This window comes from Mycolicibacter sinensis (assembly GCF_001667375.1).
Taxonomy (GTDB): domain Bacteria; phylum Actinomycetota; class Actinomycetes; order Mycobacteriales; family Mycobacteriaceae; genus Mycobacterium; species Mycobacterium sinense_A.
On record NZ_LZIN01000022.1, the window covers coordinates 1 to 45,762 of the forward strand.

A 45,762-nucleotide genomic window follows, 5' to 3' on the forward strand; every position below is an offset into this window, starting at 1 on the left:
CGGGCGGCGATCCGCACCCACCACGGCATCGACGCCCAGACCGTGGTGCTGCTCAAGCCGATGCGGATCCCGACGACCACCAGCGGCAAGATTCAGCGCAGCGCGTGCCGGCAACGCTTCGTCGACGGCGGGTTCACCCCGGTGGCGCAGTGGCATGCACCGCCGCCCGCCGCCACCCCGAAAGGCCCCCGGCTGAACTTCGGCAAACTGGCCGATGCGATGCGGAATTCGTTGCAGCAGCAGCGGTCTCAGCGGGACTGAAACTCAGCCCCGCCCCGTTGATCCCCGCCGCCGCTGCGCCAATCCGGTCGCGGCGAGGCGCACCAGGCCGCCCACCAGCGCACTCTTGACGTCCGGGGTGTCGTCTTCTGGCGGTGGCGCCTGCCACTGCGCCAGCGGAACCAGCTCACCGGCGAGGTACTTGTCCCGGCAGGCGCTGCGCTGAATCTTGCCGCTGGTCGTCGTCGGGATCCGCATCGGCTTGAGCAGCACCACGGTCTGGGCGTCGATGCCGTGGTGGGTGCGGATCGCCGCCCGTATCGATTGGATCAGCTCGTCCAGATCGACCCCGACGGCCTCGTGGTGGTGTACCTCCTGCACCACCGCCAGATGCTCGGGGCCGTTGCGCTTGCCCGGCAGCAGGAAGACCGCACCACGGCTGGGCATCAGCGCCGGATGGCAGGCCTGCACGGTCAGCTCGATGTCATTGGGGTAGTGGCTGTAGCCGCCGATGGTCATCAGGTCCTTGCACCGGCCGGTGACGAACAGCTCGCCATCCCGGAAGAACCCCAGGTCGCCACTGCGCAGGTAGGGGCCCTCTCCGGTGTCGGCCAAGTACGCGTTGAAGGCGTGCTCGGTCTCTTCGGGCCGTCCCCAGTAGCCCACGCCGACGCTGGGCCCGGACACCCAGATCTCGCCGATTTCCTCGGGGCCGCGGCGCAACCGGGTCTCGGAGTCGACGATCAGGACTTGCTGGTTCTCCGCCTTGGCGCCGCAGGCCACCAGGGGCACCGCCCCGGGCGTGTCGGCAGCCACCTCGACGACCCGCTCCTCGCTGAGCGCGGTCCGGTCGATGTGCCGGACCACCGGAACCGGCGACTCGGACATGCCCGTCACGCCCAGGGTTGCCTCGGCCAGCCCGTAAGCGGGAATGAAGGCCTCGGGCCGGAAACCGGCCGGCGCGAACGCCTCGGTGAAGGACTGCAGCGTTTCGGCGCTGATCGGTCCGGCACCGATCACGGCGATCGACAGGCTCGACAGGTCCAGGTCGGCACGCTGCTCTGCGGTGGTGCGTTTGACGCAGGCTTCGTAGGCGAAGTTGGGTGCGGCGGTGATCGTCGCACCGAAGCGCGATATCGCCTGCAGCCAGCGGATCGGGCGCATCAGAAAGGAGCTCGGCGACATCAGCACCGTGGTGCGGCCGCCGTAAATGGTGCCCAGGATGCCCCCGACGAAACCCATGTCGTGGTACTGCGGCAACCAGGACACCCCGCTGATCGGGCTGTTCATCACGGGCGCGTCCTCGGCTGGGTTCAGGGCCCAGCGCATGACCTCCAGGTTGCTCAGGTAGTTCCCGTGGGTCAGCACGCAACCCTTCGGCACCCCGGTCGAGCCCGAGGTGTACTGGATCATCGCGATGGTGTCTTTGTCGACGTCCTGCGGCACCCAGGTGGCGCCGTCGTCGTCGAGCTCATCCATCGCCAGCCAGGTCACCGATCCGTCGGTCAGCCCTCCCACGGCGGCCTTCATCTTGGCCTGGGTTTTGGCGGTCGCCAACGCGAAGCGCGCCTGCGCCTCGGGCACGACGGTCTCGATCCGCCGGATCGGCCAGTGCTCGTCGACCGGGACCGCGACGGCACCGGCGTAGAAGCACCCGAACAGCCCGGCGACGCTGTCCACACCGGGACGGCACAACACCAGCACCCGCTGGCCGGCGGCGCCCTTGCGTTGCAGGCTGGCGGCGATCGCGCGGGCGCGACGATCCAGGTCGCGGTAGGTGATGCGGTCCTCTTCGATATCGCCTTCCGGGCAGAAGATGAACGCGGGCGTGTCCTGATGACGCGCAGCCTGCTGCTGCATCAGGTCAACCAGGGTGTCCAGAGCCAAAGGGGCCAAGGAAGTCGTCGGTTCTGCCATGTTCTGCCTTCGCCAGCTGCTTCGGTAACGGCCCACAGCGTAGCTGGATCGCCGGCGCGGGGCGATGAGTCCAGCATTCATCGACTGTGCGGTTTGGTGCGCAACACCACCGAATTGCGTGCCAAACCGCACAGTCGACACGTCTTCATTCCTCGCAGCCCGGGCAGATGAGATTGCGGCGCGCGAGAAACCGTTATCCCAGGGAAGCCAGCGCGCGCACCAGCTGGTCGACCTCGGCCATCGTCGAGTAGTGGCTCAACCCGACGGTGACCGCCCCGCCGATGTCGTTGACCCCGATCACGTCGAGCACCTGCGAGCCGGCGTTGGCGATGGCCAGTACGCCGTTGTCGGCCAGCCGTTGCACAACGCGCTCGGCGGGCACTTTCTGCACCGCGAAACTGACCACCGGAATGCGGACCTCGGGCTGGCCGATCATCATCACCAGCGGCAACGACCGCAGCGAGCCGACCAGATAGTCGAACAGCCGGTTCAGGTACTGCCCGGCGGACTGCATGGAGATCGACAGCCGCTCGGGCCGGGTGCCGCGGGCGGACTCGTCGAGCGAGGCCAGGTATTCCACGCTGGCCACCAACCCGGCCAGCAGACCGAACTGGTGCAGGCCGACTTCCAGGCGCGCCGGGCCCACGGCGTGCGGATTCAGCGACACCGAACCGAACGTGTCGATCAGCGCCGGGTCGCGGAAGACCAGCGCGCCCACCGGCGGGCCGCCCCAGCTGGCCGCGTTGAGGGCCACCACGTCGGCCTCGATGTCGTTGATGTCGAGCAACTGGTACGGCGCCGCCGCACAGTGGTCGACGACGGCCACCCCGCCCGCGTCGTGGACCAGCTTGGTGACCGGGCGCAGGTCAGTGACGGTGCCCAGCACGCCCGACGCCGAAGTGACGGCCACCAGCCGGGTCGACGGGGTGATCAGGTTCTCCCACTGCCAGCTCGGCAGCTCCCCGGTCTCGATGTCCACCTCGGCCCACTTGAGTTTGGCGCCGTAGCGGTTGGCGGCGCGCACCCACGGCGCGATGTTGGCCTCGTCGTCGAGCCGGCTGACCACCGTCTCGTAGCCCAGGCTCACCCGCGACGACGCGGCGTCGGCCAGCGCGCTCAGCAGCACCGCCCGGTCCGGGCCCAGCACCACCCCGGCGGGATCGCCGCCGACCAGGTCGGCCACCGCCTGGCGCGCCGCCACCAGCACCGCCGCACTGCGCCGGGCCGCCGGGTGCGGCCCCGCCGACGTCGCCAGCGAACCGCGGAACGCCGTCGACACCGTGGTCGCCACCGAGTCCGGGATCAACATGCCCGTCGGCGCGTCGAGGTGCACCCATCCGTCACCGAGCGTCGGGTGCAGTCCGCGCACCCTGGCGACGTCGAAGGCCATGTCAGCCACCTTAGAACTTCTCAAAACCGGGTGATCGGGTGAAGTATCGGATAACCGGATAGCTCCCCCCGCAGCGCTGAGCCGTGTCACCTTGACAGACATACTAGTGCAGTGCTTCTGGGGTTCGGAATGGTTGCCGCACTACTGCTGCTGGTCGCACCGGGGGCACTCGTCGCCGCCGCTGCACGGCTGACCTGGCCACTGGCCGTCACGGTCGGCCCGGCGCTGACGTATGGGCTGGTCGGCCTGGCCATCGTGCCGTTCGGCGCCTGGGGAATTCCCTGGAATGCGGGCACCGCACTGGCCACGTTGGTGGTGGTCGGCGCGCTGGTGGGCCTGCTTGCCCGAGCGGTTCGGGGGTTGCTGGACCGTCGTCCCGGCATCCACGTCGGGGCACCGGCGGCGGGGGTCGCGACGATCCTCACCGTGGCCGCCGGGGTGTTGCTGGGCATGCTGCTGATCGGCTGGGCGGCGTTGCGGGGCATTCCGGATTGGCAGAGCATCCCCAGCACCTGGGACGCGGTCTGGCACGCCAACACCGTCCGCTTCATTCTCGACACCGGCCAGGCCTCCCCCACCCACGCCGGTGAACTGCGCAACGTCGAGACGCACGCCCCGCTCTACTATCCGTCGGCGTTTCACGCCCTGACCGCGGTGCTATGCCAGCTGACCGGCGCGGCGCCCACCACCGGTTGCACGCTGGCCGGACTGGCCGCCTCGGTGTGGCTGTTCCCGGTCAGCGCCGCACTGCTCACCTGGAATCTGCTGCAGCGGGTGTTGAGCACCCGCCGGCTTGCGGTTTCGGCGGCTACCGCCGGTGCGCTGTCGGCGTCGTTCACCGCGCTGCCCTACGTCGAGTTCGGTACCGCGGCGATGCCCAACCTGGTGGCCTACGGGCTGGTGGTCCCGACGTTCGTGCTGGTCACCAGCGTGCGCACCATGCGGGACCGGGTGCCGGTGGCGGTGCTGGCGCTGGTCGGGGTGTTTTCGGTGCATCTGACCGGGGGCGTGGTGACGGTGCTGCTGCTGGCGGCCTGGTGGCTGTGCCCCAAGGACGGGGCGCTGTGGAACCCGTTGCGCGGCAAGCGTCGCGACACCCTGGCGCTGGCCGCGGTGCTGGTGCCGACCGGGTTGCTGCTGCTGCCGCAGCTGCTGAGCGTGCGCGAGCAGGCCGACATCATCGCCGGGCACTCGTTTCTGACCCATGAGGGCCGCAAGTCCGGGTTGCGCGACGCGCTGCTGCTGCACACCCGCCACCTCAACGACTTCCCGATCCAGTACACGCTGGTCGGGCTGACCGCTATCGGGGCGGTGCTGCTGGTCTTCAAGAAGGTGTACTGGCCGCTGGCGCTGTGGGCGGTGCTGGTGGTCGGGGTGGTGCAGTCCTCGGCGCCGCGGGGAGGCGCCGCCGGAGCGGTGCTGGGCCGCTTCACCGACCTGTTCTACAGCGACCCGCGCCGGATCATGGCGGCGATGACGCTGCTGTTGATCCCGATGGCCGGGGTGGGACTGGCGTGGCTGGTCCGCCTCGTCGCGAGGGGCCGCCTTCGGGGCGTGCTGACGGCGGTGCTGCTGACCGCAGCGACGGCCGGGCTAGCCTGGCACTACCTGCCCCGGCACGCGTTCTTGTTCGGCGACAAGTACGACTCGGTGATGATCGACGCCCGCGACCTGGAGGCCTTCGCCTATCTGGCCGCGCTGCCCGGGGCCCGCGACACCGTGATCGGCAACGCCAACGTCGACGGCAGCGCCTGGATGTACGCGGTCGCGGGCCTGCGCCCGCTGTGGACACACTACGACTACCCCCAGCAGCAGGGGCCCGGGCCGCAGCGGTTCGTCTTCTGGGCTTACGCCGACGACGCCGACACCGATCCGCGGGTGGCGCAGGCCGTGCGATCTTTGGGCATCCGCTACGTGCTGATCAGCAGTCCGACAGTGCGCGGGTTCACCCTGCCCGACGGGCTACTGTCTCTGGAGAAATCGCGGTCCTGGGCCAAGATCTACGACAATGGCGGGGCGAGCATCTACGAATGGCAGGGAGGCGGTGGCGGTGAGCACCGGCAGTAACGACGAAGATGGTGTCGAGATCATCAGCGGCGCGGACCCGCGGCTGCTGGCGGCCGGGATGTCGGGGGACGACGACGCCGAGGGTGACGAGCAGTCGCTGACCGACCTGATCGAGCAGCCCGCCAAGGTGATGCGGATCGGCACCATGATCAAGCAGCTGCTCGAGGAGGTGCGCTCGGCCCCGCTCGACGACGCCAGCCGGGTGCGGTTGCGTGAGGTGCACGCGGCTTCTATTAGCGAACTCGAGGACGGCCTGGCCCCGGAGCTGCGCGAGGAGCTGGAGCGGCTGACGCTGCCACTGCGCGAGGACGCCACCCCCTCGGACGCCGAGCTGCGGATCGCCCAGGCCCAGCTGGTGGGTTGGCTGGAAGGGCTATTCCACGGCATACAGACCGCGTTGTTCGCCCAGCAGATGGCTGCCCGCGCGCAGCTGGAGCAGATGCGCCACGGCGCGTTGCCGCCCGGGCCCACCACCGGCGGGCACGCCGGGCACGGCCACACCGGCTCCGGTCAATACCTGTAGTCGCGTTGTCCGCCACCGATCCCCGAATCGAGACCCAGGACGCCTGGGTCGAGTTCCCCATCTTCGACGCCAAGTCGCGGTCGTTGAAGAAGGCGTTCCTGGGCAAGGCCGGCGGGGCAATCGGGCGCAACAACTCCAACGTGGTGGTCGTCGAGGCGCTGCGCGACATCACCATGTCGCTGTCGCTCGGCGATCGGGTGGGCCTGGTCGGCCACAACGGCGCCGGCAAATCCACTCTGCTACGGCTGCTTTCGGGTATCTACGAGCCGACCCGGGGTTCGGCTTCGGTGGTGGGCCGGGTGGCGCCGGTGTTCGACCTGGGCGTGGGCATGGACCCGGAGATCTCCGGGTTCGAGAACATCATCATCCGCGGGCTGTTCCTCGGGCAGACCCGCAAGCAGATGGCCGCCAAGGTCGACGAGATCGCCGAATTCACCGAGCTGGGCGACTATCTGGCGATGCCGCTGCGCACCTACTCCACCGGCATGCGGGTGCGCCTGGCGATGGGTGTGGTCACCAGCATCGACCCGGAGATCCTGCTGCTCGACGAAGGCATCGGCGCGGTGGACGCCGAGTTCTTGAAGAAGGCCCAGACGCGGCTGCAGAAGCTGGTGGAACGCTCCGGAATCCTGGTGTTCGCCAGCCACTCCAACGAGTTTCTGGCCCGGCTGTGCAAGACCGCGATGTGGATCGACCACGGCTCCATCAAGATGACCGGCGGAATCGAGGACGTGGTCGGCGCCTACGAGGGCCCCGACGCCGCCCGGCACGTGCGCGAGGTGCTCGCCGAGACGCGGGACCAGGCGTGAGCGAAACCGTCTACGCGGTCGTTGTCACCCACCGTCGGGTCGATCAGCTGGCCGAGTCGCTGAAGGCGCTGGTGAGCCAGACCCGGGCGCCGGACCACGTGATCGTCGTCGACAACGACAACGATCCTGCGGTGGCACGGCTGGTGGCCGGTGTGAGGGTGCCCTCGACCTATCTCGGGTCGCAGCGAAACCTCGGCGGCGCAGGCGGTTTCGCGTTGGGAATTCTGCATGCTTTGGCGGCCGGCGCGAACTGGGTGTGGCTGGCCGACGACGACGGGCGCCCAGCCGATTCCGGTGTGCTGGCCGCGTTGCTGGCGTGCGCTGCACAGCACCGGCTGGCGGAGGTGTCGCCGATGGTGTGCAACATCGACGATCCGTCCCGGCTGGCGTTCCCGCTGCGACGCGGATTGGTGTGGCGACGGCTGGTGAGCGAATTACGTGCGGGCGGTGGCGACTTGCTGCCCGGGATCGCGTCACTGTTCAACGGCGCACTGTTCACCGCCGATGCACTGGATGCGGTGGGGGTGCCGGATCTGCGGTTGTTCATGCGCGGCGACGAGGTGGAGGTGCACCGCCGACTGGTGCGCTCCGGCTTGGCGTTCGGGACGTGTTTGAACGCGGCCTACCTGCACCCGTGCGGGTCGGCGGAGTTCAAGCCGATTCTGGCCGGCCGGATGCACACCCAATATCCGGACAACGCCGCCAAGCGGTTTTACACCTACCGCAACCGCGGCTATTTGATGGCGCAGCCCGGGATGCGCCGGCTGTTGATCCAGGAGTGGTTGCGGTTCGGCTGGTTCTTCCTCGTGTCGCGCCGCGGGGACATGGCCGGCTTGGCCGAGTGGGTCCGGCTGCGCCGATTGGGGCGCCGCGAGCAGTTCGCCAAACCCGAGGGGCAGCAATGAGTTTCACTGATGTCGCCGCGCAGTCCAAGACGTTCGCGCGGGCGTGGGGCGACCTGGCCGGCGGGTTCCGCCGCCACGAGCTGTGGCTGCACCTGGGCTGGCAGGACATCAAGCAGCGATACCGGCGCTCGGTGCTGGGGCCGTTCTGGATCACCATCGGCACCGCCACCACCGCGGTGGCGATGGGCGGGTTGTACTCCAAGCTGTTTCACCTCGACCTGGCCGTGCACCTGCCGTACGTGACGCTGGGGCTGATCGTGTGGAACCTGCTGAACGCCGCCATCCTGGAGGGCGCCGACGTGTTCGTCGCCAACGAGGGGCTGATCAAGCAGTTGCCGACGCCGCTTTCGGTGCATGTCTACCGGCTGGTGTGGCGGCAGATGATCCTGTTCGCCCACAACATCGTCATCTATATCCCGATAGCGCTGATCTTTCCGAAACCCTGGTCGTGGGCGGACCTTTCGGTGGTTCCGGCGCTGGTGGTCATCGCGCTGAACTGCGTGTGGGTGTCGCTGTGTTTCGGGATTCTGGCCACCCGCTATCGCGACATCGCGCCGCTGTTGTTCTCGGTGGTGCAACTGCTGTTTTTGATGACCCCGATCATCTGGAACTACGACACGCTGCGCGCCCAGGGCGCCACCCGCTGGATCAATGTCGTCGAGCTCAACCCGCTGATGCACTACCTGGAGATCGTGCGGGCGCCGCTGCTGGGCGCGGCCCAGCCGCTGCGGCACTGGGCAATAGTGCTGGTGCTGACGGTCGTCGGTTGGTCGGTGGCGGCGATGGTGCTGCGCCAGTTCCGGGCGCGGGTGGCGTACTGGGTCTAGCGCCCCATCCGCCTCGGGACCAGCGTGAAGTTAGCTTCACGTTCGACGCTCAGCGTGCGGCTACCTTCACGGTCGTCGAGAGCGGCCACCGTCGCAGCGGTAGGCGCTGATCACCTCGGGGTCCGGGTCGATACCCAGGCCCGGCCCGTCCGGCACGACGATCCGCCCGTTCGCTGGCGCCAGCGCGTCACCGTAGATCGAGGCCTCCAGGTCGAACCAGCGCCACTCGACCATCGCGTCGGCACCGCCCAAAGCGGCGGCCACCTGGATCGCGGCGAGCAGCCCCGGCCCGTCGTAGAACGAGTGCGTCATCATCCTGACATTGCGCACGGCCGCCAGCGGAAAGACCTTGCGCAGCTCGGTGATACCGCCCACCTTGGCCGGGCTGGGCTGCACGAAGTCCACCGCGCCGGCAGTCAGCAGGCGCTCGAACTCCAGGATGGTGCCGACGTTTTCGCCGGAGGCCACCGGCAATCCGGTGCTGCGGCGCAGTTCGGCCAGGCCGTCGAAGTTCTCCGGCGGCCACAGCGGCTCCTCTAAGAACAACAGTCCGAGGTCGTGCAGCTCGGCGGCGACGGCCTGGGCCTGCCCCAGCGTCCAGGCACAGCCGGCGTCGACGATCAACGCGACCTCGGGCCCAGCTTCGTCGCGGGCGGCGTGCATTGCGGGCAGCGTCGACTCGTGCAGCTTGATCGCGCCGAACCCGGCGTCGACGGCGCGGCGCACCGCGGCGCGGACCCGATCCGGTTCGGTATAGCAGGCCAGGCTGGCGTAGCAGCGCAGCGCAGCCGGGGCACCACCCAGCAGCCGGCAGACCGGAGCGGCTGCCGATTTGCCGGCGATGTCCCACAGCGCGATGTCGACCGCCGACAACGCGTAGGTGATCGCGCCGCCGCGGCCGAAGACGTGCAGCTTGCGTTGCACGTGGGCCATCAGGGTCGCGATGTCGGCGGCGTCGTGTCCCAGGCATAGCGGGGTGATGAGCTCGTCGAGCGCGCAGACGGCCAGCGCGGTGCCGTAGAGCCCGAAGGCCTCACCCCAGCCCACCGTGCCGTCGTCGGTGGTCACCTTGACCAGCAACGAGTCCGCGGCGCTCAGCGGCTCGCCCCACAACGCGGCCCCGGGCAGGTCGGGTTTGAGCGGGATGCGCAGCGGGATCGCCTCGATTTCGGCGATGACGGCGGGCATGGTCTTCAGCCTAGGACTTAAGCTTCCCGGGTGGCCGAGATCGCTTCGACGAGCACCCGCCTGCCGTTATCGACCCAAGTGTGGCGTTTCCTGGTCACCGGGGCGATGTCGGCGGTGGTGGACTTCGGGCTGTACCTGCTGCTGTACCTGGGCTTCGGCGTCAAGGTCGACCTGGCCAAGGCGATCAGCTTCATCGCCGGGACCATCACCGCCTACCTGATCAACCGGCGCTGGACGTTTCAGTCGTCGGCGCACACCGGGCGCTTCGTGGCGGTGATGGCGCTGTACGCGTTGACATTCGGGGTGCAGGTGGGGATCAACCACCTGGTACTGGATTTGCTGAACTACGAAAGATGGGCGCTGCCGGTGGCGTTCGTGGTGGCCCAGGGCACCGCGACTGTCATCAACTTCATCGTGCAGCGGACGGTGATCTTCCGGGTGCGCTGAGCGACCCCGCCTTCCATTCCCGGTACTCCGCGGGTGTCAGGTCCCGGCCGAAGACGGTGGCGATGGCCGGATCGTGGGCCAGGTAGGCGTCCTCGTTGCCGCGCCAGGCCTGCGCATACCGGTAGAACGGCAACCACGGGTGCAGGTGGTGCACCAGGTGATAGGTCTGGGACAGCATGACCGGGATCAACACTTGCTCCATGCCGACCCGGTTCCGGGTGGCGCGGTAGCGATTCTCCTGCTGCGTCTGCTCCAGCCCGTGGTGCGGCAACCAATCGAACCACCAACCCAGGATCACCATCCCGATGCGCTGCGGGATCAGCAGGATGGTCGCGACCAACCAGAAGTTCTCGGTGAGAACCGCGACGCAGACGCCCGCGACGCTCAGCGAGAACATCACCGCCGTTTCGGCGACCTCGGTCAGCGGGCGACGCCAAGAGAGACGCACCCGCCGCTTCAGCTGGCGGCAGTACCAGACGGCATAGAAGACATCCATCAGCGCCCAGCGGAAGGGCAGCTGCCAGGCCGGCCCGTGGGTGGCGAACATGTCCGGGTCGTTCTCGCCGTCGTTGGCGTTGCGGTGGTGCGTGAGGTGGACGTAGCTGAACGCCGGCAACGAAAACGTCGGTGCGACAAAGAGCCAAGCCGCCCGACCGATCACCGAGTTCACCCAGCTCACCGAGGAGACCGAGTGGTGCAGTGCATCGTGGGCCACCATGAACATCGCATAGACGGCCGCGGTGTTGACCGAGATGGTCAACCACACCGGAGCGGAACCGCCGATCGCGGCGACCGTCGAAAAGGCGAAGACGATCAACGCGCCCGCGCCCAACGCTAGCGTGGGCCAGGCGAATTCGGGTATCGACTCGCCCGGGTGCGGGTGTCGTTGGCGTGCAACGGTTTTTGACGACGCATGATCCAACGCATCGAGCGGCGGCATGAACCTCCTTCGATACGCAATTTTGCGAGCGCGAAATAACCTAAGGCAAATAACAGGTTACGCGGTTGGAGGATGAGATCTCCTCCCGCGCGCTGCACGTTTGATTAAAGAGCTGTCACGGTTTGGCATCGGCCGAACGCCCTTGAGGGGTATAGGTTTCCGGCATCAGGGAGTAGCCGGGTTGTTCGGGCCGTTGCTTCCGCTCGCCGTCGTACCGTCCGTCTGCGTGCCGCCGGTGAAGACGATGTTGCCGTCGCCGCCATTGCCGCCGGTGTTGCCGGCTCCGGTGCCGCTGCCACCGTTGCCGCCGGTAGCGGTGCCATTAGTCGCGGTGGACGGAGTTGCCGGGTCGCCACCGTCGTTGCCGAAGGCGTCGAGCCGGCTCGACCCGCCGAGCCCGCCGGCCCCGCCGTCCAGGCCGTCACCACCGGCGCCGCCGGTCGACGTTCCGTTGGCCAGGTTGCCAAGGTCGCCGCCGGTGGCGATGCTGGCCTTGCCGCCGTTACCGCCGGTGCCGCCGTTACCGTCGGCATCCGTAGTGGCGTTGCCGCCGTTACCGCCGTGCGCGGTACCGCTGGCCGTGCCACCGGGACCACCGAGCGATCCGGTCACCTTGGAGCTCTGGATGTCCGAGCTTCCGCCGTTACCGCCGTGGCTGCCCTCGCCGCTGGCGTTGCCGCCGTCACCGCCGGTGGAGGTGCCGTAGGAGTTGCCGCCGGCAGCACTGGCCTGCCCGAGCTCGCCGGACTCCAGCTCACCCCATCCGCCGTTGCCGCCGACGCCACCGTTGGTGCCGGTGCCGCCGCTGCCGCCCTGGGCCACCGCGTCGTTCCCACCGCCGCCGATCGATCCGCCGGCATTGTCGACGACCAGGTAGCCGGCCCCGCCGTCGCCGCCGGTGCCGTTGTCACCGAGGCCACCGGTGCCGCCGGTAGCGCTACCGGTGATGGTGCTGTCGGCGCCGTTTGCCGAAGCAATGGCCTCACCGCCGGTACCGCCGGTGCCGGAGTTGCTGCCCGCGCCGCCGTCGCCGCCGGTGACGGTGGTCTGGTCGATGACGGCGCCGTTGTTGGCGGTGATGGCGGCCGTGCCGCCGGCTCCGCCGTTGCCACCGGTGGTCCCGACGCCGGCGTTACCACCGGTTGCGTGGCTGTTGGTGATCGCGCTGCCCGCGCCGATGGCGCTCAGGCTCGCGGCACCGCCGTCGGCGGTGGCGCTGGCGTCACCACCGGTCACCGAGCTGTGCGAGATGCTGCCGCCGTTGCCGACGTTGACCGTGGCGCCGCCGCCGACATGGTCGCCGACGTTCGCGCCGCTCTTCACCGTGACGTCCTGGACGCCACCGCCGCCGTTGTTGATCAGCGTGTTGTTGGCGCCGTCCTGGCCGTTCACCCCGTTGGCGCCGCCGTTGGTGGCGTTACCACCGGCCACGTTGGCGCTGTCGACGGTGCTGCCCTCGCCATCGGCCTGGATGCCGCCGTAGCCGCCGGTGCCGCCCTGGCCGCCGACGCCGGTCAGGCTGCCTGCCCCACCGTCGCCGCCGTCGCCGCCGGTCGCGGTGCTGCGGGTGACCGTGCCGCCGTTGGTCTGCTGGATGACGGCGCCACCGCCGCCGCCACCACCACCGCCGCCCTGGCCGGCCGTCGTCCCGTCAGCGGCAGCACCGCTGCCGCCGTTGCCGCCCTGACCGCCGGTCACGAGGTTGGTGTCGTCGCCGCCGTTGATAGCGCCGCCGTTGGCGCCGGCACCGCCGTCGCCGCCGTTGCCGGCGGTGCCGGTTCCGGCGTTGCCGTCACTGTCGGCGACCACCGCGCCGCCGTTACCGCCGGCGCCGCCGTGGCCACCGGTGAAGCTGCCGGTGCCGCCGTTGCCACCGTCGCCGCCGGAGCCGGCGCTGCCGCCGATGGTCGTGCCGCCGTCACCGCCGGTACCGCCGGACCCGCCGGTGCTGTAGACCGGGTTGTTCAGGTCGTCACCGACGGGTGCGCCCGTACCACCGTGGCCGCCGTTACCACCGGAGCCGGCCGCGCCGTTCTCGGAGGAACCACCGACGCCGCCGTTGCCGCCGTGCCCGCCGGCCAGCGTCCCGAACTCACCGGTGTTGCCCTCCCCGGTGGTGTTGCCACCGGCGCCGCCGTCACCACCGTTGCCGGCGGTCTGATCGCCGGTCGCGTTGGCGCCGGCGCCGCCCTGGCCGCCGTAGCCGCCGTGGCCGGAGCCGTCGCCGCCCTTACCGCCGGACCCACCGTTACCGCCGGTGTTGTTGCCGCCATCGGCGGTGGAGGTCACCGCACCGCCGGTGCCGCCGGCGCCACCGGTGCCGCCGTAGACACCCTGGCCGCCGCCTCCACCGGACCCGCCGTTGCCGGCCTGGTAGCCGGTACCACCATCACCGCCCCGGCCACCGGACCCGCCCACGCCCGTCGCATCGGGGTTGGCCGGACTCAGACCGTTGCCGAGGAAGACGCCGGCCTCGCCGGTGGCCGCGTTGCCGCCGAGTCCGCCGGCACCGCCGTCACCACCGTCACCGATCTGACCGAGGCTGCCGTCGGTGCCGTCGGTGTGCCCGTCGCCGCCGCCGGTGCCGCCGGTTCCGGCCGTGGCGCCCGGCGCTCCGCCGTTGCCGCCGTTGCCGCCGGCACCCGCCGCGCCGCCGTTCTGAAGTTCGGAGTCGACGTCATTTGCACCGGAGCCACCTACGCCGCCGACGCCGCCGTTGCCGCCGTTGCCGCTGTTGCCACCGTTGCCGCCGTTGCCGTTGGTTGCCGAACCGCCGTTGCCGCCGACACCGCCCTGGCCACCGTCACCGGCATTGCCGCCGGCGCCACCGGCCACGCTCGAGTCATCCGACGCCGCACCGTTGCCACCGGTGCCGCCGGTGCCACCGACCCCGCCGACGCCACCGTTACCGCCGTTGCCCGACACCGAGCCGCCGGCACCACCGACACCACCCGCGCCACCGGCGCCACCGTCGAAGCCGTCACCACCGGCACCGGTGCCGTCGTTGTCGAAGGAGCCGGCCGCGCCCTCGCCACCCTGCGAGCCGGCGCCACCTGCGCCGCCGTTGCCGCCGTTGCCGTGGTCGCCACCGGCACCGCCGTTGCCGCCGTTGCCACCGGCCACACCGGTGTTGTCCGCGTTGAGGCCGTTGCCGGCGCCACCGATACCGCCGTTACCGCCGTTGCCCGAGACGGTGGCCGGCAGCGTGCCGTCGGCGCCGTCGGCACCCGCGGTGCCCGGCGTGCCGCCGAAGAGGATCCCGGTGCTGCTGCCGGCCGCACCACCCTTGCCACCAGCACCGACCGTTCCGAGGTTGCCACCGTTACCGCCGGCACCGCCGTTGCCACCACCGACCAGGCCCGCCGGGGCCGCGTCGGCAGCGCGGGCCACTCCGGCGGTACCGGCTTCCCCGGTGGCGCCGCCGCCGGAACCACCATTGCCGCCAGTGCCGCCGTTGCCGGCCAGACCGGAGCCGCCGCCGGCACCACCGGCGCCACCGTCGCCCGCTGCACCCGCGGTGTGAATGCCGAAGAAGCCACCGGCGCCACCGTTACCGCCGGCACCACCCACGCCGCCGGCGCCACCGGATCCCGCGTTACCGCCGTTGCCGCCCGCACCGCCGTCTCCGCCGGGACCGGTCGGGTCGACAGCAAGTGCGCTGATGCCGCCGTCGTTGCTGCCGGGAGGCTGCGTGTTGTCGTTGCCGTTGCCGCCGGCACCGCCATCACCACCGTTGCCGCCGACGCCACCGCTACCGCCGGCGCCACCGGTACCACCACCGCCGGACGTGCCGAACAGACCGGCCGCGCCGCCGTTGCCGCCGACACCGCCCGCGCCACCGGCGAAGCCATCGCCACCGTCGGTGCCGTCGGTGCCCGCAATGCCGGCCGCACCGTCAGTGCCGCCCGGGAAGCTGAGCCCGGCCGCGCCGGCATTGCCGTTCGCCCCGGCAGCACCGCTACCGCCGGCGCCACCGGTGCCACCGTTGCCGCCATTGCCGAACAGGAAGCCGGCGACGCCACCGTTGCCGCCGGCCAGGCCGGCCCCACCCGCCGCGGCGACACCGTCGGCACCGAACGCGCCCGCGCCACCGTCGCCGCCGTTGCCCAATAGCCAACCGCCGGCTCCACCGTCGCCGCCGACCATGCCGAGACCGTCGCCGCTGCCGCCGGCGCCGCCGTCGCCGAGCATGCCGGCCGCCGCACCGTCGAGGTCAATCGAGCTGGCGTTCGCGAACGAGTAGGTACCGGCCTCGATGTCGGCCAAGGTGATCACATCGCCGTCGGCGTCGGTCAGGGCCGCGCCGTCGGCGCCGAGCAGATCACCGTCGGCGTTGAAGTACGTGCCGCTGCCGCCGTCACCGAACAGGAAGCCGCCCGCGGTGGCGGCGTGGTAGATCAGGTCGCCGTCGTCGAGGCTGACGTAGGCGTTGGCGCCGTTGGCGAAGACGCCGTCGAGGGTGAACCCGCTGCCGATCAGCATCTCGCCGAGGCTGTGTAGCGGCTGGTAGATCACCATGTTGATCGAGTTGGCGACCAGGTCATCCAGCCACTGCAGCGGGTCTTCCATCTGCTCGGCCGAGCCCGGGATATCGCCGCCGAACAGCGCGCCGAAGTCGGTGACCGACGACTCCATCGCCGAGGAGCCGAACCACGTCGATGCGTCGCTGAACAGGGCGTCGAAGAGCTCGTCGAACCCGTCGGCTTGTGCCGGCGGTGCCGTCAGCGGCGTCATACCGAAGGCGAGGAACGCTCCCACCGCACTCGTCGCGCCGATCGCACGGCTGGTCCGGCGCTTGTTCTTCCCGAGGGAATTCTTCGGCGACATGATTTCTCCTTGAGGCGACGGTGTGGATGAGTTGACGGAGCCGTAAGGGACTTAATGAGGCCTAAGGTAGCAGAGCTTTCTAGGAGGAAGAAGTCTTATCGCACGGTTTTATTCGGGCGCGCTTTGGTAGGCGATGACGCAGGTCAGCATGTCGTCCTGCGGGTTGTTTGCTCGGTTATTTTGCGACGGCGGCGCGCTGCTCCTATTTGAGCAAACTGATAATCACGGGCTAGTCGCTTAAGTTAATGGGGCATTTCTTTGCTGACTGGCGTTTCCCGACTGGTTGGTTGACGTTGCGCCCGCATACGGAAAAGGCCCGGCGGTGACGGCTTTCGCACCGCATTGAGGTCGGGATGGGCGACCGTCCGCGGGTCGGTTGGCGAAGTTACTGCGGTCGAGAAGTTCCGGCCCCGCGGCGCCGTCGTGTGACCGGCCGCACAGCGGCTGCGCGCGGTGTCGTTCGGCGAGTTCCCGGGCGGGTTGGTTAACGCTCCGCATTTGCGGATGAGTCGGCCAGGGATCACCTGTCCCATCCGTACCAACTACTGATCATGTGGGTGTTGTCGGATCGGATAGCGCCGGTGATAGCAGGCGCGGTCAGCCCATCCCAGCCCGCGACCGACGGTCGCCAAGCGGAGCCGTTATCGCCGCCATATCCGATCCGGCGACGCCCTCCCAGCCCTGACCAGCGCGGATGAGGCCGGTGTGGTTGGGTGCGCTGACACGCCAACGGTCCCCTGCACCCCCCAGGGCAGGGGACCGTTTGGCGTCAGCCGCGTAAGGGGGCTCGTCGGTGAACCGGGGGCTACGGGGTGGTCGCGCCGCCGGGGTCGCCCGGCTCGCCGGCCACGCCAGCGGCCCCAGGCCCGCCAGAGCCGCCCTTGCCGCCGGCGGGCGTACCCGAACCGCCCGAGCCGCCGGGGATGCTGCCGGCCCGAGCGCCGGCGGGACCGGCAGCACCGCCGGCACCGTCCGCGCCGCCGCCCGCACCGTTTCCGCCGTCGCCGCCGTCGCCGCCAGTTCCGCCGACCCCGCTGTCGCCACCATTGCCGCCCTTGGCGCCCGCGCCGTTGGCATTGGAGCCGCCCTCACCGCCGACGCCGCCGGCACCGGCCTTGCCGCCGTTACCGCCGGCACCTCCCGCGCCGCCCTTTCCAGTTCCGATAGCCGAGCCGCCGTGACCGCCGTCGCCGCCGGCTCCGCCGTTGGCGCCTTGGCCACCGGTTTCGCCCGCCGTCGGGGTCTCACCGGGAGCCACGGCGTCCTTGCCGTCCACACCGGTGCCGCCGGCCCCGCCAGTAGCGCCGTTGCCGCCGCGGCCGCCGAGGCCGCCGTTGCCCGAGACGGTGCCGCCGCTACCGCCGTTGCCGCCCTGGCCGCCGGAACCGCCGGGCGTGCCCGCGTCGCCGGTGCCCGCGGCGCCCGTGGTTCCGGGCGCGCCGGCGCCACCGGCGCCACCCGCGCCGCCGTTGCTGTTGACCGTCCCGCCGTTCCCGCCGTTGCCGCCCTTGCCGCCGTCCGCGCCCGGGGTGGTGGCGTCAAAGCCCTTGCCGCCGGAACCGCCGCCGCCGTTGGCGACGGTGCGGGCCGGGCCATCGCTGCCTCGGCTGCCGTCGTTGGCGCCGCTGCCGCCCGCGCCGCCCTGGCCGACGTCGCCGGCATGCCCAGCGTCGCCCCCATTTCCGCCGTCGACGTGAGTAGCCGTGCCGTTCGCGCCGTTGCCGCCGCCGCCACCGCCGCCGTTGGTTCCGCCGTTACCGCCGCGACCACCGTCACCGTCGACACCGGCGTTGCCGGTGCCCAGCACCTGACCGGCCGCCCCGCCGTCACCGCCCTTGCCGCCGTTGCCACCGTTTCCGCCGTTGGCACCGTGCGCGCCGTCGCCGTTACCGGTGGCGAAGTCGCCGTCGGGGGCCTTGTTCAGCGACGTGCCGCCATCGCCGCCCCAGCCGCCGTTCCCGCCGTCGCCACCGTTGCCGGCGTTGCCGGAGATCGATCCGCCGTTGCCGCCCGCGCCACCGGCGCCACCCACACCGCCCTGGCCGCCGGCAGCGCCGGCAACGCCGCCACCACCCTTGAGACCCGAACCGCCGTAGCCGCCGGAGCCGCCCCGGCCACCGTCGCCGCCGTTGCCGACGTTGCCGCCGTCGCCGCCGTCGCCGCCCTTGCTGCCGGTCACACCGCCGACCGTCGCGTCGGCCGCGTTACCCGTCGAGACGCCGCCATTGCCACCCTGGCCGCCGTTGCCGCTGGCCGCGGGCAGCTGGCCGTCGTCGCCGTTGGCACCGTGGTTGCCGCCGCCGCTGTCGCCACCGGCGCCGCCCTTGCCGACCGCGCCGGCGTCCCCGCCGTTTCCGCCGGCCCCACCGTCGTCACCGCGGCCGACGCTGGCGAACGCCCCGGACGTGGGAACCCCGCCCATGCCGCCGTTGGCGCCCTGACCGCCGTCGCCGCCGGCCCCGCTGTTGCCGCCATCACCCCCGGCCCCGCCGGCGCCGTGCGCACCGGCGTGGGCTCCGAAGGCCTGTGCGGCGCCGCCCACACCGCCGGCCCCTCCGGTGCCGCCGTCGCCGCCGCTACCGCCCGTGCCGCCGTTCCCGCCGGCCCCGCCGGTGCCACCTTGCGCGGCGCCGTTGGTGACCGGGACGGTGTTCGCAGGCCCGGCGACGTCATGCATTCCGCTCACGGCGTTACCACCCACAGCGCCGTTGCCACCATCACCGGCCGCGCTGCCACTCCCGCCATCGGCACCCGCGCCACCGGCGCCACCCGCCCCACCGTCGCCGGCGAACAGGCCGCCGCGCCCGCCCGCACCGCCGGCACCGCCGTTGCCGCCATGCTGACCGTCGGCGCCGTCACCACCGTCGCCGCCCTTGCCGCCGTTGCCGGCGGTCGCGTCCTGGTCGGCAGTGGCGTTGCCGCCGGTCCCGCCGTTGCCGCCGTTCTGGCCGCCGATACCGTTCGCGCCGTCGCCGCCATTGCCGCCGGTGGCGTCAGCGCCCGGATCGGTGTCGGTGGCCGAGGTGCCGGCGTCGCCGTCGTCGGCCGGACCGGTGCTGGACGGGTTAACGCCGTCGGCGCCGATCTTGCCGGCGCCACCGGCGCCGCCGGTACCACCGGTGCCGAACAGGAAACCCCCGTCGCCGCCGAGGCCGCCGTTGCCGCCGTTACCACCGGCCGCGGCCGCGTCGCCGCCTTGACCGCCGGTGCCACCGAGGCCGAACAACCAGCCGCCCGCACCACCGTTGCCGCCATTGCCGCCGTCGGCTCCAGCGCCGCCGTTGCCGCCGTAGCCGAAGTACCCGGCGTCGCCGCCGGCCAGGCCGTTCCCGTCGGCGCCGACGCCGCCGGTGGCCCCGTCGCCGAACAGGAATCCGCCGTCATTCAGGTTGCCGAGCCCCAACCACCCGAACATCGAGTCATTAGTGCCGTCGAAGTAGGCGTCGCCGTTGCCGATCAGGCTCCGGCCGAACAGGTCGATCCACGGATCGTTGATCTGGGCGATCAGGGTGGCGTTGCCCGCGTCGCCGAGCCAGCCCTGCAGATCGGTGTGCAGGTTGGTGAACACGTCCATCGCGCTGTCACCGTTGAGGAAACTGATGTCGCCGGTCGCGGTCCCTAACAGGTCGGTGTTGAGGATGTCGAACAGGTCGTCGAGGTCGGCGTGCGCCGCCGGGGCCGCCACCAGGGGCGTCATCCCGAACGCCAGGAACGCCGCCGCCGCACTACCGGCGCCGAGTACCCGGCGCGACTTCTGGGTGCGCGCGCGACGAGCCTTACGAACTGACATGGTGTTCCCCTCGGATAGATTCTCGATCGGCACGGCGTACCGATCCCCCTGAGACGGCGCGTAACCGTCGCTAACTTGCGCTTACGTTAATGATCGTTCGCGCTCAGTCAACCCGTGGGTGAATAGGGCACGTTCGTCCGTGAAACTCGGGATCGGGCGGACTTCAGTAGCGGGACGCGGAGCAACAGTGAATTTGATGCACTAATTACCCCGTCTAGCTGCCGTGTTTCGTCGGGCCTCGGCGGGAGATCGCAGCTGGGGCATCTCGAGGCGGGCGATCAGCGAGGAGACCGCGGTGGAAAAATTCTCAGCTTAAACATATCTGTCTATCCAGGCTGGAGATGAGCGTGCCAGCCCCGAACGCCACCGCGGCCCGGTCCAAAGACCGGGCCGCGGCGGTTGTTGCGGGTGAGCGTTACGGCTTGTTAGCGCCGTTGTTGCCGGTGGCGATCTGCCTATCGGCGTGGTCGTCACCGAGGCCGACAACGCTGGCTTCTTGGCCGTTACCGCCGGTGACGCCCTTGCCGTTACCGCTGCCACCGCTGCCGCCGGTAGCCGACGAGTTGTTCGCCGACGGGGTGCTGATCCCAGGCTGCGTCGGGTTACCGGCGTAGACGTTGCCGTCCGCGCCGTTTCCGCCGACGCCACCGTTGGAGCCGGTGCCGCCGTTGCCGCCGGTGGCGGTCCCGCCGGTGGTGCTGCTGTCCTCGCCCAGCGCAGAGATCCGGCTCCAGCCGGCGACGCCGCCCTTGCCGCCGTCCAAACCGTCTCCACCGGCGCCCCCGTGCGACGTGCCACTGGACACGGCGCCGTCTCCACCGGCGGCGACGTTCGCCTTGCCGCCGGCGCCGCCGGTGCCACCACCGGTGGCATTACCGCCGTCACCGCCGACCGCAGTGCCGCTGGCAGTGCCGCCAGGACCGCCGGCGGTGGGGTTGCTGTAGAAGTTCGTCGTCTTGCCGCTTTCGACGCCCGAGCTTCCGCCGCTGCCGCCCACACTCTTCTCGCCGGTGGCGTCGCCGCCGTTGCCGCCGATGGCGGTGCCGAACGAGTGGCCGCGCTCGTGAGCTTCGACCACCGCCCAGGTGGCCGAACCACCCTTGCCGCCGTCGATACCAGCGCCGCCCTTGCCGCCGATCGCCTCTGCGGGCTGGCCGGCACCGCCGACCGTGCCGCCGTCGCCGTCGACCTTCAGCTCGCCCTTACCACCATCGCCGCCGGTCCCGGCGTTACCCAGGCCGCCACCACCGCCGGTGGCCTGACCATTGGTGATGCTGCTGCCGGTGCCAGTTGCTCCGGCGATCGCGACCCCTCCGATGCCGCCCTTGCCGCCGTCTTCGCCGTCACCCCCGGTGCCACCCTTGACGGTGATGTCGGTGACGTGAGCACCGTTGGTGGCCTTGATGTCGGCTGCACCGCCCGCGCCGCCGGTGCCGGTGCCGATGGCGTTGCCGCCATTGCCCCCCGTCGCGGAGCCGCTGGCGGAGCTATCTGGGCCATCGGCTTTGACGGTGGCCGCAGCGCCTGCCGCACCCTTGCCACCGGCATTACCGGCCGCGTCGCCGTCACCGCCCTTACCGCCATCGCCGCCGTAGGCATGGCCGTCATGGGTGCTGCCGCCGTTGGCGGTGGTGACGAGGCCGTTGCCGCCAGCGCCGCCGGCCCCGCCGTTGCCGGTGTTGGTGCCGACCTTGGTCCCGCCAGCACCACCGTCGCCGCCGTCGCCGCCCTCAGCCGAGCTGCTGGTGGCGCCGTTGTCGACCTTGCCCTCACCACCGGCACCACCATTGCCGCCGACCGCACCGTTGATGCCGCCGTTACCACCGTTACCGCCGTTGCCGCCATGCGCGCTGCCGTTGGAGGTGTTGGTGCCCAACAGGCCCTCGACCTTGGCGCCGCCACCGGCGCCACCGTTGCCGCCGGCGGTCCCATCGGTGCCGTCGACACCACCGTCACCACCGTTACCGGCAGTTGCGGTGCCGCTGACGATCCCGCCGGCGTTCGTGCCGGCCTGCACGTAGGCGATACCGCCGGCACCACCGTTGCCGCCGTGGGCTGCGCCGCCATCACCACCGGTGGCCTCACCGCTGGCCTGACTGTTGGCCGCAGTGCCAGCGGCGACCTGGCCCATACCGCCCGCGCCACCGATAGCTCCGGCTGCATCCGCTGCGCCACCGTCACCGCCGGTGCCGATGCTGGTGCCGTCAACCGTTCCGCCGTTGTGCGCCAGCACAATTCCGATCCCGCCAGCGCCACCGGTACCGCCGTCGGAGGCGTCGCCGCCCTGGCCGCCGACACCGACACCCGTGGCGTTTCCGCCGGTGTAGGTCACGCCGTTGGGTGCCTTGTAGCCGGACTGCACCCAACCGGCGCCACCGTCGCCACCCTTGCTGCCGGCACCGGTTCCGTCGCCGGCGTTGCCGCCGGTAGCGGTGCCACTCGCGCTGCCGCCGTTGGTGCCGCCGGTCTGGTCGGACGCGTTAATGGAGCCAATGCCGCCGGTGCCGCCCTGGCCGCCCGCGATGCCGTCACCACCGTTGCCGCCATGACCAACGCCCGTCGCCGACCCGCCGGCCTTGGCGCTGATCTCGCCGACACCACCGGCACCACCAGTGCCGCCGTTGCTGCCCTGGCCACCGCTACCGCCGGTCGCTGCGCCGCGTTCGACGGCGCCGCCATAGGTCGCCGTGACGTCGGCATTGCCGCCCGCGCCACCCTTCCCGCCATTGGCGTCACCAGTACCGGCCGTGCCGCCGACAGCGGAGCTGTCTGCCACCGAGCTGTTCTGACCGTCGGCGGTGACACTGGCCGAACCACCGGCCTTGCCGTCGATGCTGTTCCCGGCGGTGGCGGTGCTGTTGGTGATCACACCGCCGTTGGTGGCGGTCAGCGTGCCGTCCTGGCCCGCCGCGCCGGCACCGAGAGCACCGCTGCCGCCGTCGCCGCCGGCCGCGCCACCGCTGGCGGCACTGTTTGCCCCGTTCGCCGAGATGATCGCCGCGCCGCCGGCGCCGCCGACACCGCCGGCACCGCCGTCGCCGCCGTTGCCGCCAACCGCGCCGGCTCCGGTACCGCTGCTGCTGATCGTGAAGGAACGACCCGCATCGTCGCCGCCGCCAGCGTTGGCCGTGCCGCCGTCGGTACCGGTGACCGTGGCGGAACCACCGACACCGCCGGCCTTGCCGACCGCCGCAGCGGTGGCGTCACCGCCGTTACCACCGGAACCACCGGTGGCCACGCCACTGGCCGCGCCATTGTCAGCGATGACGGTGGCGGTGCCACCGACGCCGCCAGCACCGCCGGCCTTGGAACCGAGGGCTTCGCCGCCGTTACCGCCAGCGCCGCCGGTGGCGGAGGTGCTGTCACCGGTGCCGTCGTTGGTGTTCGTCACCGTGCCGCCGTTGTGCGCCTCGATAGTCGCTGCGCCGCCACTCGCGCCGGCGCCGCCCTTCGCGGTGCTGTCAGCGCCGCCGCCGACACCACCGGCACCACCAGTTGCCGTGCCGCCCGCAACGGTGCTGTCACCGTCTGCGGTGATGGTGGCCGTGCCGCCGTTGCCGGCGGCGCCCGAAATGCCGCCGACCGCCCCGGCCCCACCAATGGCGGTACCGGTGGCCTTGCTGGTGTCGAATGCCGTGATGGTGGCATCGGCGCCCTTGCCGCCGGCGAGGCCGGCCTTGTCGGCGGTGGCGTCACCGCCGTTGCCGCCGTCACCACCGGTGGCGTTACCTCCCGCGGTGCCGCCGTTGGCGCTGATGGTGCCCTGGCCGGCGGCGCCGCCGCCGCCGCCCACGCGCCCGTTGGTGCCGGCACCGCCGCTGCCGCCGTCACCGCCGGTGGCCTTACCGCTGGCGGTCCCGCCGTTGATCGCGCTGACGGTGGCCGCACCGCCCGCGGCCGCCTTGCCGCCCGCGCCGCCGTTGTTGGCGCCGCCGTTGCCGCCGGTGCCGCCGGTGGCGTGGCCGTCGGTGACGTGGCCGCCGGTGGTCGCCTCGATCTTGGCCGCCCCACCGGCACCGGCCGCGCCGCCACCGGTGACGCCGGTTCCGGCGTCGCCGCCGGTGACCGAGCTGTGGTCGACGCTGCTGCCGATGCCGTCAACGTTGATGGTCGCGGTACCACCGGCCGCGTTGCCGACGCCGTTACCGCCGGTCACGGTGCTGTCGGACACCGCACCACCGTTGACGGTGACGACGGCCTGGCCGCCGGCGCCGGTGCCGGCACCGCCATCACCGCCGGTGATGTTGGTGTCGGTGACGGTGCCGCCGTCGGTGACAGTGAGCCTGACCTGGCCGCCGACGGCCGTGTCGGTGCCCTGGCCCGCCTCCAGGTGGGTGTTGGTCACGTGGCCGCCCTCGGTGACGAGCCGCGCGCCGGGGCCGGTCTTGCCGGCGGCGCCGTCGCCGCCTTTCACGCTGCTGTTGGTGATGGTGTCGCCCTCGCCCTTGGCTTGCAGCAGAGCGTCCGAGGCCACGTTGCCGTTGACGCCGTCGTGGCCCGCGCCGCCGTCACCACCGATGAGGGTGCTGCCGGTGATGGTCGAGTTCTTACCGAGGGCTTGCAGCGTTGTGTACGCACCGTTGCCGCCCTTGACGCCGTCGCCTGTGCCGCTGCCGCCGTCACCGCCGGTGGCGTGGCTGTCGGTGGCCTTCGCCCCGTCATTCAGCGCTGCCACCTGCCCGTGCTGGCCCTGACCGCCGGTACCGCCGTCGATACCGGCGCCGCCGGTGCCGCCCTGCGCAGTGCCGTTGGCCTCGGCGCCGTTGCCCCCGGCGACGATGCTGCCGATACCGCCGTTGCCGCCGTGGCCGCCGCCAGAACCGGCGCCAGCGTCACCGCCGGTCGCAGTCCCGCTGGCCGCCCCGCCGTCGCCACCCAGGCCCGGGCGGACAAAGCCGCCCTGGATGTTGCCGCTACCGCCGGTGCCGCCGGTGCTGCCGGTGCCGTCGGCGTCGCCGCCCGCGCCGCCGTGGGCCGTGCCGGTGGCGCTGCCGCCAGCACCGCCTTGGAAGCCGGCGCTGAGCTCCGAGTAACCACCGGTGCCGGCGTGGCCGCCGTTGGTGCCGGCACCGCCGTCACCGCCGGTTGCGCTGCCGTGGCTCACCACGCCGCCCTGGTTCGCTATCACGGCGGCGACACCGCCGTCGCCACCCGTGCCGCCGTTGGCGTCCCCGGCGCCGGCATTGCCGCCCTGGGCGGTGCTGTCGATGACTTTGCTGTTCGCGCCGTCCGCGCTGAGGGTCGCGTCACCACCGGCCGCGCTGTCGCTAGCGTTGCCGCCCCTGGCGTGGCTACCGGAGATCGCGCCACCGTTGGTGGCGCTCAGCAAGGCGTTGCCACCGGCCCCGCCGTCGCCGGCGTTACCGCCGGTCACCGTGCTGTCCACGATGCTGCTGCCGGAATCGATAACGACCGTAGCGCTGCCGCCCGCGAACTCAGCCGTGGAGTTACCCGCTTGGATCGACACGTTGGAGACGTTTCCGTCGATGACGACATTGGCGACGCCACCGGTCTCGCCTGCGGCTCCGGGTCCGGTCGCAGTGCCATTCTCTCCGTTGCCGCCCTTACCGCCGGTCACCGTGGTGTCGTCGATGGTCCCGGTGCCGCCCACCCGGGCTCCACCGCCGCCGCCACCACCGCCACCGCCGTAGCCCAGGCCACTACCGGTGCTGGCCCAACCGGTGCCACCGGCACCGGCGTCGCCACCGACCGCGCCGTCGCCGATCGCGGCACCGATCCCGCCGGAACCACCGTTACCGCCGGTGGCGCCCACGCCGCCGTTACCGCCGTTACCGCCGGTGCCGCCGGACTGCGGAATCGACCCGCTCATGCCCTCGCCGTCACCGCCGCGACCACCGTTGCCGCCGTCACCGCTGGTGCCCGCGTCACCGGCGGTTCCGTTGGCGCCTGTGATAGCGCCGGCGCCACCGGTACCGAACGCCCCGCCGACACCGCCGTCGGCACCGTTGCCGCCGTTGCCGCCGTTGCCGGCCAGAACACCCCCGCCGCCGCCGAGACCGTCGGCGCCGTTGCCACCCTTACCAGCGTCACCGCCGGAGCCGCCGTTGCCGCCCGCACCACCGGCACTACCCGACAGCCCGGTACCGCCCTTGCCGCCCGCGCCGCCTGCGCCACCGGCGCCGGCATTACCGCCGTTGCCGCCCGCCGCACCCGGGGCGACCGCATCGACACCGTCACCGCCGTCACCACCGGTGCCGCCCTTACCGCCCGTACCGCCGGCGCCACCGCCGATACCGCTACCGCCAGCACCGCCCGCACCGCCGGCCGCGCCGGCTGCGCCATCGGCCCCGCTCGCGCCGGGGTCGGTCACGTTGGCGACCAGGCCGGCGTCGCCGCCGTCACCGCCGGTGCCGCCGGCGCCACCGACACCGGTGGTGCTGTTGCCGCCCGCGCCGCCCGCACCGCCGACACCGGCGTTGCCTGAAACCGCACCATTGCCGCGGTCACCACCGTCACCGCCGCTGCCGCCGTTACCGGCGACATCGCCGTCGGCGCCCTTTCCACCGGTCCCGCCGGCGCCGCCCGCACCGCCGCGGGCCTGGGCGACGCCGTCGCCATCGGCACCACCGTTGCCGCCGCGACCGCCGTTACCGCCGGTACCACCGTCCTCGCCGCTGCCGGCCGCGGCGCTGCCGCCGTTACCGCCCCGGCCGCCGGTCCCTCCGGCGCCGTACGGGCCGTCGTTGACGCCGCTGGCGCCGTCACCGCCGCCGTCGGTGCCCTGACCACCGTTGCCGACGCGTCCGCCGTCACCGCCGTCACCGCCGTTGCCACCGGCCTCGCCGCTTCCGGCGGCGGCGTTGGCGCCCGCAGCGCCGGCACCACCGGTGCCGCCCCTGCCGCCCTGACCGCCGTTACCGCCGCCTTCGCCGTTTATGCCCTGCCCGCCGGCGCCGCCGTTGCCGCCGGCCGCGCCTGCGCCGCCCTTCAAGCCGTTGCCGTCGACGTCCTGGCCGCTAGCGCTGCCGCCACCGCCACCGGTGCCGCCCTGGCCGCCGACACCGCCGACACCGTTGGCCCCATCGGCTCCACCGCCGGTGCCGGCACCGCCGGCTCCGGCGTTACCACCGACACCACCGTCGGCGGCAGCACCGCCGTCAACGGCCGAACCGCCGGCTCCGTCACCACCGGTCCCGCCCTTACCGCCCGTACCGCCGCTACCGCCCTGCCCGCCGTCACCGCCGCTGGTGGCGTCGGCACCGTTACCGCCGGCGCCACCGACACCGCCGTTACCGCCCGCGCCGGCCGCACCGCCGACGATGGCGGTCGAGTTGGTGTCGCTGACGCCACCATGGCCGCCCTGGCCGCCGACGCCACCATTACCAGCCGGGCCGCCGGTGCCGCCGATCTGGCCGTCACCACCGACGCCGCCGTTACCGCCGTTGCCGGCCGCCCCACCGGAGCCGCCGTTACCGCCGAGGTCTGAGCCCCAGCCGCCGCGTCCGCCGTCGCCGCCGAGGCCACCCCCGCCGCCGGTTCCACCGGTACCAGCGTTGGAGGCACCACCGGCGCCGCCTAGACCACCGTCACCGCCGGCACCCGCGGTCCCGCCGTCCAGATCGAATTCGTAGCCGTTGTCGGTGTGGCCGGTCAGGTGGTTATCACCGGCCCAAGCGCCGGCGCCTCCCTTGCCGCCCGCGCCACCGGTGCCACCATTGCCGGTGCTCCCGGTTGCGGCGCCGCCGGCACCGCCGGCGCCGCCCTTACCGCCGGCGCCACCATTGCCTGAAGTCGTTCCGCCGTGGCCGTTCTGGGGGCCGCCCTGGCCGCCGTTACCACCTGCGCCGCCGGCACCACCGGTGCCGCCGTCACCGTTGGCGTTGTCAGCGCCGGCCGAACCGGCACCACCGTTACCGCCGGCACCGCCGTTGCCCGCGCCCAACGGCTTGTCGTAGCCGCCGGGAGCGAACGTTCCACCGTTACCGCCGGCGGCACCGGCCTGACCGGTGCCGTCGCTGTACTGGCCGAAGCCGTCACCGCCGTCACCACCGTTGCCACCGTCACCACCGAGGCCGACCGCGCCGCGTTCGCCTGCGGCAGCGGTGGTGCCGTCACCGTTGTCGCCACCGGCGCCGCCCACGCCGCCGCGCCCGACCGTGCCGCCGTTACCGCCGTTACCGCCCTTGCCTGCCTCGATGTTCTGAGTGGCGTCGCCGTCGCCGCCGTCGCCTCCGTTACCGCCGACGCCACCCGTACCGCCGATGCCGCCCGCGCCGCCCTGGCCACCCTGGCCGTGGGCACCGGATCCACCGCCGCCAGCAACGCCCGCCGCGCCACCGGCACCGCCAGTACCACCGGCGCCGCCGTTGGTGGCGTTGCCGCCGTTACCGCCGTTGCCGCCGGCCAGGCCGGTGTTCCCGGAATTGTCGGTTCCCGTCGCACCGTCAGCACCGGCACCGCCGGCACCGCCGGTGCCGCCTTCACCGCCTGCGCCACCGCTACCGCTGACACCCGAGATCACACCGCCGGCACCACCCGTGCCGCCGGCGCCGCCGTTACCACCGACACCACCAGCAGTGGTCGCCGAAGCGCCCGGCGTCGTGCCACTCTGCCCTGCCACACCGGTCGCGCCCTTGCCACCGGCGCCACCGTCGCCACCATCGGCGTGCGAGCCGCCCGCGCCACCGTGGCCGCCCGCACCACCGTTCTGCGCGGCCGTGGTGCTGCTGATGAGACCAACACCCTCGCCCCCGGCGCCGCCCTTGCCCCCGTTGCTGTCAGTGCCGTCGGCATCGTCACCGCCGGCGCTGCCGGTGCTACCGGCGCCAGTGCCAGCCGCCCCGCCTTGGCCGCCAATACCGCCGTCGGCGCCGTCGCCACCCTTACCACCGGCACCGGCGTTGGTCGCACCGCCACCACCGGCGCCGTCACCGCCTTCACCGGCCGTGCCGGCGTTGCCGCCACTACCACCGGCGCCTCCACTGCCGTTGGTAACAGTGCCATTGCCACCGGAACCTCCGGCGCCACCCTTGCCGCCTGCACCGGCGCTACCGCCGTTGCCGCCGTCAGCGTCGCTGCCGGCTGCGGCGCTCGCACCCGCGCCGCCACTGCCGCCGTTGCCGGCGCTGCCGCCCGCACCGCCGGTGCCGCCGACGAAGCCCTCACCACCGGCACCACCGGTGCCGCCAGCGCCACCACCGGTGCCGTCTTCACCGGCGTCGCCGGGGTTGGCACCGGCCTGACCGGTGTAGCCGGCGCCACCGGCGCCACCGGCACCACCGTCACCGCCGTTGCCGGCGGTCGCGTGCGTGGTGCCATCAACTTCTAGACCGCCCTGGCCACCGTTACCGCCGATGCCACCGTTGCCTCCGGCGCCGCCGTCGACACCCAACGCACCGGCTTCACCGACGTGCCCGACACCACCGGTGCCACCGTTACCGCCGGCGCCGGCCGTGCCGTCAGCACCGCCGTCAGCCTGGCCGCCGCGGCCCACACCACCGACGCCGCCCTTGCCGGCGTCACCACCGGCGCCACCGGCGCCGGCGGCATAGCCGTCGAGGTGGGTGTCGGTGCCGTCGGCACCATCAGCACCGCGGCCACCAGCACCACCTGAGCCACCGGCCCCACCGGTACCGCCCAGACCCTGCTGACCGGACGTCGAGCCCGAGCCGCCGAGACCACCGGCACCGCCCTGGCCACCGTTGGTGCCCGATTCCCCGGTACCACCGGTCGCGCCGTCACCGGCGCCCTTGGCTGCGTCTATGCCCGTCTCCCCGGTGTAGCCCGCGCCGCCCGTACCACCGTTACCGCCGGCGCCGCCGACGCCGTCGGCGACGCGGACGTTGTTGCCGTCCAGGCCGCCCTTGCCGCCGTCACCACCGGCACCACCGTTGCCGCCGCGGCCGCCGTCGACACCCACGGTCTGACTGGCGGCTCCTTCAAAGCCGCTACCGCCGCTGCCGCCCTCGCCGCCGACACCCGCGGTGCCGTTATTGCCGTTTACGGCCGGGCCACCGAAGCCCGCACCACCGATGCCACCCTTGCCGGCGTTCCCACCGGCGCCACCGGCTCCACCGGCGTAGCCATCCACGTGCGACGCGTCGCCCGCGGCGCCATCAGCACCGGCACCACCCTGGCCACCAGAGCCACCAGCGCCACCGACACCACCCGCACCCTGCTGGCCCTGCGTCGAGCCCGAGCCACCGAGACCACCGGCGCCGCCGTTACCACCATTGGTGCCCGACTCGCCCGCGCCACCGACAGCACCGACACCGGTCCCCTGGACCGCGTCGACACCGTCCTGACCGTCGTAGCCCGCGCCACCCTTACCGCCGGCCCCGCCGTTGCCGCCGGCGCCCTGGGCAGCATTGGTGCCGTTGGTCTCCAGGCCACCCTGGCCGCCGTTACCACCGGTGCCGCCATTGCCCCCGTGGCCGCCGGCCACACCCAGTGCACCGGCCGCGCCGTCGTACCCGGCGCCGCCGACGCCACCGTCACCACCGACACCGGCCGTGCCGTCGCTGCCGTTGCCGGCCGGGCCACCGAAGCCTGCACCACCGATACCGCCCTTGCCGGCGTTACCACCGGCACCGCCCGCGCCACCGTCGTAGCCGTCGACGTGGGTCTGCGTGCCCTTCGCGCCATCAGCACCGTCACCACCGGAGCCGCCGGAGCCACCAGCACCACCGACACCACCAGCACCCTGCTGGCCCTGCGTCGAGCCCGAGCCACCGAGACCACCGGCGCCGCCGTTACCACCATTGGTGCCCGACTCGCCCGCGCCGCCAGCGGCACCGACACCTGTCCCCTGGACGGCATTCGCACCGTCCTGACCGGTGTAGCCCTTACCGCCGGCACCGCCGGCACCACCATTGCCACCGGCGCCCTCGGCGACACGGGTGGTGCCGTCGGCGTTCAGGCCGCCCTGGCCACCGTTACCGCCGGCGCCACCCGAGCCTGCGTTGCCGCCGGCCACACCGGCGGTGTTGCTGTCGGCACCGTCGTAGCCCTTGCCGCCCTGACCGCCGGCACCACCGACGCCGCCCTTGCCGGCGGTTCCATCAGCGGCCGTGCCGCTGCCGTCGCCATTGGCTCCGCCGACACCGGCCTTGCCGGCATTACCACCGGCGCCACCGTTGCCGCCGGCCGTACCGTCGACGTGCGACGCGGTGCCGTCGGCACCGGTCGCACCGGCCGCACCGGCGCCACCGATTCCACCGTTACCGCCGACGCCACCCGCGCCGGCCGTACCGTCATTCGTGCCCTGACCGGCGACGCCGCCGACGCCGCCGTTGCCGCCGGCACCGCCGTTGGCACCGCTGACACCCGCGCCGACACCGGCGGCCCCGGTCTGGCCGTGACCACCCCGGCCGCCGGCGCCACCGTCGCCACCATCACCTTGGGCAGCGCGGTTGCCGTCGGTCTCCAGCCCACCCAGGCCGCCGTCACCACCGGCCCCGCCGGCGCCACCGTTGCCGCCGTCGATCCGGCTGGCGGTGCCGTCGACACCGTCGAAGCCCCTACCACCGGTGCCGCCCTTGCCGCCGACACCGGCCGAACCATCGAGGCCGCCGGCAGCAGTTGTTCCGTCGCCGTTGGCGCCGCCGACACCGCCCTTGCCCGCATTGCCGCCGGCGCCACCGGTCTGGCCGGCCGTGCCGTCCACCCGGGTGGCCGTGCCATCAATACCGTTCTCGCCGACGGCACCGTCACCACCCGAGCCGCCGTTACCACCGATACCGCCGGCGCCGTGCGCGCCCGCATTGGCGCCGGTACCGCCAACCCCGCCGGCGCCACCGGCGCCACCGTTGCCGCCACTTTCACCGGCCGCACCGGCGGCGGCCCCGTCCACGCCTTCGTAGCCGTACCCGCCCTTACCGCCGGCTCCACCGTCACCGCCGTCACCGGTCGTAGCGCGGCTGTTGTCGGCGTTCAGGCCGCCCAGCCCACCGCTACCACCGGCGCCACCGGCCTGACCGGCCTCACCGTCGGGGTTGTCCTGCGTGCCGTTGTCACCGTCGGCGCCGTCCTTGCCGTCACCACCGTTACCGCCGACCCCGGCCGTCCCGGAAGCCGCCCGGCTGCCGTCGGCCTGCACGCCGCCCACGCCGGCGTCACCACCGACGCCACCGTTACCGCCGGCGGCACCGTCTGCCGCGTCCGCATCCGAGGCGGCGTCCCAACCGGCGCCGCCGGAGCCACCGTTGCCGCCCTTACCGGCCGAACCGCTGGCGCCGCTGTTGGCGAAAGTCCCGTTACCCGAGGAACCCCCGGCGCCGCCGACGCCGGCGTTACCGCCATTGCCGCCGGCCTGTCCGGCCCCACCGTCGGGGTCATCGGCGGTGCCGTCCGTACCGGCGCCACCGTTGGCGCCATCGGTACCGCTACCGCCCTTGCCGCCGACGCCACCGGCACCGTGCTGGCCGGCCGTGGATCCGGTGCCACCGGCACCACCGTCGCCGCCGACACCACCGTTACCGCCCCCGATACCCGCGCCGGCGCCTTCGGCGAACGCGTCCCAGCCGGCGCCGCCCTTGCCGCCGGCACCACCATCGCCGCCGACACCGGTCGCCGCCCGAGACCCGTTGGCCTGCAAGCCACCCTGGCCGCCGTTACCGCCGGCGCCACCGGCGGTGCCGGCCTTGCCCTGGGGGTCCAGCACCGTGCCCGCGGCCCCGGCAGCACCGTCCTTGCCGTCACCGCCGGCGCCACCGACACCGGCCGCACCCGCGCTCGCATGCGTGGTGCCGTCGGCTTGCAAACCACCCAGGCCCGCGTCACCACCGACGCCACCATGGCCGCCCTTAGCACCGGCCGCCGCCGCCGCATCCGACGCGGCGTCATACCCCTTGCCGCCGACGCCACCGTTGCCGCCCTTGCCGGCCGCGCCGGCCGTACCGCTGTCGGCCTGACCGCCGGCGCCCTGACCACCGGCGCCGGCCTGGCCCGCATTGCCACCGTGACCACCGGCCTGCCCGGCCCCGCCGTCGACGTGCTCGGCGGTGCCGTCGGCGCCGTCCGCGCCGTCGCTGCCGGCGCCACCTTCGCCGCCGTTACCACCGACCCCGCCGACGCCCTGCGTACCCAACGCACCCGCGGCGCCGTTGGCGGCGAACCAGCCGCCCGCACCGCCCGCGCCGGCCTTACCGGCCGCACCGCCGTTGCCACCGAGGCCGCCATCGCCGCCGTCGGCACCGTCGCCGCTGCCGGTCGCGCCGTCCTCGCCGTCACCACCAGCACCGCCGACACCACCGTTACCACCGGCGCCGCCCTTACCGCCGGCACCGAACAGATACGAGCCCTTGCCGCCGGCACCACCGTTACCACCGGCACCACCGTTGTCGCCGGCAGCGCCATTGCCGCCGAGCCCGGCGACGTTGCCGGCCAAGCCCGCGGCCCCGGCCAGCCCGTCACCGCCGGCACCGCCGGCACCGGCCGTGCTGAACATGCCCCACAGCGCGGCGTCACCGCCGATACCCCCGGCACCGCCCGCGGTGCCCAAGGTGACGGCTTCCCCACCGTCGCCGCCCACGCCGCCATGGCTGAACCAGGCGAACAACCCCGCAGCACCACCGGCGCCACCGTCCCCGCCGGCAAAGCCGTCCCCGCCGGCACCACCACTGCCGCCGAACAGACCGCCCTGACCCCCGGCGCCACCGTCGAAGACCGCGCCGGTGCCATCGGCATCCCAGCCCGCGCCGCCATTGCCGAAGATCCAGCCACCGGCCCCACCGTCGGGGTTGGCGGCCGTGCCGGCCGCGCCGTCACCGAACGGCACCAACCAGTTGATCTCGTTCCAGTTGAACGCCGCCGAACCCGGCAGATCGAAGCTGGCCGCCCCGATGCCGCTCAGGTTCAGATCAGCCAACAACACATCCCACGTGGACGCCGAACTCAGACCATCGAAGAACGGCGTCCAACTGGCGGGGTCAAAGACCACCTGCCAGGCGTCCTGGTCGCCGAAGTTGACGCCCAGATCGTTGAACGCGTCACCGAGTCCCTGCCCCAGCAGCTCGACCAGCACGCCATCGAAGTCGGCGTGGGCTGGTTGCGCTCCCAGTGGGGACATCCCGAAGGCGAGGAACGCTCCAATCGCGGTACTAGCACCGACAATCCGGCTGCTGCGAGGACCCCTGGAACCACTCTGACGGCGACGAGACACGGCACGCTCCCCTTAGCTGCAGATATTGACGGCTTAGCAAGTTTCTTGGGAAGGAGGTTAACAGCGATTCTGACTACGTCAACATCAGTTCACTGACCTGGACATCTGAACCCGTGCGACCTGCTGTTTTCATGGGTTAGTGGCCTGAGGGAGCGCTGGAGAGACCCACGGCGACTAATAATCGGTTGAACGATTCTTAAAAACAGCGATCTTCGTGCGGGTGACGAGATTGCTCTGCAGGGAGCCGGTTCAGCCGCCGTGACTAACGGCGCCGGGTGGGCTGCCCCACGGTGCCGCCCGAAAAGCCACCGCGGCTCGATCGCAAGGACCGGGCCGCGGCGGTTTGGCGGGTTGGGGTTACGGGTTGTCGGTGCCGTCGTGGCCGATAACCGTCTTATCGTTGTTCGGGTTAGGCCACCCGGCGTGGCTTCCGTTGTCGACCGCATAGACGTCGGCCTCGGTCCCGTTGCCACCGGTGTTACCGCTGCCGCCGAGGCCGCCGCTTCCGCCGACGACTGTGTTGGTGTTAGCGGTCGGGTGGTCGGTGGAACTGCCGGCGCTGGTGAGCGCGGCCCCGATGTTGCCGTCGGCGCCGTTGCCGCCGGTGCCGACGCCGGTGCCCTTGCCGCCGTCACCGCCGGTAGCGCTGCCACCGGTCGAGGTGGTGTTCTCACCCAGTGCGGTAATCCGGCTGTAGCCGGCGTTGCCGCCTTGGCCGCCATCGCCTTCGCCGCCGGTGCCGCCGTTGGAGGTGCCGCTGGCCACGGCATTTTCGCCACCGGCGGCGATACTGGCCTTGCCACCGTTACCTCCGTGGCCGCCGTTGCTGGCGGCGCCGCCGTCTCCACCGGTCGACGTACCGCTGGCTGTCCCACCGGGACCGCCCAGGTTCGGGTCACCGAAGCCACTAGTGGTCTTGGCACTCTCGATATCCGAGCTTCCACCGTTACCGCCGACGCTGTTCGTGCCGGTGGCTTCACCGCCATTGCCGCCGGCGGACACACCGTAGGAGTTGCCGCCCGCGGCGTCGGACTCGAGTTCACCCCACGAGCCGTTACCGCCCCTGCCGCCGTCGATGCCGGCGCCACCGGCGCCGCCGACCGCGGTGGCGGTGTTGCCGCCACCACCGATGGTGCCGCCCGCGGAGTCGACGATCAGCTGGCCGCTGCCGCCTTGCCCGCCGGTGCCGTTGTCGCCCAGGCCACCGGCGCCGCCGGTGGCACTCGCTCCGGTGATGGTGCTACCCGCACCGATCGCCCCGGCCAGACCGAAGCCGCCGAGACCACCCTGGCCGCCGTCCGTGCCTGCCCCGCCGGCACCGCCGATAACAGTGGTATCGGTGATCTGGGCACCGTTGGAGGCGCCGATGCTGGCCGTGCCGCCATCTCCGCCCTTGCCACCGTTGTCATCACCGACTCCGGCGTTGCCAGCTGTCACGTGACTGCCGGTCACTGCGCTACCCGAGCCGTCGGCGATGATGCTCGCCGCACCACCGTCGGCGGTGTCGCTGCCTTGCCCGCCAGCGGCAGTGCTACCCGAGATGGTGGCGCCGCCGCTCGCTAACAGCTCCGTGGATCCACCGGATCCACCGGATCCGGCGTTCCCACCGGTGATGCTGCTATCGCTGATCGAGCTCTCCACACCCTGGACGCCGACGGTGGCAGCACCTCCAGCGCCGCCGTCGGTGGCGTCACCCCCGACAGCGCTGGTGTTGACGACCGTGCCGTCATTGACCAGGAAGTTGCTGGCGCCGCCGCCGTAGCCGGTGGCACCGTCACCACCGGTGGCGGTGCCACCGTTGATCGTGGTGCCGGTACCGATGGCCTGCAGGGAGCCGCGGCCACCCGCACCGCCATCGACGCCGTTCTGGCCGGTTCCGCCGGTGCCGCCGGTAGCAGTGCCGGAGGCATGGCTGCCGACACCCTGAGCCTGGATCCAGCCGAGGGATCCAGCGCCACCGGTCCTGCCGGCGCCGATGCCGTCGCCGGCGTTGCCGCCTTGAGCGGTACCGCTGGCCGTCGCCCCGTTGGCGGTGGCAGCCAGCTGGGCCGTGGCAAGGCTGGCGTCGCCGCCGGTGCCGCCGTTTATGCCGTTGCCGCCGTTGGCGCCGATCGCGGTGCCGCTGGCGTCGGCTCCCACGCCGTTGGAGAGGACAACCCCGAAGGCACCATTGCCGCCGTGGCTGCCGGCGCCGGTGGCATCGCCGCCGCTGCCGCCGGTGGCCTCGCCCGAAGCGGTGCCGCCGAATGCGTTGAAGCTGTAGCCGGCTTGAATCTCGCCGTCATTGCCGTTGCCACCGACGCTGCCGTTCCCGGTGGCGTCGCCACCATTGCCGCCGGTGCCCTTGCCGCTGGCAATGCCGCCCGTGGTGCCGTGCGCGTTCGCGTTCACGTCACCTTGGCCGCCGGCCCCGCCCTGGCCACCGTCGGTACCGTCGCCGCCGCTGCCGCCGATTCCGGTGCCGTGTGCGGAGCCATCGGTGCCGACCACGAAGACCGCACCCGTTCCGCCGGCACCGCCGGTCCCGGCGTTACCGGCGCCACCATCGCCACCGTGGGCCTCGCCGCCGGCCGTGTTGCCGGCACCGTCCGCGGTAACGTACGCGGTCCCACCGGCGCCGCCGGTACCGCTGTTGCTGCCGGCACCGCCGGTGCCGCCATCTGCAGTGGCGTCGCTCACCGCACCGCCCAGACTTGCTTCGACGGTGGCGTCGCCGCCCCGACCGCCGACGCCGCCGTGCGCGTCGCCTGCGCCGGCGTTACCGCCGGTCGCGGAGCTATCGGTGATAGTGCTGCCGGTACCGACATTGGCGGTGACGTTGGCCGCGCCACCGTAGGCACCGTGAACACCCGCGCCCGCGGCGCCGCCGTCACCACCAGTGCTCGTCGCCCCGGTGATGGTGTTTCCAGCGCCCGCGGTGATGTAACCGATGTTGCCGCCACCACCGACCGCACCGGCGCCGGTACCGGCACCACCGTCGCCGCCCTGGGCCGTGCCATCGGCCTTCGCATCCGCACCGAACGCATTGACCTGACCACTCAGCGCGTCACCGCCCGTGCCGTGGTCAGCGCCGACACCGCCGTTGCCGCCGGTAGCGGTACCGGACGCCTCCGAGCCCGTTCCGCCCGACAAGATGCTGCCGTAGCTGCCCTTACCGCCCGTGCCGCCACCGGTCGCGTTCCCGCCGTTTCCGCCCTGCGCGGTGCCGTGCGAGGTGCCGCCGGTGCTACCGCCTTCGGCACGAGCACTCTGGATGTCGCCGTTGCCGCCGTGACCGCCCATGCTGCCGGTGCCATCGGCAGTACCACCGTTACCGCCCGTGGCACTGCCGTACGAGGTGCCGCCGCTGCCGCCGTCGTTGGCATTGCCGGTCTCCAGTTCACCGAAGCCGGCCGTGCCGCCGTGACCGCCATCGGTGGCATCACCGCCGATACCGCCCTGGGCCACCGCGGTGTTGCCGCCACCACCGATGATGCCGCCGGCGTGGTCGACGACCAGGTAGCCGCCACCACCGTCACCACCGACGCTGCCCGCGCCGTCGCCGCTACCGGCGGCGCCGCCGGTGGCAGTACCCGTGATGGTGCTGCCGGTGCCAATCGCCGACGCGGCGCCGGCACCACCGACACCGCCCGTGCCGCCGTTGCTGCCTGCACCACCTTCGCCACCCTGCACGATGGTGCTGTCACTGACGACGGCACCCTGACTGGCGTTGATAACCGCAGCACCACCGGCGCCGCCGACGCCACCGTTGCTGCCGCCGGCACCCCCGTCACCGCCGGTGGCAGCGCCGTCAGCTTTGCTGCCGGTACCGACCGCGGAGATGTTGCCCTGGCCGCCGGTGCCGCCGTGCCCGCCGGCGGCGGTGGCGCTCCCTGCGCCACCCGCTCCGCCGTCGCCGCCAGTGGCGGTACCCGCTGTGGTGGCACCGGTGCCGGCGAAGACGCTGCCGCCGCCACCACCGCCACCACCACCGCCGCCGTAGCCCGGGCCAGTCGCACCGGCCTGGGCGCCGGCGCCACCGGCACCGCCGCTGCCGCCGACTCCGCCGGTGCCGACACTGGCTCCGTCGCCACCTGCGCCACCGGCACCACCGTTACCGTCGGCGTCGCCGTTGCTACCGGCACCGCCCATCCCGCCGGTGCCGCCGATGCCGCCGGCCTGGGCGCTGCCGCCGACTTCCTTGCCGTCACCGCCTTGACCGCCGGCACCGCCCTCGCCACCGGCGGACGAGCCGTCCGCGCCGCTGCCGCCCTTGCCGCTACCGCTGCCGTTTGCACCGCCGGCGCCTCCGGCACCGGCCGTGCCGCCGTTGCCACCGGCCCCGCCGTTGCCGCCATTTCCGGCGGCCGCATTGTTGCCGCCGCCGGCACCCGTGCCGCCGGCACCACCGGTGCCGCCCTTGGCGTCACCACCGTTTCCACCCTGGCCACCGGCGCCGTCGGTCGCCGTGGTGCCGTTCGTCGAGGTGCCCGCTGCGCCACCGGCTCCACCGGTACCACCGTCACCCGCCACACCGCCGTCACCGCCGGTACCGCCGTTGCCGCCGTCGGCGCCGGCGACCGTGGCGTCCGCGCCGGCCGTTCCGGTCACACCGTTGGCGTTACCGCCGGCACCGCCGACGCCACCTTCGCCACCGTTACCGGCGCCGGCGCCGGCGCCCGTGGCACCCGCGCTGGCGAACCAGCCACCGGCACCGCCCGCGCCGCCCTTGCCGGCGTCGCCGCCGGCGCCACCGGCGCCGCCGTTACCGCCGTCGGTCGCGGCAGTAGTCCCGGTCATGTCGGAACCGGCGGCACCCTCGCCACCGACGCCGCCCTCGCCACCGGCACCGGCCGCGCCGCCCTTGCCGCCGGCGCCGAAGAAGGTCGAGCCCTTACCGCCGGCGCCGCCGTTACCACCGTTGCCGCCGGCTTTACCGGTGCCGCCGTTGCCATCACCGCCATTGGCGAAGCTGCCGGCGAGGCCGGCCGCACCCGTAGCGCCGTCACCGCCGTTGCCGCCGGCACCGGCGGTGCTGAAGGCACCCCACTGGGCCGCGTCACCACCGGCACCGCCGGCACCGCCATCGCGACCCTCGGTTATTGCCGCGCCGCCATTCCCACCGTCGCCGCCGTGGCTGAACCAGGAGAACGGCCCTGCGGCGCCACCATCGCCACCGTCGCCACCGTCATAGCCGTCACCACCGGCACCACCGTCGCCGCCGAACAAGCCGGCCTGGCCACCGTCACCACCGTCGATGGGCACGGCGCTCGCGCCCGTGCCGGTTGCATCCCAACCCGCGCCACCGTTGCCCCAGATCCAGCCACCGGCGTAGCCATCCGGGTGGTCGGCGGTACCAGCGGCGCCGTTACCGAACGGCATCAGCCAGTTGATGTCGCTCCAGTTGAACGCAGCGGCAGAACCCGGCAGGTCAGCGACAGCCGAACTCGCGGCGGTCAGGTCGAGATCGGCCAGGACCGCATCCCAGGTGCTCTGACTGCCTAGGCCGTCGAAGAAGGCCGACCAACTGGCCGGGTCCAAGACCACCTCCCAGGCGCCCTGATCCCCCAGGTTGGTGCCCAAACCGGCGACGGCGTCGCCCAGGTCCTGACCGAGCAGGTCGATCAGCACGTCGTCGAAGTCGGCGTGCGCCGCCGGTGCTGCCCCCAACGGGGCCATCCCGAAGGCGAGGAACGCACCGACTGCGCTGCCGGCACCAAGCACCCGGCTACTGCGACGACCTTTGGATCCACTGTGACGATGACGAGACACGACAAACTCCCCTTAGCTTGCACATAACGGCGGCATAACAAGCCCCTGCGGGGGTTACGTTAATGCTAATTCTCATGACGTCAACCCCAGTGCACAAAGTTGGAGACCCCCAGGTAGTCCATCCAAAATAGGCGTTCACATGGTCTTATTGCCCCCAAAGGGCGTCTTCTTGCCCGTCAAAATTTCTTAGAAAAGCCCGACATTCTCAGAAAAGGCGGCGCGCTCCGATCTGGTCGCCGAGGCTTCGCGGTGGCTCCGGAGACGCGCATCAGACCAGGTCAGGGCGGATTACGCCCCTCTTCACCGCAGCAGCTGCTGCTCGCCGGCACTTTCCGCCGTCGATGACGGCCAGTCCGAAACCGAGGCGATAATATGCACTACCGTCAATTTAGTGCACTTCAGGTGAACTGAAGCTCTGCAGGCCGGGGCGCGCTGAATGGTGCGCGCCGCACAGCTTCCTAAGAGCTTTCTACGCCACCGTTTCACGATGCCGCTGCGGAACTACGCTCGGCATTCACTTAGCCGCAGTAAGGTTTCTTGTCGGTGATCAGTGCGCCTGCCCACCCGCGCCAGCATCACCATTCCCTTGAACCCGCACGTCGGAGACATGCGAGGCACTCCCGCGCGGTCGCCCGCGCCGACCTCGACAAGTGCTGCGGTCTCCCTCCATCGTTTCGACACGCCACCCTCCCCCTCTTGCTACTTTGTTGCAGAACCCTCAGCTTTGTCATAGAAAGGCGGGTAAGTCATGTCCCAGCCCCGGCTCGGTACTGGTGGTCGGCGACGGACTTATGTCCACAGAAAATCCACCGCGGTGACCGCCTCCGCGGGCGCCTTCCTGGTGTTCGGACTCGCGCCACTGGTCACCACCCCGCTGGCACACGCCGAAGTTTTTGACGACGCCGTCGACCAGATGCTGTCGCCGTTCCTGGACGCCACCACCGGCGCACTGGATTGGGGCACGCTGTCATCGCCGGCCGCCTGGGAGGCGTTCTTCGACCCGGCGCACTGGGACGGCGTGCTGACCGGCCCGGGCGCTGCCGACACCATGAGCTTCGACCCGGCCGCGCTGTTCCAGCAGTTCGTCTACACCCCGCTGCACGACAACATGCAGGCCTGGATCACCAGCGACCTCGGCAAACAGGTCGACGGCACCATCAACGCGCTATTCGGCTCGACGGTGATCGGCAACGGCACCGCCGGCACCGCCGAAAACCCCCACGGTGGCGCCGGGGGCTGGTTCTTCGGTGACGGCGGGGCCGGCTGGAGCAGCACCGAGGCCGGCGTCGCCGGCGGTGCCGGCGGCGCGGCGGGCATGTTCGGCACCGGCGGCGCGGGCGGCAACGGCGGCGCCGGAGCCATCGGCGGTGAAGGCGGCGCCGGCGGCTGGTTATTCGGCAACGGCGGCGTCGGCGGCCACGGCGGCGACGGCGCCGACGGCGGCAACGGCGGTGACGGCGGCAACGCGATCGGGTTCTTCGGCGCCGGCGGGCACGGCGGCGACGCCGGTGACAGCGGCGTCGGCGGCAGCCCCACCGGTCCGCACCCGCTCCCCGCGCTGGGCGGCGCCGGCGGCAACCCGGGTCTGATGGGCACCCACGGCGCGGTCGGCCACTTCGGCTCCGGGGTGCCGCTGGACAAACCGATGTTCTGGGACACCAGCTACGGGCCGATCACGGTGACCGGGCCCTGGCTCACCGACAGCGACGGTCGGGTGGTGATCATGCACGGCGTCAACGAGGTGTACAAGTCACCGCCCTATACCCCCGAAGCCGGCGGGTTCTCCGAAGCCGATGCGGCGTACCTGGCCGCGCACGGCGTCAATATGGTGCGTGTCGGTGTGCTGTGGGCGGGCGTAGAACCGCAACCCGGCGTCTACGACTACAACTATTTGGCTTCGATCGAACAGACCGTGCAGATGCTGGCGAAGTACAACATCGTCAGCCTGCTCGACATGCACCAGGACGTCTACTCCGACTCCATCCACGGCGGCTACGACGGCGCGCCGGCGTGGGCGACCGACACCGGCGGCCTGCCCGAGATCGATGCGGGCTTCCCGTGGACGTACGTGGCCAGCCCCGCGGTCAACCACGCCTGGGATGCGTTCTGGCACAACAGCACCGTCGCCGACGGAGTCAAACTGCAGAACAGCTACGCGCGGATGTGGGAGGCCGTCGCCGAGTACTTCGCCGGGAACGGCAACGTCGCCGGCTACGAGATCATGAACGAGCCGTGGGCCGGAACCCAGTGGCTGGGCACGGTGTTGGGCAACCCGTTCTTCGACGCCCAATACCTGACCGCGTTCTACAACCAGGTGGACGCCGCGATCCGCGCCGTCGACCCGCACACCCCGGTGTACTTCGAACCCAACACCCTGACCGGCAACCTGCCGCTGCCCACCCAGCTGGGCACGGTGAACGATCCCAACACCGTCTACGCGTTCCACGACTACTGCACCTCGACGGCGATCTTCGGCGACACCGCCTTCGGCTGCGGACTGTGGGAGCTGATCATCCAGGGCGATGCGGCGTCCTACGCCGCCAAACACAACATCCCGGCGATGATCACCGAGTTCGGCAACACCGGCAACATCCAGAGCATCACCGACACCCTCGACGAGGCAAACAAGCGCGGATTCGGCTGGCTGTTCTGGGAATACGGCACCGCACGCGCTAATTCCGGCGATCCCGACGACAACGGCTTGTCCTCCGGAGTGATGGCCACGCTGGCGCAGGCCTACCCGCAAGTGGTCTCCGGCACCCCGGGCTCCTGGTCCGTGACCGACGGCATCCTGCAGTTCAGCTACTCCCCCGAGAGGGCCGACGGCAGTGGCAGTTTCGCCGCGGGCTCGCACACCACCATCTGGGTGCCCGACACCAACTATCAGGTGAGCGTCACCGGCGGCCACATCGTCTCACCGCCCGGCGCCCAGCAGCTGGTGATCGCCTCGGACAGCGGTGCCGGCACCGTGAGCGTCACCGTGACGCCGGCGCGGTCTTAGCTTAGGGAACCTGCCCCGCAAAACGGCTCAGCGCCGGCTGCGTCATGCGCAACCGGCGCTGAGCCGGATTCAGGACCTAGAGAAAACTACGGCTGGCAGAGGTTGTCCAGCACGTCGATCTGGCCGCGCAGCTGGTCGCGCAGCGGCTGCTGCACCGCGTCGTCGGGCGAGTGCCCGGCCAGGTAGTTGATGCTCAGCGCCTCCAGCGTGTCGGCCATGTCGCCGACGGCCTTGCTCAGGTCGTCCGGCGCGGCCGGGTTGGCCTCCAGACGCTGGTGCAGAAACGCGCCACCGGCGAACAGCGACAGCCGGGCGTTGGTGCCCACCGCCAGGTCACCGGCGAGGTCGCCGGGCACGGGGTTCTGCAGGTTGGTGTTGAACTGCGTGCCCTGGCGCACCACCGCCTGCGCGTCGCAGATCTTGCCCTTGGCTTCGTCGCGCTGGTCGCCGGAGAACTTGTGGCTCGTGGACGGGTAGAACCACCCGACCACGGCGAGCACGATGCCCAGCACTGCCAGGGCCAAAGCGGCCATCGTCGGCACCGACATGCCCTGGGACGCGGTGGAAGATTTCGGAAAACCCGCGGTCTTGGGCTTGGCGGGCTTGGCCGCGGACGTGGAATCAGTGGGGGGAGTCTCAGGCATTGCGCGATCGTAACGGTAGTCACGAGATTAGTCACGTGAAACCGGGAAGCGGCGCGTTGGGCGGTACCCTCATGTGCGATGTTGAGCACCGAGTTGCAGACCACCGCGCGGCGACTGACCGGTTGGGGCCGCACCGCGCCGAGTGTGGCGCAGGTGCTGTCCACCCCGGATGTCGAAGTCATCGCCAAGGCCGTGGCGCGGGCGTCCGACTCCCGAGGCGTGATCGCCCGCGGTCTGGGCCGCTCCTATGGCGACAACGCCCAGAACGGCGGCGGCCTGGTCGTCGATATGACCGCACTGAACCGGATCCATTCGATGGACGCCGCCAGCGCGCTGGTCGACGTCGACGCCGGGGTCAATCTGGACCAGTTGATGCGGGCCGCGCTGCCGCTGGGGCTGTGGGTGCCGGTGCTGCCCGGGACCCGCCAGGTCACCGTCGGCGGGGCGATCGCCTGCGACATCCACGGCAAGAACCACCACAGCGCCGGCAGCTTCGGCAACCACGTGGCGTCGATGGAGTTGCTGACCGCCGACGGTTCGGTGCGCCACCTGACCCCGGACGGCCCCGAGTCGGAGCTGTTCTGGGCCACGGTCGGCGGCAACGGCCTGACCGGGATCGTGCTGCGCGCGACGATCGCGATGACCCCGACCGAGACGGCGTACTTCATCGCCGACGGCGACGTCACCGCCTCGCTCGACGAGACCATCGCCTTCCACAGCGACGGCAGCGAAGCCGACTACACCTACTCCTCGGCGTGGTTCGACGCGATCAGCGCGCCGCCCAAGCTGGGCCGGGCCGCCATCTCGCGCGGCTCGCTGGCCCGGTTGGACCAGCTGCCCGACAAGCTGGCCCGCGACCCGCTGAAATTCGATGCGCCGCAGTTCTTCACCGCCCCGGACATCTTCCCCAACGGGTTGGGCAACAAGTTGATCTTCGGTGCGATGACCGAGCTGTGGTACCGCAAATCCGGCAGCTACCGCGGCAAAGCGCAGAACCTGACGCAGTTCTACCACCCGCTGGACATGGTCGGTGAGTGGAACCGGGCCTACGGCTCGGCCGGTTTCGGGCAGTACCAGTTCGTGGTGCCCACGGAGGCGGTCGAGGAGTTCAAGGCCATCATGAGAGACATCCAGGCCAGCGGGCACTACTCGTTCCTCAACGTGTTCAAGCTGTTCGGCCCGGGCAACCAAGCGCCACTGAGTTTCCCGATCCCCGGCTGGAACGTCTGCGTGGACTTTCAGATCAAGGCCGGCCTCAACGAATTCCTCAACGGCCTCGACCGCCGGGTGCTGGAGTTCGGCGGCCGGCTCTACACCGCCAAGGATTCCCGCACCACCGCGGAGATGTTCCACGCCATGTACCCGCGCATCGACGAATGGATTGCGGTGCGGCGCAAGGTCGATCCCGACGGGATCTTCGTCTCGGACATGGCCCGACGTTTGGAGCTTGTGTAGATGGTGTGCCCATGGTTTTAGATGCGACCTCCAACCCCCAGTCGATCCTGGTGCTGGGCGGCACGTCCGAAATCGGGCTGGCGATCTGCGCGCGCTACCTGCGCAACGCCTCGGCGAGCGTGGTGCTGGCCTGCCTGCCGAATGACCCCGGCCGCGACGCCGCGGCGGCGGCGATGGAGGCCGCCGGCGCCAAGTCGGTGCGGGTCATCGACTTCGACGCCCTCGACACCGCGTCGCACCCGGCGATGATCGACCAGGCGTTCGCCGAGGGCGACATCGACGTGGCTGTGGTCGCCTTCGGGATGGACGCCGACGCCGAGGAGCTCTGGCGCAACCAGGCCAAGGCCGTGCAGGTCGCCGGAATCAACTACACCGCCGCGGTTTCGGTCGGGGTGCTGCTGGCCAACAAGATGAGCGCCCAGGGCTTCGGGCAGATCATCGCGATGAGCTCGGTGGCCGGAGAGCGGGTGCGCCGCACCAACTTCGTCTACGGCTCCACCAAGGCCGGGCTCGACGGCTTCTACCTCGGCTTGGGCGAGGCGCTGCGCGACGACGGGGTGCGGGTGCTGGTGATCCGGCCCGGCCAGGTGCGCACCCGGTTCTCCGCGCACGTCAAGGAAGCCCCGCTGACCGTCGACAAAGAGGACGTCGCCGAGCTGGCGGTGACCGCAGCCGCCAAGGGCAAGGAGATCGTCTGGGCGCCAGGGGCATTCCGCTACGTGATGATGGTGCTGCGGCACGTTCCGCGGGCGATCTTCCGCAAGCTGCCCATCTGATCTGATGCCGAGCAGACGTGAAAGCCCCCAATCGGGGCCGGAAGTGGGGGCCTTCATGTCTGCTCGCGCGGGGAAAACCGCGCTCACGACCGTCGGGCAAATGATCCTGGCGAGCCTCATCGCCGTCGTCGTCGCGGTCATAGCCCTGGTGGCCATCGCCCGGG

The 45,762-nt window shown here is 71.8% G+C and carries 18 protein-coding genes and 1 pseudogene; 10 read left to right on the top strand and 9 right to left on the bottom strand.

What is annotated here, in order from left to right:
* A pseudogene (locus tag A5771_RS23565) lies at positions 1-261 on the top strand (fatty-acid--CoA ligase); the annotation flags it as partial.
* A gap of 3 nt (positions 262-264) precedes the next feature.
* Here A5771_RS23565 and A5771_RS04360 read toward each other — a convergent pair.
* Together A5771_RS04360 and A5771_RS04365 are read right to left on the bottom strand one after the other, a co-directional pair.
* Entirely contained in the window at positions 265-2,136 is a 1,872-nt protein-coding gene (locus A5771_RS04360) for a fatty acyl-AMP ligase (RefSeq protein WP_064853982.1), read from the bottom strand.
* A gap of 193 nt (positions 2,137-2,329) precedes the next feature.
* Positions 2,330-3,526 carry a cysteine desulfurase-like protein gene (locus A5771_RS04365; protein ID WP_064853983.1) on the bottom strand — a complete coding sequence of 399 codons (1,197 nt, stop codon included), beginning with the start codon at positions 3,524-3,526 and terminating at the stop codon, positions 2,330-2,332.
* A gap of 129 nt (positions 3,527-3,655) precedes the next feature.
* Between A5771_RS04365 and A5771_RS04370 the strand changes: the two genes are divergently transcribed.
* From A5771_RS04370 to wzm, 5 genes are read left to right on the top strand one after another with little or no spacing between them, the layout of a single operon-like run.
* Positions 3,656-5,593: a DUF6541 family protein gene (locus A5771_RS04370; protein WP_428844383.1), complete on the top strand. Its 1,938-nt coding sequence runs from the start codon at positions 3,656-3,658 to the stop codon at positions 5,591-5,593.
* Complete coding sequence (locus A5771_RS04375) at positions 5,535-6,116, top strand: bacterial proteasome activator family protein (protein ID WP_109401023.1); 582 nt, start codon at positions 5,535-5,537, stop codon at positions 6,114-6,116. The genes A5771_RS04370 and A5771_RS04375 overlap by 59 nt, the downstream gene beginning before the upstream one ends.
* A gap of 5 nt (positions 6,117-6,121) precedes the next feature.
* Entirely contained in the window at positions 6,122-6,925 is an 804-nt protein-coding gene (wzt, locus tag A5771_RS04380; protein WP_064853986.1) for a galactan export ABC transporter ATP-binding subunit Wzt/RfbE, read from the top strand.
* On the top strand, positions 6,922-7,830 hold the full coding sequence (gene glfT1, locus A5771_RS04385; RefSeq protein WP_064853987.1) for a galactofuranosyltransferase GlfT1: 909 nt from the start codon (positions 6,922-6,924) through the stop codon (positions 7,828-7,830). Before wzt ends, glfT1 begins: the two co-directional genes overlap by 4 nt.
* Entirely contained in the window at positions 7,827-8,657 is an 831-nt protein-coding gene (gene wzm, locus A5771_RS04390) for a galactan export ABC transporter permease subunit Wzm/RfbD (protein WP_064853988.1), read from the top strand. The genes glfT1 and wzm overlap by 4 nt, the downstream gene beginning before the upstream one ends.
* A gap of 66 nt (positions 8,658-8,723) precedes the next feature.
* Here the strand turns inward: wzm and A5771_RS04395 are convergent, their stop codons facing one another.
* Positions 8,724-9,845: a mandelate racemase/muconate lactonizing enzyme family protein gene (locus A5771_RS04395; protein WP_064853989.1), complete on the bottom strand. Its 1,122-nt coding sequence runs from the start codon at positions 9,843-9,845 to the stop codon at positions 8,724-8,726.
* Positions 9,846-9,950: 105 nt separating this feature from the next.
* Between A5771_RS04395 and A5771_RS04400 the strand changes: the two genes are divergently transcribed.
* Positions 9,951-10,292, top strand: coding sequence for a GtrA family protein (locus A5771_RS04400; RefSeq protein WP_234782941.1), 342 nt, complete (start codon positions 9,951-9,953; stop codon positions 10,290-10,292).
* Here A5771_RS04400 and A5771_RS04405 read toward each other — a convergent pair.
* The 5 genes from A5771_RS04405 to A5771_RS23570 form a co-directional block, all read right to left on the bottom strand.
* Positions 10,255-11,232 (bottom strand): fatty acid desaturase, encoded by a 978-nt coding sequence (locus A5771_RS04405; RefSeq protein WP_082947048.1) that lies wholly within the window; start codon positions 11,230-11,232, stop codon positions 10,255-10,257. The genes A5771_RS04400 and A5771_RS04405 overlap by 38 nt on opposite strands.
* 165 nt (positions 11,233-11,397) lie before the next feature.
* Positions 11,398-16,059, bottom strand: coding sequence for a hypothetical protein (locus tag A5771_RS23260; protein WP_064853992.1), 4,662 nt, complete (start codon positions 16,057-16,059; stop codon positions 11,398-11,400).
* An 805-nt stretch (positions 16,060-16,864) separates the two neighbouring features.
* Positions 16,865-19,849 carry a PE family protein gene (locus A5771_RS24255; protein WP_165612853.1) on the bottom strand — a complete coding sequence of 995 codons (2,985 nt, stop codon included), beginning with the start codon at positions 19,847-19,849 and terminating at the stop codon, positions 16,865-16,867.
* A 415-nt stretch (positions 19,850-20,264) separates the two neighbouring features.
* Positions 20,265-33,878, bottom strand: a complete 13,614-nt coding sequence (locus A5771_RS24260; RefSeq protein ID WP_165612852.1) for a hypothetical protein — start codon at positions 33,876-33,878, stop codon at positions 20,265-20,267.
* Between the two features lie 450 nt (positions 33,879-34,328).
* Entirely contained in the window at positions 34,329-39,722 is a 5,394-nt protein-coding gene (locus A5771_RS23570) for a beta strand repeat-containing protein (protein ID WP_207545387.1), read from the bottom strand.
* Positions 39,723-40,536: 814 nt separating this feature from the next.
* Here A5771_RS23570 and A5771_RS24265 point away from each other — a divergent pair.
* Positions 40,537-42,723: a cellulase family glycosylhydrolase gene (locus A5771_RS24265; protein WP_267887456.1), complete on the top strand. Its 2,187-nt coding sequence runs from the start codon at positions 40,537-40,539 to the stop codon at positions 42,721-42,723.
* Positions 42,724-42,809: 86 nt separating this feature from the next.
* Here A5771_RS24265 and A5771_RS04435 read toward each other — a convergent pair whose 3' ends face one another.
* Positions 42,810-43,367, bottom strand: coding sequence for a hypothetical protein (locus tag A5771_RS04435; RefSeq protein ID WP_234782940.1), 558 nt, complete (start codon positions 43,365-43,367; stop codon positions 42,810-42,812).
* 78 nt (positions 43,368-43,445) lie between these two features.
* Here A5771_RS04435 and A5771_RS04440 point away from each other — a divergent pair, with 78 nt between their 5' ends.
* Positions 43,446-44,822, top strand: coding sequence for an FAD-binding oxidoreductase (locus tag A5771_RS04440; protein ID WP_064853997.1), 1,377 nt, complete (start codon positions 43,446-43,448; stop codon positions 44,820-44,822).
* 11 nt (positions 44,823-44,833) lie between these two features.
* Positions 44,834-45,598: a decaprenylphospho-beta-D-erythro-pentofuranosid-2-ulose 2-reductase gene (locus A5771_RS04445; protein ID WP_064853998.1), complete on the top strand. Its 765-nt coding sequence runs from the start codon at positions 44,834-44,836 to the stop codon at positions 45,596-45,598.
* Positions 45,599-45,762: the final 164 nt, after the last annotated feature.

What these genes read in the sequence shown, in the direction of transcription:
- A5771_RS04360 (WP_064853982.1), bottom strand. Translation starts at nt 2,136, where the DNA reads ATGGCAGAACCGACGACTTCCTTGGCCCCTTTGGCTCTGGACACCCTG.
- A5771_RS04365 (WP_064853983.1), bottom strand. Translation starts at nt 3,526, where the DNA reads ATGGCCTTCGACGTCGCCAGGGTGCGCGGACTGCACCCGACGCTCGGT.
- A5771_RS04370 (WP_428844383.1), top strand. Translation starts at nt 3,656, where the DNA reads ATGGTTGCCGCACTACTGCTGCTGGTCGCACCGGGGGCACTCGTCGCC.
- A5771_RS04375 (WP_109401023.1), top strand. Translation starts at nt 5,535, where the DNA reads ATGGCGGGGCGAGCATCTACGAATGGCAGGGAGGCGGTGGCGGTGAGC.
- wzm (WP_064853988.1), top strand. Translation starts at nt 7,827, where the DNA reads ATGAGTTTCACTGATGTCGCCGCGCAGTCCAAGACGTTCGCGCGGGCG.
- A5771_RS04395 (WP_064853989.1), bottom strand. Translation starts at nt 9,845, where the DNA reads ATGCCCGCCGTCATCGCCGAAATCGAGGCGATCCCGCTGCGCATCCCG.
- A5771_RS04400 (WP_234782941.1), top strand. Translation starts at nt 9,951, where the DNA reads ATGTCGGCGGTGGTGGACTTCGGGCTGTACCTGCTGCTGTACCTGGGC.
- A5771_RS04405 (WP_082947048.1), bottom strand. Translation starts at nt 11,232, where the DNA reads ATGCCGCCGCTCGATGCGTTGGATCATGCGTCGTCAAAAACCGTTGCA.
- A5771_RS23260 (WP_064853992.1), bottom strand. Translation starts at nt 16,059, where the DNA reads ATGTCGCCGAAGAATTCCCTCGGGAAGAACAAGCGCCGGACCAGCCGT.
- A5771_RS24255 (WP_165612853.1), bottom strand. Translation starts at nt 19,849, where the DNA reads ATGTCAGTTCGTAAGGCTCGTCGCGCGCGCACCCAGAAGTCGCGCCGG.
- A5771_RS24260 (WP_165612852.1), bottom strand. Translation starts at nt 33,878, where the DNA reads ATGTCCCCACTGGGAGCGCAACCAGCCCACGCCGACTTCGATGGCGTG.
- A5771_RS04435 (WP_234782940.1), bottom strand. Translation starts at nt 43,367, where the DNA reads ATGCCTGAGACTCCCCCCACTGATTCCACGTCCGCGGCCAAGCCCGCC.
- A5771_RS04440 (WP_064853997.1), top strand. Translation starts at nt 43,446, where the DNA reads ATGTTGAGCACCGAGTTGCAGACCACCGCGCGGCGACTGACCGGTTGG.
- A5771_RS04445 (WP_064853998.1), top strand. Translation starts at nt 44,834, where the DNA reads ATGGTTTTAGATGCGACCTCCAACCCCCAGTCGATCCTGGTGCTGGGC.